This is a genomic window from Pseudomonas sp. SWRI154, from assembly GCF_014268645.1.
GTDB lineage: Bacteria > Pseudomonadota > Gammaproteobacteria > Pseudomonadales > Pseudomonadaceae > Aquipseudomonas > Aquipseudomonas marvdashtae.
The window spans coordinates 1-57,671 of sequence record NZ_JABWQW010000023.1 but is presented as its reverse complement, the minus strand read 5'-3'; the positions used below and the strand labels follow the sequence as shown (position 1 = coordinate 57,671).

Annotated in this window: 44 protein-coding genes and 1 pseudogene (1 of these 45 running past the window's edge); 20 read left to right on the top strand and 25 right to left on the bottom strand. The window is 59.4% G+C overall.

Annotated features, from left to right (window positions below; all coding sequences use genetic code 11):
- The 6 genes from HU806_RS19365 to mreB all read right to left on the bottom strand — a co-directional run.
- Positions 1 to 1,620 carry the 5' portion of a YhdP family protein gene (locus HU806_RS19365; protein ID WP_186613394.1) on the bottom strand. The gene continues 2,184 nt to the left of window position 1, outside the view, so 1,620 of the gene's 3,804 nt are visible here — the first part of the coding sequence; it begins with the start codon at positions 1,618 to 1,620; its stop codon lies off the left edge, out of view.
- Between the two features lie 58 nt (positions 1,621 to 1,678).
- The gene (rng, locus tag HU806_RS19360) at positions 1,679 to 3,136 is read right to left on the bottom strand and encodes a ribonuclease G (RefSeq protein ID WP_186613392.1); all 1,458 of its coding nucleotides are present in this window, start codon (positions 3,134 to 3,136) and stop codon (positions 1,679 to 1,681) included.
- A 55-nt stretch (positions 3,137 to 3,191) separates the two neighbouring features.
- Complete coding sequence (locus HU806_RS19355; RefSeq protein ID WP_186613391.1) at positions 3,192 to 3,788, bottom strand: Maf family protein; 597 nt, start codon at positions 3,786 to 3,788, stop codon at positions 3,192 to 3,194.
- Positions 3,789 to 3,831: 43 nt separating this feature from the next.
- On the bottom strand, positions 3,832 to 4,320 hold the full coding sequence (mreD, locus tag HU806_RS19350) for a rod shape-determining protein MreD (RefSeq protein WP_186613389.1): 489 nt from the start codon (positions 4,318 to 4,320) through the stop codon (positions 3,832 to 3,834).
- Positions 4,317 to 5,426: a rod shape-determining protein MreC gene (gene mreC, locus HU806_RS19345; protein WP_186613468.1), complete on the bottom strand. Its 1,110-nt coding sequence runs from the start codon at positions 5,424 to 5,426 to the stop codon at positions 4,317 to 4,319. Before mreC ends, mreD begins: the two co-directional genes overlap by 4 nt.
- Positions 5,427 to 5,567: 141 nt before the next feature.
- Positions 5,568 to 6,605 (bottom strand): rod shape-determining protein MreB, encoded by a 1,038-nt coding sequence (gene mreB / locus HU806_RS19340; protein WP_002555108.1) that lies wholly within the window; start codon positions 6,603 to 6,605, stop codon positions 5,568 to 5,570.
- 214 nt (positions 6,606 to 6,819) lie between these two features.
- Between mreB and gatC the strand changes: the two genes are divergently transcribed.
- From gatC to HU806_RS19310, 6 genes are all read left to right on the top strand, one after another.
- Positions 6,820 to 7,107, top strand: a complete 288-nt coding sequence (gene gatC, locus HU806_RS19335; RefSeq protein ID WP_186613387.1) for an Asp-tRNA(Asn)/Glu-tRNA(Gln) amidotransferase subunit GatC — start codon at positions 6,820 to 6,822, stop codon at positions 7,105 to 7,107.
- Between the two features lie 16 nt (positions 7,108 to 7,123).
- A complete protein-coding gene (gene gatA, locus HU806_RS19330; RefSeq protein ID WP_186613385.1) occupies positions 7,124 to 8,575 on the top strand; it encodes an Asp-tRNA(Asn)/Glu-tRNA(Gln) amidotransferase subunit GatA in 1,452 nt (483 codons plus the stop codon).
- Positions 8,576 to 8,585: 10 nt separating this feature from the next.
- Positions 8,586 to 10,031, top strand: a complete 1,446-nt coding sequence (gene gatB, locus HU806_RS19325; RefSeq protein ID WP_186613383.1) for an Asp-tRNA(Asn)/Glu-tRNA(Gln) amidotransferase subunit GatB — start codon at positions 8,586 to 8,588, stop codon at positions 10,029 to 10,031.
- A gap of 184 nt (positions 10,032 to 10,215) precedes the next feature.
- Positions 10,216 to 10,593, top strand: a complete 378-nt coding sequence (locus HU806_RS19320; RefSeq protein WP_186613381.1) for a septal ring lytic transglycosylase RlpA family protein — start codon at positions 10,216 to 10,218, stop codon at positions 10,591 to 10,593.
- Between the two features lie 49 nt (positions 10,594 to 10,642).
- The gene (locus HU806_RS19315; RefSeq protein WP_186613466.1) at positions 10,643 to 11,704 is read left to right on the top strand and encodes a calcium/sodium antiporter; all 1,062 of its coding nucleotides are present in this window, start codon (positions 10,643 to 10,645) and stop codon (positions 11,702 to 11,704) included.
- A complete protein-coding gene (locus HU806_RS19310; RefSeq protein ID WP_003177973.1) occupies positions 11,701 to 12,081 on the top strand; it encodes a carboxymuconolactone decarboxylase family protein in 381 nt (126 codons plus the stop codon). The genes HU806_RS19315 and HU806_RS19310 overlap by 4 nt, the downstream gene beginning before the upstream one ends.
- A gap of 15 nt (positions 12,082 to 12,096) precedes the next feature.
- Here HU806_RS19310 and HU806_RS19305 read toward each other — a convergent pair whose 3' ends face one another.
- From HU806_RS19305 to kdgD, 5 genes are all read right to left on the bottom strand, one after another.
- Positions 12,097 to 13,038 (bottom strand): AEC family transporter, encoded by a 942-nt coding sequence (locus tag HU806_RS19305; protein ID WP_186613379.1) that lies wholly within the window; start codon positions 13,036 to 13,038, stop codon positions 12,097 to 12,099.
- 103 nt (positions 13,039 to 13,141) lie between these two features.
- Positions 13,142 to 14,695, bottom strand: coding sequence for a galactarate dehydratase (gene garD / locus HU806_RS19300; RefSeq protein ID WP_186613377.1), 1,554 nt, complete (start codon positions 14,693 to 14,695; stop codon positions 13,142 to 13,144).
- Between the two features lie 12 nt (positions 14,696 to 14,707).
- Complete coding sequence (locus HU806_RS19295; RefSeq protein ID WP_186613375.1) at positions 14,708 to 16,072, bottom strand: MFS transporter; 1,365 nt, start codon at positions 16,070 to 16,072, stop codon at positions 14,708 to 14,710.
- 84 nt (positions 16,073 to 16,156) lie between these two features.
- Complete coding sequence (locus HU806_RS19290; RefSeq protein ID WP_186613373.1) at positions 16,157 to 17,602, bottom strand: aldehyde dehydrogenase family protein; 1,446 nt, start codon at positions 17,600 to 17,602, stop codon at positions 16,157 to 16,159.
- 91 nt (positions 17,603 to 17,693) lie between these two features.
- Positions 17,694 to 18,605, bottom strand: coding sequence for a 5-dehydro-4-deoxyglucarate dehydratase (kdgD, locus tag HU806_RS19285; RefSeq protein ID WP_186613371.1), 912 nt, complete (start codon positions 18,603 to 18,605; stop codon positions 17,694 to 17,696).
- A 372-nt stretch (positions 18,606 to 18,977) separates the two neighbouring features.
- On the opposite strand from kdgD, the gene HU806_RS19280 reads away from it, so the two are divergent.
- Entirely contained in the window at positions 18,978 to 19,361 is a 384-nt protein-coding gene (locus HU806_RS19280; protein ID WP_186613369.1) for a hypothetical protein, read from the top strand.
- Positions 19,362 to 19,551: 190 nt separating this feature from the next.
- Here the strand turns inward: HU806_RS19280 and HU806_RS19275 are convergent, their stop codons facing one another.
- The 4 genes from HU806_RS19275 to HU806_RS19260 all read right to left on the bottom strand — a co-directional run bounded on the left by HU806_RS19275 (position 19,552) and on the right by HU806_RS19260 (position 24,053).
- A complete protein-coding gene (locus HU806_RS19275) occupies positions 19,552 to 20,298 on the bottom strand; it encodes a FadR/GntR family transcriptional regulator (RefSeq protein WP_186613367.1) in 747 nt (248 codons plus the stop codon).
- 119 nt (positions 20,299 to 20,417) lie between these two features.
- Positions 20,418 to 22,145 carry an ABC transporter ATP-binding protein/permease gene (locus tag HU806_RS19270; protein ID WP_186613366.1) on the bottom strand — a complete coding sequence of 576 codons (1,728 nt, stop codon included), beginning with the start codon at positions 22,143 to 22,145 and terminating at the stop codon, positions 20,418 to 20,420.
- 92 nt (positions 22,146 to 22,237) lie between these two features.
- Entirely contained in the window at positions 22,238 to 22,798 is a 561-nt protein-coding gene (locus tag HU806_RS19265; RefSeq protein WP_003177957.1) for a response regulator transcription factor, read from the bottom strand.
- Complete coding sequence (locus tag HU806_RS19260; protein ID WP_186613364.1) at positions 22,791 to 24,053, bottom strand: ATP-binding protein; 1,263 nt, start codon at positions 24,051 to 24,053, stop codon at positions 22,791 to 22,793. The genes HU806_RS19265 and HU806_RS19260 overlap by 8 nt, the downstream gene beginning before the upstream one ends.
- A gap of 224 nt (positions 24,054 to 24,277) precedes the next feature.
- Between HU806_RS19260 and HU806_RS19255 the strand changes: the two genes are divergently transcribed.
- Positions 24,278 to 24,994 (top strand): SIMPL domain-containing protein, encoded by a 717-nt coding sequence (locus HU806_RS19255; protein ID WP_186613362.1) that lies wholly within the window; start codon positions 24,278 to 24,280, stop codon positions 24,992 to 24,994.
- 131 nt (positions 24,995 to 25,125) lie between these two features.
- Here the strand turns inward: HU806_RS19255 and HU806_RS19250 are convergent, their stop codons facing one another.
- Complete coding sequence (locus tag HU806_RS19250) at positions 25,126 to 25,509, bottom strand: DUF6124 family protein (RefSeq protein ID WP_186613360.1); 384 nt, start codon at positions 25,507 to 25,509, stop codon at positions 25,126 to 25,128.
- A gap of 1,215 nt (positions 25,510 to 26,724) precedes the next feature.
- Between HU806_RS19250 and HU806_RS19245 the strand changes: the two genes are divergently transcribed.
- The 9 genes from HU806_RS19245 (at position 26,725) to HU806_RS19205 (ending at position 38,173) form a co-directional block, all read left to right on the top strand.
- Positions 26,725 to 28,350 (top strand): ABC transporter substrate-binding protein, encoded by a 1,626-nt coding sequence (locus tag HU806_RS19245; RefSeq protein ID WP_186613358.1) that lies wholly within the window; start codon positions 26,725 to 26,727, stop codon positions 28,348 to 28,350.
- A gap of 309 nt (positions 28,351 to 28,659) precedes the next feature.
- The gene (locus HU806_RS19240; protein WP_186613356.1) at positions 28,660 to 30,261 is read left to right on the top strand and encodes an ABC transporter substrate-binding protein; all 1,602 of its coding nucleotides are present in this window, start codon (positions 28,660 to 28,662) and stop codon (positions 30,259 to 30,261) included.
- 172 nt (positions 30,262 to 30,433) lie between these two features.
- Positions 30,434 to 31,849 (top strand): OprD family porin, encoded by a 1,416-nt coding sequence (locus HU806_RS19235; protein WP_186613354.1) that lies wholly within the window; start codon positions 30,434 to 30,436, stop codon positions 31,847 to 31,849.
- Positions 31,850 to 31,924: 75 nt separating this feature from the next.
- Positions 31,925 to 33,520: an ABC transporter substrate-binding protein gene (locus HU806_RS19230; RefSeq protein ID WP_186613352.1), complete on the top strand. Its 1,596-nt coding sequence runs from the start codon at positions 31,925 to 31,927 to the stop codon at positions 33,518 to 33,520.
- Positions 33,521 to 33,594: 74 nt separating this feature from the next.
- Positions 33,595 to 34,605: an ABC transporter permease subunit gene (locus HU806_RS19225; protein WP_186613350.1), complete on the top strand. Its 1,011-nt coding sequence runs from the start codon at positions 33,595 to 33,597 to the stop codon at positions 34,603 to 34,605.
- Positions 34,606 to 34,615: 10 nt separating this feature from the next.
- A complete protein-coding gene (locus HU806_RS19220; RefSeq protein ID WP_186613348.1) occupies positions 34,616 to 35,527 on the top strand; it encodes an ABC transporter permease subunit in 912 nt (303 codons plus the stop codon).
- Positions 35,528 to 35,537: 10 nt separating this feature from the next.
- Complete coding sequence (locus HU806_RS19215; RefSeq protein ID WP_186613346.1) at positions 35,538 to 36,506, top strand: ABC transporter ATP-binding protein; 969 nt, start codon at positions 35,538 to 35,540, stop codon at positions 36,504 to 36,506.
- Entirely contained in the window at positions 36,506 to 37,486 is a 981-nt protein-coding gene (locus HU806_RS19210) for a peptide ABC transporter ATP-binding protein (protein ID WP_186613345.1), read from the top strand. The genes HU806_RS19215 and HU806_RS19210 overlap by 1 nt, the downstream gene beginning before the upstream one ends.
- 246 nt (positions 37,487 to 37,732) lie before the next feature.
- Positions 37,733 to 38,173, top strand: coding sequence for a DUF2087 domain-containing protein (locus HU806_RS19205; protein WP_186613343.1), 441 nt, complete (start codon positions 37,733 to 37,735; stop codon positions 38,171 to 38,173).
- Positions 38,174 to 38,227: 54 nt separating this feature from the next.
- Here HU806_RS19205 and HU806_RS19200 read toward each other — a convergent pair whose 3' ends face one another.
- Genes HU806_RS19200 through HU806_RS19165 form a run of 8 tightly spaced genes read right to left on the bottom strand, consistent with a single transcriptional unit; the run spans position 38,228 to position 54,346 of the window.
- Positions 38,228 to 40,468, bottom strand: a complete 2,241-nt coding sequence (locus HU806_RS19200; RefSeq protein ID WP_186613341.1) for a PhpK family radical SAM P-methyltransferase — start codon at positions 40,466 to 40,468, stop codon at positions 38,228 to 38,230.
- Positions 40,469 to 40,528: 60 nt separating this feature from the next.
- On the bottom strand, positions 40,529 to 41,578 hold the full coding sequence (gene sbnB, locus HU806_RS19195; protein ID WP_186613339.1) for a 2,3-diaminopropionate biosynthesis protein SbnB: 1,050 nt from the start codon (positions 41,576 to 41,578) through the stop codon (positions 40,529 to 40,531).
- 8 nt (positions 41,579 to 41,586) lie between these two features.
- On the bottom strand, positions 41,587 to 42,873 hold the full coding sequence (locus HU806_RS19190; protein WP_186613337.1) for a condensation domain-containing protein: 1,287 nt from the start codon (positions 42,871 to 42,873) through the stop codon (positions 41,587 to 41,589).
- A 3-nt stretch (positions 42,874 to 42,876) separates the two neighbouring features.
- The gene (gene sbnA / locus HU806_RS19185) at positions 42,877 to 45,642 is read right to left on the bottom strand and encodes a 2,3-diaminopropionate biosynthesis protein SbnA (RefSeq protein WP_238350203.1); all 2,766 of its coding nucleotides are present in this window, start codon (positions 45,640 to 45,642) and stop codon (positions 42,877 to 42,879) included.
- Positions 45,599 to 51,709, bottom strand: coding sequence for a non-ribosomal peptide synthetase (locus HU806_RS19180; RefSeq protein ID WP_186613333.1), 6,111 nt, complete (start codon positions 51,707 to 51,709; stop codon positions 45,599 to 45,601). The genes sbnA and HU806_RS19180 overlap by 44 nt, the downstream gene beginning before the upstream one ends.
- Before the next feature lie 41 nt (positions 51,710 to 51,750).
- The gene (locus tag HU806_RS19175) at positions 51,751 to 52,533 is read right to left on the bottom strand and encodes an ABC-2 family transporter protein (RefSeq protein ID WP_186613331.1); all 783 of its coding nucleotides are present in this window, start codon (positions 52,531 to 52,533) and stop codon (positions 51,751 to 51,753) included.
- A complete protein-coding gene (locus HU806_RS19170) occupies positions 52,533 to 53,324 on the bottom strand; it encodes an ABC transporter permease (RefSeq protein WP_186613329.1) in 792 nt (263 codons plus the stop codon). Before HU806_RS19170 ends, HU806_RS19175 begins: the two co-directional genes overlap by 1 nt.
- Positions 53,321 to 54,346, bottom strand: coding sequence for an ABC transporter ATP-binding protein (locus tag HU806_RS19165; RefSeq protein WP_186613327.1), 1,026 nt, complete (start codon positions 54,344 to 54,346; stop codon positions 53,321 to 53,323). Before HU806_RS19165 ends, HU806_RS19170 begins: the two co-directional genes overlap by 4 nt.
- 471 nt (positions 54,347 to 54,817) lie before the next feature.
- On the opposite strand from HU806_RS19165, the gene HU806_RS19160 reads away from it, so the two are divergent.
- Positions 54,818 to 55,798, top strand: a complete 981-nt coding sequence (locus HU806_RS19160) for a peptide ABC transporter ATP-binding protein (RefSeq protein ID WP_186613325.1) — start codon at positions 54,818 to 54,820, stop codon at positions 55,796 to 55,798.
- Between the two features lie 230 nt (positions 55,799 to 56,028).
- Here the strand turns inward: HU806_RS19160 and HU806_RS19155 are convergent, their stop codons facing one another.
- Positions 56,029 to 56,304 carry a hypothetical protein gene (locus HU806_RS19155; RefSeq protein ID WP_186613323.1) on the bottom strand — a complete coding sequence of 92 codons (276 nt, stop codon included), beginning with the start codon at positions 56,302 to 56,304 and terminating at the stop codon, positions 56,029 to 56,031.
- A 263-nt stretch (positions 56,305 to 56,567) separates the two neighbouring features.
- Here HU806_RS19155 and HU806_RS19150 point away from each other — a divergent pair, with 263 nt between their 5' ends.
- A complete protein-coding gene (locus HU806_RS19150) occupies positions 56,568 to 56,990 on the top strand; it encodes a hypothetical protein (protein ID WP_186613321.1) in 423 nt (140 codons plus the stop codon).
- 544 nt (positions 56,991 to 57,534) lie between these two features.
- Positions 57,535 to 57,671: pseudogene (locus HU806_RS26900) on the top strand (DUF6124 family protein); the annotation flags it as partial.

The window sequence follows — 57,671 nt, the reverse complement described above, 5'->3', positions numbered from 1 at the left end:
GACGATGGCCGTGCGCAACCATTCGTCCAGCGCCGGGCTGAGGACGGCCGGCAGGTACTTGGCGGTGTAGCGCCCGTCACCGTCCACCAGGCCGACCCGCAGGTCCATGTAGTCTTCCTGGCTGTGGTCCAGATGCAGGCGGATCAGGAAATCGCCAGCAATTCGGCCTTCCTCGCCCAGCACCTTCAGATACGGCGCGATCAGGGTGAACGTCTGCTTGTCGAGCTTCCAGGTCAGCCGGGCGTTGGCCTGCTGATATTGCCAAGGCTTGGCAAAGATCGGGTCCAGGTGCAGGGAGAAATCCTTGCTGTCCATGCGCAGCTCGCCACCGCCGAGGTCGCCGCTGAGGCTGCCCGACACGTTGCGCGCCGCTGGGGCACCGCGATAGGCATCAAAGCCCACGGTGTCCAGGTTGGTCGCAAAGCTGATTTTCTGGTCACCGGTGTTTTGTGGTCGAAAGTCCACCAGGACGTTGCGCAGGCCACCGGTTACCTTGAGCCGGTCGATTGTCGTGGCAAGGCCTTCGGGCAACGGCGCCAGGGCATTGAGCAGCGGCGTGAGCGGTGTCAGGTCGAGGCGATCGGCCTGCAAATGCCAGCGTTCCTGTGCCTTGTCGGTGACGTCACTCTGCTGCAAATGGAGACGCGATTCCCAACGGGTCTCGCCCAGGTTCATTGCCAGCGTGTCGAAGGTCGCGGTGAGTCCCTGGCTGCTGCGCTGGAAATATGCGTTGAGCGCCAGGTTGTGGATCCGCACCGGTTTGCGGTCGGCATAGGCGCCCTGCAGCTGCGGCGCATTCAAGCGCATGGCCGCGCTTTGCACCGTGCCCTGGCCCCAACTGAGCCAGAACTCGCCACCGGCCTTGATCTCGGAAAAATTCCATTGCCGGGTCAGGCGCTTCGGCAGCCATTTGGACCAGTCGCTTTGCGGCAGGCTCAAGTAGGCATCCGCCTCGCCATTCTTCCAGTCGCTGGCGCGAATGCGGGTACGCAGATTGATCGCCACGGGCTGGCCGTCCGGCAACGTCAGGCGCGCGTCCAGGCGCTGGCGGGCGCTGCCGGTGCGCAAGCTCAGGCCGACGTAGGTCAGGCTCAACGGAGGATGATCCACCGGCTGCAAAGTGACCTGGCTGTCGAGCACCGACAGCTTCGAAACCATCTGCATCCGATCCAGCAATTGCTGTGGATCGAATGGCTGGTCGTCCCGCACCGGCAGGCCTTCCAGCGCCCATTTGCCGTCGGCGCCTTCCTTGAGGCTGATCTTCAGGCCACTGATTTCCAGATGAGCGATGCGCACCTGGCGCGTCAGCAGGCTGTCCCAGAGGTTTGGCACGGCCCTGACCTGATCGAGGTGCAAGGCATTCGGCCCCTCCCCAACCACCACGTCGCGCGCGGCCAGTATCGGCGCCAGGGCACTCCAAGTGCCTTCAAGGCTACCGACATGCACGGGTATGCCCAACGCTTCGCTGGCCCGAGTCTCGACTTCGCTGCGGTATTCGGCCACCAGCGGGACCAGCTCCCGGCCGAGGCTGACGTATAACGCGAGCACCACCAGCAGCAGCGCGCACAGGCCCAGCCCCCAGCGTGTCAGCGTCGCCAAAAGGCGTGTCAGACGCTCCATGTCAGCAGTCCCCCCTGGCAAAGGCATTCAATTGCGCGGCCTTGCCATCCATGCGACTTCAGAGCAACACCACGTCGTATTGTTCCTGGGAATACATGGTTTCCACCTGGAAGCGAATCGTGCGGCCGATAAAGGCTTCCAATTCCGCGACGTTGCCGGACTCTTCATCGAGCAGGCGGTCCACCACTTTCTGGTTAGCCAACACTCTATAGCCCGTCGCCTGGTAGGCGCGTGCCTCGCGGAGAATTTCCCGGAAGATTTCGTAACACACCGTTTCCGGAGTCTTCAGCTTGCCTCGCCCCTGGCAACTGCTGCAGGGTTCGCAAAGCACCTGTTCAAGGCTTTCGCGGGTGCGCTTGCGAGTCATCTGCACCAGGCCCAGCTCAGTGATGCCGATGATGTTGGTCTTGGCGTGATCGCGCTCGAGTTGTTTTTCCAGGGTACGCAGCACTTGGCGCTGATGCTCTTCATCTTCCATGTCGATGAAATCAATGATGATGATTCCGCCCAGGTTGCGCAGGCGCAGTTGCCGGGCGATGGCCGTGGCCGCCTCTAGATTGGTCTTGAAGATAGTTTCTTCGAGGTTGCGATGGCCGACAAACGCCCCGGTATTGACGTCAATGGTGCTCATCGCCTCGGCCGGGTCGACCACCAGGTAACCGCCAGACTTGAGCGGCACCTTGCGTTCAAGGGCGCGCTGGATTTCGTCTTCTACGCCGTACAGGTCGAAAATCGGCCGTTCGCCAGGGTAATGCTCGAGGCGGTCGGCGATTTCGGGCATCAGCTCGGCGACGAACTGGGTGGTCTTCTGGAACGTTTCCCGGGAATCGATGCGGATTTTCTCGATCTTGGGGCTGACCAGGTCCCGCAGGGTCCGTAGCGCCAGGCCAAGGTCTTCGTAGATCACGCTGGGCGTGGCGATGGTCTTGATCTGCACGGCGATCTGGTCCCACAGCCTTCGCAAGTAGCGGATATCCATCAGGATCTCGTCGGCGCCGGCGCCCTCGGCGGCGGTGCGCAGGATGAAACCACCGGCCTCCTTGATCCCTTCTTTTTCCACGCAGTCGCTGACGACCTTCTTCAGACGCTCGCGCTCGCCTTCGTCTTCGATCTTCAGGGAAATGCCGACGTGGGCAGTGCGTGGCATGTACACCAGGTAACGCGACGGAATGGACAACTGCGTGGTCAGCCGCGCGCCCTTGGAGCCAATAGGATCCTTGGTGACCTGCACCACCAGGCTCTGGCCTTCATGCACCAGCGCGCTGATGCTTTCCACCGCCGGCCCTTCGCGCATGGAGATTTCCGATGCATGGATGAACGCTGCGCGGTCCAGGCCGATGTCGACGAACGCCGCCTGCATGCCCGGCAACACCCGTACCACCTTGCCCTTGTAGATGTTGCCGACAATGCCACGCTTTTGCGTGCGCTCGACATGGACTTCTTGCAGGACGCCGTTTTCAACCACCGCCACGCGCGATTCCATCGGCGTGATGTTGATCAGGATCTCTTCACTCATGGCAGGGTCTCGTTCAGGCGTATTCACGATTATGGCCGCATCAGTCAGACGGCGCTCAGCGCGCGCTCAAGGTTTGCCAACAGGGTATGCCGAAATGGCCGAGCAGCTCGAAGGTTTCGCACAGTGGCAGGCCGACCACGGCTGAATAACTACCTTCCAGCCCGGCGACGAACACCGCGCCCAGGCCCTGGATACCATAGCCGCCCGCCTTGTCCCGGGGTTCGCCGCTGGCCCAATAGGCGAGCGCTTCCTGTTCGGTGATGGGGCGAAAGCGCACCCGGCTGCGAACCACCCGGGTTTCGCAGTGCTGGCCGTCCACAACGGCAATGGCGGTCAGCACTTCATGGTCGCGACCGGACAGGCTCAGGAGCATCGACAGGGCGTCAGCCTGATCCACTGGCTTACCGAGAATCCGTCCCTGCAGCACCACTGCGGTGTCGGCCCCGAGCACGCAGCCCTCGACGCCAGACGCCAAGGCGTGTCGCCCGGCCTCGGCCTTGCCACGCGCCAGGCGTTCGACATAGGCCGATGGGGTTTCCTGATCGAGGGGAGTTTCGTCGATGTCCGCGCTGATGGCGGTGAAAGGCACGCCGATCTGCGTAAGCAGCTCACGCCGACGCGGCGAACCTGAGGCGAGGTAAAGCGGTTTCATCAAGACATCTCCCTTCCAAGGTGCGGGCCAATGCCTGACCGAATCAGTTGATTTTGAAACGCAGGCGCAAGCCACGCAAACCGAAGCTTATCCACGGCCAGAGCAAGGCACTGACCAAGGCCGGCAGCACCAGCGCCAGGGTCGGCTGACGATTGCCGGTCAACGCGCTGAGCCATAGCTGTACCAGCTGCGCCAGGCCAAAGATCACCAGGATCACCAGGCACTGTTGCCACATCGGGAACATCCGCAGGCGTTGTTGCAGCGACAGCACCAGGAAAGTGATCAGCGTCAGGATCAATGCGTTCTGCCCCAGCAACGTGCCGTAAAGCACGTCTTCGGCCAAGCCAAGGCACCAGGCGGTGACCATGCCGACCTTGTGCGGCAAGGCCAACGCCCAGAAGGCCAGCAACAGGGCCAGCCACAGTGGCCGGAGGATCTCCATGAACTGCGGCAGCGGCGAAATGCTGAGCAGCAGGCCGATGGCGAAAGTCAGCCAGACTATCCAGCCGTTACCGGATCGAGTACTGCTCATTCTTCTCGTGCTCCCCTAGTGGCGGGCGTCGAGGCCGGCGGTTTGGCTGCAGGTCTTGCAGGCTGGGTCGCCGGCTGATGGGCGGCTGGACGGGCGGGGGTCGCGGCGGGCGCGGCCGAGGGCGTCGTGGCCGGGGGCGTGGCAGCGGGCGTCGCCGCTTGAGGCTTGGACACCGTGGCCGGAACAGGAACAGGTGCTGGCGCGGCCGGAGCGGTCGACTCGCCACCCTGCCGGTCTTGGACTTCCTGGGCCACCGCCGCATCGTTGGCGCGCTCTTCAGGCGTGCGATTGTCGCTGAAAACCAGCAGCAGATAGCGACTGCGGTTCAACGCGGCCGTCGGCACTGCCCGCACGATCGCGAACGGCTGGCCGGAGTCATGGATGACTTCCTTGACCGTCGCCACCGGATAACCGGCCGGGAACCGCTGGCCGAGGCCGGAACTGACCAGCAAGTCGCCTTCCTTGATGTCGGCGGTGTCCGCCACGTGGCGCAGCTCCAGGCGTTCCGGGTTGCCGGTACCGCTGGCAATCGCCCGCAAGCCGTTGCGATTGACCTGCACGGGAATACTGTGGGTGGTATCGGTCAGCAGCAGGACACGGGACGTATAGGGCATCAACTCCACCACCTGGCCCATCAGGCCACGGGCGTCGAGCACCGGCTGGCCGAGGACCACGCCGTCGCGCTCACCCTTGTTGATGATGATGCGATGGGTGAAGGGGTTGGGATCCATGCCGATCAACTCGGCCACTTCGACCTTCTCGTTGACCAGCGCCGAAGAATTGAGCAACTCACGCAGCCGCACGTTCTGCTCGGTGAGGGCCGCCAGCTTCTGCATGCGTCCCTGCAACAGCAGGTTTTCGGTCTTGAGTTTTTCGTTTTCGGCGACCAGTTCGGTCCGGCTGCCAAACTGGCTGGCGACACCTTGCCACAAGCGCTGCGGCAGGTCGGTGATCCAATAGGATTCCATCAACACCAGCGACATCTGGCTGCGTACAGGCTTGAGCAGCGTGAAGCGGGCATCGACCACCATCAACGCGACCGACAGCACGGTCAGCACCAGCAGGCGCACGCCCAATGAGGGGCCTTTGGCGAAAAGCGGTTTAATAGGCCGCTCCTCCCAGGCAAATGTTTTCTTTATTCATACGGTATCAAACCGGCCTGGATACGAATGACAGAAGATAAACGCCAACGGGCAGCACTGCAAAGTGCTACCCGGGCGCAAACAACATAGACCACTCAGCCAGACTTATTCGCTGGAGAGCAGGTCCATGGTGTGCTTGTCCATCATTTCCAGCGCACGGCCACCGCCGCGGGCAACGCAGGTCAACGGGTCTTCGGCAACGATCACCGGCAGGCCGGTTTCCTGGGCCAGCAGCTTGTCGAGGTCACGCAACAGCGCGCCACCACCGGTCAGCACCAGGCCGCGCTCGGCGATGTCCGAGGCCAACTCCGGCGGCGACTGCTCCAGGGCGCTCTTGACGGCCTGGACGATGGTCGCCAGCGACTCTTGCAGCGCTTCGAGGACTTCGTTGGAGTTGAGCGTGAACGCCCGTGGAACGCCTTCGGCCAGGTTGCGACCGCGTACGTCGACTTCACGCACTTCACCGCCCGGGTAGGCCGTGCCGATTTCCTGCTTGATGCGCTCGGCGGTGGATTCGCCGATCAGGCTGCCGTAGTTGCGGCGCACGTAGGTGATGATCGCTTCGTCGAAACGGTCGCCGCCCACACGCACGGACTCGGCGTAGACCACACCGTTGAGGGAGATCAAGGCGATTTCAGTGGTACCGCCACCGATGTCGACAACCATCGAACCGCGCGCCTCTTCCACCGGCAGGCCGGCACCGATGGCAGCGGCCATTGGCTCTTCGATCAGGAACACTTCGCGGGCACCGGCACCGAGGGCCGATTCACGGATGGCGCGACGCTCCACCTGGGTGGATTTGCACGGCACGCAGATCAGCACACGAGGGCTGGGCTGCAGGAAACTGTTTTCGTGAACCTTGTTGATGAAGTACTGCAGCATCTTTTCGCAGACGCTGAAGTCGGCGATCACGCCGTCTTTCATAGGGCGAATGGCTGCAATGTTGCCCGGCGTACGGCCCAGCATGCGCTTGGCTTCCGTACCGACAGCCACGACACTCTTCTGGTTACCGTGGGTGCGGATGGCCACGACCGAGGGTTCATTCAGGACGATACCGCGCTCGCGCACGTAAATAAGGGTGTTGGCAGTGCCCAGGTCGATGGAAAGATCGCTGGAAAACATGCCACGCAGTTTCTTGAACATGGGAAAGGGACCCTAGGCAACGCGTGGGTAAAAAAGTGCGGCAAACTCTAACAACGACAGGGATTTTGGGCAAGGCGCCAATATGTTAAATTGGCCGCTTTTCTGTGCACCAAACCCCACAATCGCGGGTATGGACCCGTAGAAATGCGGTAGTGTTCCGACAATCTAACACACGGACAGACTGCGTCCGTTTTGTTTTCCACTGGAGAATCCCATGGCGCTTGAACGCTCCGACGTGGAAAAAATCGCTCATCTGGCCTGCTTGGGCCTCAATGAAGCCGATCTTCCACACATTACTGCTGCCCTGAACAGCATTCTAGGGCTGGTCGACGAGATGCAAGCGGTCGATACCGACGGTATCGAGCCGCTGGCCCACCCACTGGAAGCCAGCCAGCGCCTGCGCGCCGACGTCGTCACCGAGTCGAATAATCGCGAGGCCTACCAGTCCATCGCACCTGCGGTCGAAAACGGCCTGTACTTGGTTCCGAAAGTCATCGACTAAAGGGAAAGAGCCTCTCATGCATCACATGACCCTGGCCGAGATCGCCCGCGGACTCGCCGATAAAAAGTTTTCTTCCGAAGAGCTGACCAAGACCCTGCTGGCGCGCATCGCCCAGCTCGACCCGCAGCTCAACAGCTTCATCAGCCTCACCGAAGAACTGGCCCTGAGCCAGGCCAAGGCCGCCGACGCCCGCCGCGCCAACGGCGAGAGCGGCGCCCTGCTCGGTGCGCCGATTGCCCACAAAGACCTGTTCTGCACCCAGGGCATCCGCACCAGTTGCGGTTCGAAGATGCTCGACAACTTCAAGGCACCGTACGACGCCACCGTCGTCGCCAAGTTGGCCGCCGCCGGCACCGTGACCCTGGGCAAGACCAACATGGACGAATTCGCCATGGGTTCTGCCAACGAGTCGAGCTACTACGGCGCGGTGAAAAACCCGTGGAACCTGGAACATGTCCCAGGCGGTTCGTCCGGCGGTTCCGCCGCCGCCGTGGCCGCGCGCCTGTTGCCCGCTGCCACCGCCACCGACACCGGCGGCTCGATCCGCCAGCCGGCGGCGTTCACCAACCTCACCGGCCTCAAGCCGACCTACGGTCGCGTCTCGCGCTGGGGCATGATCGCCTACGCCTCCAGCCTCGACCAGGGCGGCCCGCTGGCGCGCACCGCGCAAGACTGCGCGATCCTGCTGCAAGGCATGGCCGGCTTCGACCCGAACGACTCCACCAGCATCGATGAGCCGGTGCCGGACTACAGCGCCAGCCTCAATGGTTCGCTGCAAGGCCTGCGCATCGGCGTGCCGAAGGAATACTTCGGCGCCGGCCTCGACCCACGCATCGCCGAGCTGGTTCATAACAGTGTCAAAGACCTGGAGAAGCTCGGCGCGGTCATCAAGGAAATCAGCCTGCCGAACATGCAGCACGCGATTCCCGCGTACTACGTGATCGCCCCGGCGGAAGCGTCCTCGAACCTGTCACGCTTCGACGGCGTACGCTTCGGCCATCGCTGCGAGAACCCGGAAAACCTGATTGACCTGTACAAACGGTCCCGTGGCGAAGGCTTCGGCGCCGAAGTGCAGCGCCGGATCATGGTCGGCGCCTATGCGCTGTCCGCCGGCTACTACGATGCCTACTACCTCAAGGCGCAGAAAATCCGTCGCCTGGTGAAGAACGACTTCATGGCCGCCTTCAACGAGGTCGACATCATCCTCGGCCCGACCACCCCGAACCCGGCCTGGAAGCTCGGTGCCAAGAACAGCGATCCGATAGCCGAGTACCTGGAAGACGTCTACACCATCACCGCCAACCTCGCCGGCTTGCCGGGCCTGTCCATGCCGGCCGGCTTCGTCGACGGCCTGCCGGTGGGCGTGCAGTTGCTCGCGCCGTATTTCCAGGAAGGCCGCCTGCTCAATGTCGCTCATCAGTACCAGCTGAACACTGATTGGCACACCCGCACCCCCACCGGCTTCTGAGGAGAAACACATGCAATGGGAAGTCGTGATCGGGCTGGAGATTCATACCCAGCTCACCACCCGATCGAAAATCTTTTCCGGTAGCTCGACCACATTCGGTTCCGAGCCCAACACCCAGGCCAGCCTCGTCGACCTGGGCATGCCCGGCGTACTGCCGGTGCTCAACGCCGAAGCGGTGCGCATGGCGGTGATGTTCGGCCTGGCGATTGATGCCGAGATCGGCCAGCACAACGTGTTCGCCCGCAAGAACTACTTCTACCCGGACCTGCCCAAGGGCTACCAGATCAGCCAGATGGAACTGCCGATCGTCGGCAAGGGCCACCTGGACATCGCCCTGGAAGACGGCACGGTCAAGCGCGTCGGCATCACCCGGGCGCACCTGGAAGAAGACGCCGGCAAGAGCCTGCACGAAGAATTCAACGGCGCCACCGGCATCGACCTGAACCGTGCCGGCACGCCGTTGCTGGAAATCGTCTCCGAGCCGGACATGCGCAGCGCCAAGGAAGCCGTGGCCTACGTCAAGGCGATCCATGCACTGGTGCGCTACTTGGGCATCTGCGACGGCAACATGGCCGAAGGCTCGCTGCGCTGCGACTGCAACGTGTCGATCCGGCCCAAGGGCCAGGTCGAGTTCGGCACCCGCTGCGAGATCAAGAACGTCAACTCGTTCCGTTTCATCGAGAAAGCGATCAACACCGAGATCCAGCGCCAGATCGAACTGATCGAGGACGGTGGCAAGGTCATCCAGCAGACCCGCCTGTACGACCCGAACAAGGACGAGACCCGTCCGATGCGCAGCAAGGAGGAAGCCAACGACTACCGTTACTTCCCCGACCCGGACCTGCTGCCGGTGGTCATCGAGGACTCGTTCCTCAATGACGTACGCGCCACCCTGCCGGAACTGCCGCCGCAGAAACGCGAGCGTTTCCAGGCACAGTTCGGGCTGTCGAGCTATGACGCCAACGTCCTGGCCACCAGCCGCGAACAGGCCGATTACTTCGAGAAAGTCGTGAGCATCGGCGGCGACGCCAAGCTGGCGGCCAACTGGGTGATGGTCGAGTTGGGCAGCCTGTTGAACAAGCAGGGCCTGGAAATCGACGAGTCGCCGGTCTCCGCCGAGCAATTGGGCGGCATGCTGCTGCGGATCAAGGACAACACCATCTCCGGCAAGATCGCCAAGATGGTGTTCGAAGCCATGGCCAATGGTGAAGGCAGCGCCGACGAGATCATCGAGAAGCGCGGCTTGAAGCAGGTCACCGACACCGGCGCGATTTCCGCCGTGCTCGATGAAATGCTCGCGGCCAACGCCGAGCAAGTCGAACAGTACCGCGCGGCAGACGAAGCCAAGCGCGGCAAGATGTTCGGCTTCTTCGTCGGCCAGGCCATGAAAGCCTCCAAGGGCAAGGCCAACCCGCAACAAGTCAACGAACTGCTCAAAAGCAAGCTCGAAGGCTGATGGCCATGGAGCCAGTCTTGCGGTCTGGCTCATACCCCTGTGGCGAGGGAGCTTGCTCCCGCTGGGTCGCGAAGCGGGCCCCAACAATCTGCTGCCAGATTCAGGGGGCTGCTGCGCAGCCCAGCGGGAGCAAGCTCCCTCGCCACGATTATTCTCACCACCACACTGATGTGGAATCCCTTACATGAAGCGTCTCTTTGGCGCCTGCGCCCTGCTGTCCCTGCTGGCCGGTTGCGCCAGCCAGAGCGGGACGGTTGATCCACACGGCTACGACCAGACCGGCGTCGCCTCTTATTACGGTGCCAGGCACCATGGCAAGCGCACCGCCAGCGGCGAGCGTTTCGACCAGCACGGCCTGACCGCCGCCCATCGCCAGTTGCCGTTCGGCACGCGGGTGAAAGTCACCAACCTGAAAAACAACGACAGCGTCGTGGTGCGCATCAACGATCGCGGGCCGTATACCCGCGGTCGCTTGATCGACGTTTCACGCGCCGCCGCCGAACAATTGGGCATGCTGCGCAGCGGCACCGCGCGGGTGCGCGTGCAAGCCCTCGACGATTGACAGACGGAGCCCGGCCATTTCCCTGATCACTGCTTTACCGCTGCTCAGCCTGATCGAATTGTTTGGCGCACTGCTGTTGCTGATCGCCGGCGCCGAGCTGCTCGTACGCGCCGCCGTCGGCCTGGCGGCCCGCTTGCAGGTGCGGCCGCTGATCATCGGCCTGACCGTCGTCGCCTTCGGCAGCAGCGCGCCGCAGATGGCTGTCAGCCTGCAGGCAACCCTCGCCCAGAACGCCGACATCGCCGTGGGCAGCGTGATCGGCAGCGGTATCTTCAACATCCTGGTAACTCTCGGCCTGTCGGCATTGATCATCCCGCTGCGCGTCTCGCGTCAGTTGGTGCGGCTGGATATTCCACTGATGATCGGCGCCAGCCTGCTGGTGTACGTGCTGGCCTGGAACGAAGAGCTGAACCGCTTGGACGGCGCACTGCTGCTGATGGCCCTGGCGGTGTACCTGGGCCTGCTGCTGCGCCAGTCCCGGCATTCGGGGCGACCGCATCCGGTGGGCGTGGACGTGGCCCGCATGTCATGGCTCAAGAGTTTGATGATGATCGTGTCGGGTCTGACGATGCTGGTTTTCGCCGGGAACCTGCTATTGGGCGCCGCGGTGGAAATGGCGAGCGACCTGGGACTGTCGGAGCGCATCATCGGCCTGACCATTGTCGCCGTCAGCACTTCGCTGCCGGAACTCGCCACCTCGCTGATCGCCGCCCTGCGCGGCCAGCGGGACATCGCGGTAGGCAACGTGATCGGCAGCAACCTGTTCAACCTGCTCGGCGTGCTGGGCGTGACCGCCCTCGCCGCCCCGTCGCCGCTCTCGGTCTCGCCCAATGCCCTGGACTTCGACTTGCCGGTGATGCTCGGCGTGGCGGTGTTGTGCCTGCCGGTGTTCTATTCCGGCTATCGCGTCACCCGCGCCGAGGGCCTGCTGTTCCTGGGGCTGTACCTCGCCTACGGACTGCACGTGGTGTCGTTCACCACCGGCATGCCATTGGCCGGCCAACTGGAACGGCTGATGCTGTTCTACGTACTGCCCGCCCTGTTCGCGTTCCTGCTGTTCACGTCCTCGCGCGCCTGGCGCCGCCAACATCACAAGAGGGATTTACCATGACCGACACGCCAAAGACCGGCCTCGACATGCGTCGCCAAGTCATGGGCGACGCCTTCGTCGACCGTGCCCTGGGCAACGCCACCGAATTCACCCAGCCGCTGCAGGACTTCGTCAACGAGCATGCCTGGGGCAGCGTCTGGAGCCGCGAAGGCCTGCCGCTGAAAACCCGCAGCCTGATTACCCTCGCCGCCCTCACCGCGCTCAAATGCCCGCAGGAACTCAAAGGCCACGTGCGTGGCGCGCTGAACAATGGCTGCACGGTGGAGGAGATTCGCGAAGCGCTGCTGCACTGCGCGGTGTACGCGGGCGTGCCGGCGGCGATCGATGCGTTCCGGGCGGCGCAGGAAGTGATCGATAGTTATCAGAAGCCTGAGTGACCGGGCGATTGAAGGCTAGATCCACCCACCCCACTGCAACACAAAAATCCCCAGGTTGGTGGTAATCGCCGCCATCAGCGTGGTGATGACAATGATCGCGGCCGCCAGTTCATGGTTGCCATTCGCCGCCCGGGCCATGACGAAGCTGGCGGCGGCGGTGGGGCTGCCGAAGTAGAGGAACAGAATTCCCAGTTCCGCCCCACGAAAGCCCCAGAGCCAGGCGCCCAAGGTCGTCACCAGCGGCAGGCCGACCATTTTCACCAGGCTCGAACTCAGGGCCATCTTGCCGCTCTTGCGCAAGGCCGCCAGCGACAACGTGCCACCGATGCAGATCAGCGCCAGCGGCAAGGTCATTTGCGCCAGGTACTTGGTCGACGTCTCGAACCAGTTTGGCAGACCGATCTGCCAATAGGCGAAAGGCGCGGCGACGATCACGCTGATGATCAACGGGTTGCTGATCACACTTTTGCAGATGCTCCACGGGTCGGACTTGATCACCGGGCTGTAGACCGCCAGCACAATGGTCGACAGCGTGTTGTAGAACAGGATCACCAACGCTGCGAGGATCGCGCCCAGGGAAATTCCGTAGTCACCGTACATGCTCGCCGCCAGCGCCAGGCCGATGACCCCGTTGTTGCCGCGAAACGCACCTTGGGTGTAGATGCCGCGATCTTCCCTCGGGCAACGCCAGATCGCCCAGCCCCACGCCATGGCGAAACTCACCAGGGTAGCAATCGAGAAATAGATCAGCAGGTCGGGTTGCAGCGCTGCGTGCAGGTCGGCGTGCAAGATGCCGAGGAACAACAACGCCGGCATGGTGACGTTGAACACCAGGGACGAGGCGATGTGGATGAAGTTGTCGTTGATCCAGTAGATGCGCTTGAGCAACGTCCCCAGGAACAGCATGGCAAACACCGGCGCGGTGATGTTCAGGGTTTCGAGGAAAATTGCCAGCATGCCGGGGACCTTGAAAGGGTGTCGTTAGGTGGCTAATGATAAGCCACTTTCCCACTGATCGTTCCCACGCTTTTGCGTGAGAACGATCCACGACAACGCTATATCAAGTAATCGGCGCTGGGTTGAACAACGTGATGTCGTTGTACAGCTTGTGCCGCTCGGCCCAGGTTTGCTTCTTGCCGCTGGCCACGTCCAGGTAGTAGTGGAACAGCTCCCAGCCCAACTCTTCGATGGTCGCCCGTCCAGTGGCGATCCGGCCGGCATCGATGTCGATCAAGTCCGGCCAGCGCTGGGCCAGTTCGGTGCGGGTCGAGACCTTCACCACCGGCGCCATCGCCAGGCCATACGGCGTTCCGCGACCGGTGGTGAACACATGCAGGTTCATCCCCGCCGCCAGTTGCAGCGTGCCGCAGACGAAATCGCTGGCCGGCGTGGCACAGAAGATCAGGCCCTTTTGCTTGAACCGCTCGCCCGGGCCGAGCACGCCGTTGATCGCGCTGCTGCCAGACTTGACGATCGAGCCCAGGGACTTCTCGACGATGTTCGACAACCCGCCCTTCTTGTTGCCCGGCGTGGTGTTGGCACTGCGATCGGCTTCGCCTTTGGCCAGGTAACGGTCGTACCAGTCCATTTCGCGCACTAGCTCCTCGGCGACTTCGCGGGTTTGCGCCCGGGAGGTCAGCAGGTAGATCGCATCACGTACTTCGGTGACTTCGGAAAACATCACCGTCGCACCGGCCCGCAACAACAGGTCCGAGGCATAGCCCAGGGCCGGGTTAGCGGTGATGCCGGAAAACGCATCGCTGCCGCCGCACTGCATGCCCAGGATCAGCTCCGAAGCGGGCACGGTTTCGCGACGACGTTGGTCGAGCTTCTTCAGGCGCGTCTCGGCCAGTTCCATGATCTGCTCAATCATTTCAGTGAAACCGTGACTGGAATCCTGCAAGCGATACAGCCAGGGCTCGCTGAGGTCCACCGAGCTGTCGCCCTCATGCATCACCTGGCCGGCCTGCAATTTCTCGCAGCCCAGGCTGATCACCAGCGCTTCGCCACCCAGGTTCGGGTTGCGCGCCAGGTTACGCACCGTGCGGATCGGGATGTACGCGTCGGTGGCGGTAATCGCCACGCCGCAGCCATAGCTGTGGGTCAGTGCCACCACGTCATCGACGTTCGGGTACTTGGGCAGCAACTCGTCCTTGATGCGCTTGACCGCATGGTCCAGCACCCCGGTCACGCACTGCACCGTGGTGGTGATACCGAGGATGTTGCGCGTGCCGACGGTGCCATCGGCGTTGCGATAACCCTCGAAGGTGTAGCCCTCCAGCGGCGCATCGGCCGCCGGCACATCGGTGGACAGCGGCAAGCTGTCCAACGGCGGCGCGGTGGGCATGCGCAGCTGGTCTTCCTTGACCCAGCTGCCACGGGGGATCGGTTGCAGCGCATAGCCAATGACCTGGCCGTAGCGAATCACCTCGCCGCCCTCGGGAATGTCCTCCAGGGTGACTTTGTGGCTTTGTGGCACGAAGTCCACGGTGACCAGGCCGTCCGGGAATTCAGTCCCGGCCGGTACGCCTTGGTCGTTGACGACGATCACCACATTGTCCCGCTCGTGCAGGCGGATGTAACGGGGCGAATCGGCATGTTCAATCAGATTCATCGACACCGCTCCTCAGGGTTTGGCTTCAGACAGGCTGGAGAGACCGGCATCCTTGGCCGCAGGTTCCTTGAGCACCACACGCTTGATCGGGCCCACGATAACCAGATAACTGAACACCGCCATCAGCGCGTTGCAGCCGACAAACACCAACGCCCATTTGAACGAGCCAGTGGAACTGATGATGTAGCCGATAACGATTGGCGTGGTAATCGACGCCAGGTTGCCAAAGGTGTTGAACAGGCCACCGCTCAAGCCGGCGATCTGTTTTGGCGACGTATCGGAGACCACGGCCCAGCCGAGTGCGCCGACACCTTTACCGAAGAACGCCAGGGCCATGAAGCCCACCACCATCCATTCGATGTCGACGTAGTTGCACGCCACGATGCTGCTGGATACCAGCAAGCCGGCGATGATCGGCGCCTTGCGGGCGAAGGTCAGCGAGTGGCCCTTGCGCAGCAGGTAGTCGGAAATCACCCCGCCCAGCACGCCGCCGATGAAGCCGCAGATCGCCGGCAAGGACGCGATGAAACCGGCCTTGAGGATGGTCATGCCACGTTCCTGCACCAGATACACCGGGAACCAGGTCAGGAAGAAGTAGGTGATGCCGTTGATGCAATATTGGCCCAAGTAAACGCCGAGCATCATGCGATTGGTCAGCAATTGGCGGATGTAATCCCACTTCGGACCGTCGGTTTTCTTATCCTTGCCCTTGTCCTGGTCCATATCGACCATCGCGCCGTTGGCGGCGATGTGATTGAACTCGGCTTCGTTGATCATTGGGTGCTGACGCGGACTGTAGATCACTTTCAACCAGATCAGCGAGAACACGATGCCGATCACGCCCATCACGATGAACACGTGCTGCCAGCCGAAGCGATAAACGATCCAGCCCATCAGCGGTGCGAACAACACGGTGGCGAAATACTGCGCCGAGTTGAAGATCGCCGAGGCGGTGCCGCGTTCCGCGGTAGGAAACCACGCGGCGACGATCCGTGCGTTGCCCGGGAAGGACGGCGCTTCGGCCAGCCCGACCAGAAAGCGCAGCATGAACAGCGCAACCACGGCCGTGGACATGCCGAATTCACCGACATAGCCTTGCAGCACGGTGAACAGCGACCAGGTGAAAATGCTCAAGGCATAGATTTTTTTCGAGCCGAAACGGTCGAGCAGCCAGCCGCCGGGAATCTGCCCGGCCACGTAGGCCCAGCCGAAAGCGGAGAAGATATAACCGAGGGTGACGGCATCGATGCCGAGGTCTTTTTGCAGGCTGGAGCCCGCAATTGCGATGGTGGCGCGGTCGGCATAGTTGATCGTCGTCACCAAAAAAAGCATGAGCAGGATCAAATAGCGGACGCGGGTCGGCTTGGTCTCTTGCATGTAATTACTTCCACTATTTATTTTTATACGGGAATCAATTTATGCGTTCGACGCCGGTGTCCGGCGCCGAACGGTGTTGCGTTTTTACGAACCGATGTAAGAGGTCTTCACCACGGTGTAGAACTCTTGCGCGTAGCGACCTTGCTCACGCGAACCGTAAGACGAACCTTTGCGCCCGCCGAACGGCACGTGGTAATCCACGCCAGCGGTCGGCAGGTTGACCATCACCATGCCTGCCTGGGAATGGCGCTTGAAGTGGTTGGCGTATTTCAACGAGGTGGTGGCGATACCGGCCGACAAACCGAACTCGGTGTCGTTGGCCATCGCCAGCGCCGCCTCGTAGTCAGCCACGCGCACAACGTTGGCCACCGGGCCGAAGATCTCTTCACGGCTGATGCGCATCGAGGCTTCGCTGTCGGCGAACAGGGTCGGCGCCAGGAAGTAACCTTCGGTATCGCAGGTCACCACGCCGCCACCACTCACCAGCCGCGCACCTTCGCTCTGGCCGATGTCGATGTACTTCAAGTCCTGGTTCAGCTGGGCTTCGGAAACCACCGGGCCGATATCGGTGCCGGCTTTCAACGCATGACCGACCTTGATCGACTGCATGCGCTCGGCCATGGCCGCGACGAACTTGTCGTGGATGCCAGCGGTGACGATCAGGCGGCTCGACGCCGTGCAACGCTGGCCGGTGGAGTAGAACGCGCTCTGCACCGCCAACTCGACGGCCTGCTTGAGGTCGGCGTCGTCGAGGATGATCTGCGGGTTCTTGCCGCCCATCTCCAACTGGACCTTGGCCTGGCGCGACACGCAATTGACCGCGATCTGCCGACCTACGCCCACGGAACCGGTGAAGCTGATGCCGTCGACTTTCGGGCTGTTGACCAGCACGTCGCCGACCACACGGCCGCTGCCCATCACCAGGTTGAACACACCGGCCGGGAAACCGGCACGGGAGATGATTTCGGCCAACGCCCAGGCGCAACCGGGCACCAGCTCGGCGGGCTTGATCACCACGCAGTTGCCGTAGGCCAGGGCCGGGGCGATTTTCCACGCGGGAATGGCAATCGGGAAGTTCCACGGGGTGATCAGGCCGATCACACCCAGGGCCTCGCGAGTGACCTCGACGTTGACGCCCGGACGCACCGACGGCACGTAATCGCCCGACAGGCGCAGGCATTCACCGGCGAAGAATTTGAAGATGTTGCCGGCGCGGGTCACTTCGCCGATGGCTTCAGGCAGGGTCTTGCCCTCTTCCCGGGCCAGCAGTTGGCCGAGTTCTTCACGGCGAGCGAGGATTTCGCTGCCGACTTTGTCCAGCGCATCGTGACGGGCCTGGATGCCCGAAGTCGACCAGGCCGGGAACGCGGCGCGGGCGGCGTCGATGGCGGCGTTGACTTGGGCTGCGTCAGCCTTGGCGTATTCACCGATGACATCGGACAAATCAGATGGGTTGATGTTGGCGCAATAGTCAGCACCGGCCACCCATTGACCGTTGATGTAGTGATCGAAACGCTTTGAATCTGCCACGGAGCTACTCCTATTACAAAACCTGTCTAGGAACGCTGGGCGTCCCTGTACGCAAAAAGCCGCTGATTGCTCAGCGGCTTTGTCGGGTCTGTTACTGCTTGCCTTGCTTGTCGATCAGCGCGGCCAGGGCTTCGTATTCTTCTGGCAGCAGGTCGGTCAGCGGCGTGCGCACAGGACCGGCGTCGTAGCCAACGATTTTCGCACCGGCCTTGACGATGCTCACCGCGTAACCGGCCTTGCGGTTGCGGATGTCCAGGTATGGCAGGAAGAAATCATCGATGATCTTGCCAACGGTTTCGTGATCTTCGCGGGCAATGGCGTGGTAGAAATCCATCGCGGTTTTCGGGATGAAGTTGAACACCGCCGAGGAGTAGACCGGAACGCCCAGGGCCTTGTAGGCCGCGGCGTAGACTTCGGCGGTCGGCAGGCCGCCCAGGTAGCTGAAACGGTCGCCGAGACGACGACGGATCGACACCATCAATTCGATATCGCCCAGGCCGTCCTTGTAGCCGATCAGGTTCGGGCAACGCTCGGCCAGTTGTTCCAACTGAGTGGCGTTCAGGCGGCAGACGTTGCGGTTGTATACCACGACGCCGATTTTCACCGATTTGCACACGGCTTCAACGTGGGCGGCTACGCCGTCCTGGCTGGCTTCGGTCAGGTAGTGCGGCAGCAGCAACAGGCCCTTGGCGCCCAGGCGCTCGGCCTCCTGAGCGTATTCGATGGCCTGGCGGGTCGCACCGCCAACACCGGCAAGGATCGGCACGCTGGTGGCGCAGGTATCGACGGCGGTCTTGATGACTTGCGAATACTCACTGGCGGCCAGGGAGAAGAATTCACCGGTGCCGCCCGCTGCGAACAATGCAGAGGCGCCATACGGGGCCAGCCACTCGAGGCGCTTGATGTAGCTGTCGCGATTGAAATCGCCATTGGCAGTGAAATCGGTGACCGGGAACGACAGCAGGCCAGACGAGAGGATGGACTTCAGTTCTTGTGGATTCATTATTCGAACACCCTGGACGCAAATGTTGTGTTGTAGGAAACGGTTCAGCTTCGTTGAGAAGTTGTAAGTCATCGTACAACCTAAAACAGGAACGTCAACTGCATTTCGTCTTTTGTCGGGTCCTGGCCCAGGGGAAATCGCCTTGCAGCCTTGCGTACTGGGGCTTTGAAGGAAATTGAAAGACGGATGAAACTTGCCGGACAAGCATCAGGACCGCTCGTCGTCACTGTCAACTCTGCCAGTAGGCGCCGTTGCGGCATGGGGGCATAACTCGCGTACGGCCGCGCCATGCCTGGCCGAAGTTCGTTTCTCAATTTTTTTTGTGAGCCGCCCGTACGCGACGATCAGGGCCGCCTCACAGGGAGTGACATCATGGAAACATATGTGGAGCCAACCGTTCAGAACCACCCAAAAGACACATCCACAGGGACAGTCAAAATCAGCCTGTCAGCGCTGCAAGAAAGTGGACTCACCGTTGTGATTGCGGGAAAGCAAACAGTACCTCTATACGACGATGCCTTTTTGATACTGGGTCCCAACGGGGAAAAACCTGAGTGGACGGGGGTACGTGGATCATTGGTAGACATGAAGGACCCTGAAAATCCCCAGCAAAAAACCGAGAACACTTTGATGACTTTGCCCAAGGAGGCCTTGAAAAAGTACGTAGGCAAAGAGGTCCAACTACGCTATCAGACATATGGTGAGTCAGAGGAATACAGGTACTCCAAGCCGCTAACGCTGAAGATCCAGCCGTAAGCTCTTGTCTGCATATCTGCACGTCAGATCGGTACAAGGATCCGAAGTCAAACAAAGCGCCTTTGTGGCGAGGGAGCTTGCTCCCGCTCGGTTGCGCAGCAACCGCCATCAATCTGGGGCCGCTTCGCAGCCCAGCGGGAGCAAGCTCCCTCGCCACAACAGCATTCTCGCTACCCCGGCAGTGAGCGATTCAGCCCTGCGCCTGAGCCTCTTCATGAGCCTGGCGCAACCGTTCGCGGCTGTTGGTCAAATGCAAACGCATGGCCGCTCGGGCCGCGTCGGAGTCCTGGCGGGCGATGGCTTCGTAGATTTCCTCGTGCTCGCGGCTCAGGCGATCCATGTAGTGCTGGTGGTCGTCGTGGGCCAGGCGCGCCGAGTTCAGCCGGGTGCGCGGGATAATGCTGGTGCCCAGGTGGGTCATGATGTCGGTGAAGTAGCGGTTGCCGGTCGACAGCGCAATTTCCAAATGGAAGGCAAAGTCCGAAGCCACGGCATCACTGGCGTGGGCCGCGCTTTCGTTCAAGGCGTCGAGTGCCGCGCGCATCGCGGCAAGTTGCTCGTCGCTGCGGCGTTGTGCTGCCAGGCCAGCCGACTCCACTTCCAGGCTGATACGCAATTCCAGGATCGCCAGCACATCGCGCAACGTGACCACCGTCGCCGGGTCGATGCGAAAGCCACTCGGGCTGGGCGTGTCCAGCACGAAGGTGCCAATGCCATGGCGGGTTTCCACCTGGCCGGCCGCCTGCAAGCGCGAAATCGCCTCACGCACCACCGTGCGGCTGACGCCATGGGCTTCCATGATCGCCGACTCGGTGGGCAGTTTATCGCCGCGCTTGAGCAGGCCGTCACGAATCTGCTCGGACAGCACCGTCACCAGCTCCTGCGCCAGGCTGCGGCGCTTACGAGGAAGACGTGGGACGTCGATCGGGTTTTCCATGGTTTATGTGTCTCGGCAAGCGGCTGAATGGCACCATCATAGCGCAACGTGGTTGTACGATCACCGTACGTGGCGGCCTTATGGAACATTGCCGCCACAACAGTGTTCGTTAATGGCAGTCAGGCAACAACGGCCTGCTCCACCAGTTGGCCATTTTCAATACGTACATGTCGTGCATGGAAACGTTTCAGACTGCTTCGGTGGCCGACGCTGATGATGCTCAAGCCCGGCAACTGGTCGATCAACGCCTGGTACAGCGTCGCCTCGTCCTCCTCATCCATCGCCGATGTCGCTTCGTCCATGTACAACCAGAGCGGTGCATAAAGCAATGCGCGGGCGAAAGCCAGGCGTTGTTGCTCGCCGGGCGAGAGCATGCGCTGCCAGTGGTTGCTTTCGTCCAACCGCGAAACCAGGTGCGGCAGGCGGCAGGTTTCGAGCACCTGTGCATAACGTTCGTTGGGGTAGATATCACCGGCCTGTGGATAACTCAACACTTCGCGCAAGCTGCCAATCGGCAGGTAAGGCTTTTGTGGCAAGAACAGGTAACGCGCCGAAGGCAACAGAATGCTGCCATGCCCGGCAGGCCACAGATGCCCCATCGCCCGCAGCAAGGTGGACTTGCCGCTGCCGGAACGACCGCTGAGCATCACTCGCTCGCCCGGCTCTACATTCAGTTCGGCGTGGGTCAGCAGATGGCGACCGTCGGCCAGGTCCAGCCCAAGGTCGCGTACCTTCAATTCGTTGCCCTGGTTCTGCACATCGATCGCCGGTACGCGGTCTTCGTTGTCGCTCATTGCCTGGCGGAAGCTCAGCAAGCGGTCGCAAGTGGCGCGCCACGCGGCTAGGTCAGAGTAAGCGCTGATGAACCAGCTGAAATTCTCCTGCACGTTGCCGAACGCCGAGTTGATCTGCATGAGCTCGCCCAGCTGGATCTTGCCGGCGAAGTAGCGTGGCGCAGCAACGATGAACGGGAAGATGATTGCGATCTGGCCATAGCCGGAGGTGAAGAACGTCAGGCGCTTGGAGACGCGCATGATGTCCCAGAAGTTATGCCAGACCAGGCCAAAACGCCCGCTCAGGCGACGGTTCTCGTTCGGTTCGCCGTTGTACAGCGCAATGCTCTCGGCGTTTTCACGCACCCGCACCATGGAGAAACGCAGGTCGGCTTCGAAGCGTTGCTGGTTGTTGTTCAGGCCGATCAGACGACGACCAATCAAGTGCGTCAGCCAACTGCCCACCGCCGCATACACCAGCGCAGCCCAGAACATATAGCCGGGGATGGTGTAGCCGAACACTTCGATGCTGCCGGACACGCCCCACAGGATGATAGAGAACGACACCAGGCTGACCACCGTGCGCAGCAGCCCAAGTCCCAGGCCAAGGGTATTGGTAGTGAAACTGTTGAGGTCTTCGGAAATCCGCTGGTCGGGGTTATCGGTATAGCCGCCCTGCTCCAGCCGGTAATAATTCTTGTCGTTGAGCCAGCGAGCGAAGTGCTGCTCGGTGAGCCAGGCCCGCCAGCGGATCGTGAGCATCTGCGTGAGGTACAAGCGGTACACCGCACCGAGGATCGCCACCGCCGCGATGCCGCAGAAATACAGGATCAACCGCCAGAACGCCACGCTGTCCTTCTCTTGCAGGGCGTTGTAGAAATCCTTGTACCAACTGTTGATCCACACCGAGATCGCCACGCTGAACAACGACAGCGCGATGACAGCGATCAACAGCGTCCAGGCCTTGCCCTTCTCCTCACTGCGCCAGTACGGCGTGGTCATTTGCCAGACACGACGGAAAAACTGGCCGCGCACCGCGTCGTTGACCGCGGAATATTCAGCGTTCTGATTCATGGTTCAAGGCTCGATAAAGGGAAAACTCGGGCCGATCATAAAGCAACGGCCCGAAGTGTCGCGAGGGTGGACAGCATTCGTTCAGCGCAGGTTCAGCGACGTACCGGACGCTTCTGCAATTTGCGCTGCAGGGTGCGCCGGTGCATGCCCAAGGCGCGAGCGGTGGCGGAGATGTTGCCTTCGTGCTCGGTCAGCACGCGCTGGATGTGTTCCCACTGCAGGCGGTCCACCGACATGGGGTTTTCCGGCACCAGGGTGTCGAGGTCGGCGTGCTCGGACAGCAACGCGGCCAGCACGTCGTCGGCATCCGCCGGTTTGCACAGGTAATTGCAGGCACCGCGCTTGATGGCCTCGACCGCCGTGGCGATGCTCGAATAACCGGTGAGGATCACCACGCGCATTTCCGGGTCCAGCTCCAGTAGCTTGGGCAGCAGCACCAGGCCCGAATCGCCGTCCATCTTCAGGTCGAGGGCAGCGTAATCGGGCAAGTCAGCCTGGGCGATGGTCAGGCCTTCTTCGGCGGAACCGGCGGTGCTGACGCGAAAACCACGCCGGGACATGGCGCGGGCCATGACGCGGGTGAAGGTGGCATCGTCATCTACCAGCAGCAGGTGCGGCAGTTCTTCGCCGTCGACTTGGATCTCGTCACTCATATTCGTCTCCTCGGTCGGCATGGGGCAGGCGCAGCTCGGTGAGCGTGCCGCCTTCCTCATGGGGGTAGAGTTTCACCGAGCCGCCGGCGCGTGTCACGCTGGCCTTGCTCAAAAACAGGCCCAGGCCGAAACCTTTGCCCTTGGTGGTGAAAAATGGTTTGCCGATCTGCTCGGCAATCGCCAGCGGCACACCGGCGCCATGGTCGCGGATGCAAATCGTCAGCTCATAGGCGTCCCAGTCCAGTACCACTTCCAGGCCCTCGGGGCAGGCATCGGCGGCATTGTTCAGCAGGTTCAGCAACGCCTGAGTCAGGTCCGGTGGCGGCGCCATGCGCGGCACCGTGCCCTTGCCCAGGCACTGGAAGCGATAACTGGCCTCCGGACGCATCAGGTGCCAGCGATTCAGGGCATCGTCGAGCCAGAAAGTGACCGCCTGCATGTCGATGTCCAGCCGGCGATTGGCCTCGGCCGCGCGCACCAGGTATTGCAGGGTCTCCTTGCAGAGCTTGACCTGGTCCTGCAGCACGCTGAGGTCTTCCTGCAACGCAGGGTCTTTATGGTCCTGGCGCATTTCCTTGAGCAGCACGCTCATGGTCGCCAGCGGCGTGCCCAACTCATGGGCCGCGCCGGCGGCCTGGGTCGCCACGGCCAGCAATTGCTCGTCGCGCAGGCCTTCTTCGCGGCGGATCGCCCGCAACTCTTCCTGACGGCGTAGCTCCTCGGCCATGCGCGCGGCAAAAAACGTGATGACCGCCGCGGCCAAGGCGAAACTCAGCCACATGCCGTAGATCTGCAGGTTTTCCCGAGCGATGGGGAAGGTTTCCAGCGGATAGAACCGCGCCAGCAGCAGCGTGTACAGCGCCAGGGCGATACCGGACAGGATCAGCGAAAAGCGCCACGGCAACGTCACGGCGGCGATGGTCAGCGGCACCAGGTAATAGGAAACGAAGGGGTTGGTGGAGCCGCCGGAAAAATACAGCAGCGCGCTGTGGATAAACAGGTCGCAGGCCAGTTGCACGGCATACTCAAGCTCGGTCACGGGCCAGGACGTGCGCAGGCGAATCGCCGTCAAGGCGCACAGCACGCTGGAGCACGCCAGGGTGATCGCCAGTTGCAGCCACGGCAGCGGCAGCAGGTCGAACCAATAGGCGAGCCCCACAGAACCAGCCTGCGCCGCGAGGACCAGGATGCGGATGAATGTCAGGCGCCAAAGGTTCTGGCGAGAGGCGGAAGTCATTTGCAAAGGGGCGAGCATGAGCTCTCCTGATGAGCGCTCCAGGCGGATCGCACGGAGTATAACCAAGGCGCGGCGGGCAGAGGCAGATATGCGGCAAAGCGACACAGGGAGCAGCTGCAAGCTGCAAGCTGCAAGCTGCAAGCTGCAAGCTGCAAGCTGCAAGCTAGAGGCTACAGTTACAAGCTTTTACTTGCAGCTTGAAGCTAGTAGCTTGAAGCTGCATTTTTTCCCAAGGAGCTTTCATGCACACGTTCAGTCGCCCCGCCGCCCTGCTCGCCCTCAGCCTCGGCGCCGTCGCCAGCCTGCCGGCCCTGGCCGCCGATGAGCTTCACTACAACCAGATCTCCCTGCGCGCCGAAGCCAGCCAGGAAGTGGCCCGCGACCTGATGATCGTTACCCTCTACACCGAGGAACAGAACACCGACCCGGCCAAACTCGCCGCCGCCGTCAGCACCACGCTGAACAAAGCCATCGGCCAGGCCAAGCAAGTCAAGGACATCAACCTGCGCCAGGGCAGCCGCAACAGCTACCCGGTCTACGACAACAAGGGTGGGAAAATCACCGGCTGGCGCGAACGCGCCGAGCTGCGCCTGGAAAGCGCCGACTTCGCCGCCCTGTCCAAACTCACCGGCGAACTGCTCACCGACATGAAAATGGCCGGCATGGACTTCGCCATCGCCACCGCCACCCGCCAGACCAGCGAAGACGCCCTGCTCAAGGACGCCGTCAACGCCTTCAAGGCCCGCGCCCAACTGGCCACCGAAGCCTTGGGTGGCAAGGGTTATAAAATCGTCAACCTGAACTTCAACACCAACGGCTACCCACAACCGTACATGCGCCCGCAAATGATGATGAAAGCGGCGTCCATGGATGCGGAGTCGGTCACGCCGGAAGTGGAAGCGGGCACCAGCAAAGTGACGATGACCGCGGATGGGGTGGTTGAGGTGTTGATGCAGTAAAGTTGGCGGTGGTCCTGATCGTTCCCACGCTCCGCGTGGGTATGCAGCCCGGGACGCTCTGCGTCCCTTCCAAAGCCGAACGCAGAGCGTCCGTAGAGGCATTCCCACGCGGAGCGTGGGAACGATCATAACTAAGGTGCCGGGGTGGCTGGTGCTTCAAGCTGATCCAACGCCTTGTCCACCAACAGCTGGCACAACTCAACCAACTGATGAATCCCCAACGCCACGCTGCGCCGCGTGCCCTCCACTTCGAAGGCCAGGTCTTCGGCCATGGCTTTTATCGAGGCCAGGGTTTCGGAGGTGCTGGTCAGTAAGGTGTCGGCGTCGGCTTTGGCCGTGACGGAAAACAGGCTGTCGATGCGCGGATCGGTGCTGGGCTCTGGAGGCTTTGGGTTGAGGTAATGATTGAGGGCCCGATCGGCGGCGGCTCGGTCTTTTAGCAGATCTTCGATGGCGTCGAATTCGGCTAGAGGGTTTGTTCTGTTGAAGGGTGGGTCCGGGACTGACTTATCCATTTATTTGTACCTATTTAGTGATGAGGACCATCACTTGCCGTTTCTCACTCGGCAAAGTGGTGGCAGCTATGTGCAGGGGTGAGAAATCCGAGAATAGGTACTCGGCCAGACCGAAGCCTGCCCGCACACAGCCGCCATAACGCATTTACAGGCAGCGGATAAGCTGACGGCAATTATGCAGGTACAGAGGCTGGATGCCTATTATTCGGGTTTCTCACGCCCGGCCGCTGAATTGGCAGCGACATTCAAAGGTTAGAGAGCCAACTTCCGAGGGACAACCCTAAAAACATGTCGGATATTTCGTTATCCAAGCCCGAACGTTCCTACCCTTTCGAAGGACGCAGCCGCCTGACGGCTCGATACAAAACCCGTGGCGAGGGAGCTTGCTCCCGCTGGGCTGACGGGTGTACGAGCGGGAGAGCCAGGTCGGCTATTAGGCCGCCTCGGCCCGGCTTTTGATCTGGGGGCCCCGTTAACCACGATGGCTGAACGCAGGTATTGCGCAGTGGGCAATCCGGCATGGATGCCGGGTTAGCCGCGCTGGGCCATGGATGGCCCTTCGCGGCGGCCCACGGAGCAATGCCTGCGTTCAGGCACACCGAGCCTAGGCGAGGTGCCGAGTGGTGGGGCAAGCCTTTTTTGCTTACTTTTTTTGGCGCTTGAAAAAAAGTGAGTCGCCGTCAGGGCGGAACCCTAAGTAGCCGTTACCGCAGCAACGGATATGTACCCCGTCAATAGCTAAAAGGCCGCCTCACCCCGAAGCACGCCCCCCAGGCGCCAATCACGAAAGCCAAAGGTTGCGCCAGGCGCCACCCTCGACTCATGGGCAATGCCGGTGCATCGATCGAACCCTGGACCGAAGATAACGGCGACCCCAACAGCGATAAACAAAAAGGGCCGGATCTCAAACTCAGCCCATTCGGCCTTACACCCTTCTACGGCGTGGGTTTGAACAAGTAAAACCCGCCCCAGGCAGGTGCACCGCGCGCTCGCGACGCACCGGCACGGAGCGCCTTTTGCCCCAAAAAAGCCGGCGCAAACGGTCAAATGCGTCAAAAGTTATAAAAATGCGACATTAAGGTACGTTCGTGCCACTGTTTCAGGCTTGAAACCGCTCTGGATCTTGCATTGGGTATGGGGCCTGCATAAGTATCCGCAGGACGACTCACGAGGTCGCCCTCAAATCCAAAAATGACAACAAATCATGAGGCCAACATGCTTAAACAAGCGGTCATTCCGTTTTTAGTCGGCGCAAGCTTACTAGCCAGCGCTCCTTTCGCTTCCGCCGCGACTAACCTGGTGTTCTGCTCCGAAGGCAGCCCGGCCGGTTTTGACCCTGGTCAGTACACCACCGGAACCGACTTCGACGCCTCTGCAGAAACCATGTTCAACCGCCTGACTCAGTTCGAACGCGGCGGCACCGCCGTAATTCCTGGCCTGGCCACCAAGTGGGACATTTCCGAAGACGGCCTCTCCTATACCTTCCATCTGCGTGAAGGCGTCAAGTTCCACACTACCCCGTACTTCAAGCCGACCCGCGAATTCAACGCCGACGACGTGCTGTTCACCTTCAACCGCATGATCAACAAGGACGACCCTTTCCGTAAGGCGTACCCGACCGAATTCCCGTACTTCACCGACATGGGGATGGACACCAACATCACCAAGATCGATAAAGTCGACGACCACACCGTCAAGTTCACCCTGAAAGATGTAGACGCCGCGTTCATCCAGAACCTGGCCATGAGCTTCGCTTCGATCCAGTCCGCCGAATACGCCGCCCAGCTGCTCAAGGATGGCAAGGCCCCTGACATCAACCAGAAGCCTGTCGGCACCGGCCCATTCGTCTTCAAGAGCTACCAGAAAGACTCCAACATCCGCTACACCGGGAACAAGGACTACTGGAAGCCTGACGACGTTAAGATCGACAACCTGATCTTCGCCATCACCACCGATCCGTCGGTGCGTATCCAGAAGCTGAAGAAGAACGAGTGCCAGATCACCCTTTTCCCACGCCCGGCCGACCTCAAGGCCCTCAAGGACGACAAAGCACTGAAGATGCCTGACCAGGCGGGTTTCAACCTGGGTTATGTGGCTTACAACGTGATGGACAAAGTCAAAGGCGACGACAAGCCCAACCCACTGGCTGACCTGCGCGTTCGTCAAGCCTTGGACATGGCCGTGAACAAGCAACAGATCATCGACTCTGTGTACCAAGGTGCGGGCCAGCTGGCGGTCAACGCCATGCCACCGACCCAGTGGTCCTACGACACCATCATCAAAGATGCCAAATACGACCCTGAAAAAGCCAAGGCGCTGCTCAAGGAAGCCGGCGTCAAGGAAGGCACAGAGATCGTTCTGTGGGCCATGCCGGTCCAGCGTCCGTACAACCCGAACGCCAAACTGATGGCCGAAATGCTGCAGAACGACTGGTCCAAGATCGGCCTGAAGGTCAAGATCACCAGCTACGAATGGGGCGAGTACATCAAGCGCTCCAAGGGCGGCGAGAACCAGGCCATGATCATTGGCTGGAGCGGTGACAACGGTGACCCGGACAACTGGCTCAACGTGCTGTTCGGCTGCGACTCGCTGGCAGGCAACAACTTCTCCAAATGGTGCGACAAGAAATTCGACGGCCTCGTCAAGGAAGCCAAGCGCACCACCGACCAGGCCAAGCGCACCGAACTCTACAAACAGGCGCAACACGTCCTCAAGGATGCTGTGCCAATGACACCTATCGCTCACTCGACGGTGTACCAACCCATGCGCGCCAACGTGCAGGACTTCAAGATCAGCCCCTTTGGCTTGAACTCCTTCTACGGCGTCAGCGTCAGCAAGTAACGATGGGCAACGGCGACGTTTTCAACGTCGCCGTTGCTTTATCTGCCGAGACCAAGACCCAGGAAATTGCCTACATCCAAAAGCACTGCGTACCACAGCAGCTGGTTTAGGACGTGTCGCCTTTTCCCACAAGTCTTTCAGGCATTACGCATATACCGCCTGGTCCACGACTCTTACCGTCGGGGCTGGACGGTTTGCCAATCCTGCGGCAACGCTGTTTACGCAATGGAATGAGCCCCAGTGCCCCGGACCTGTCCCCGGAAGGACGCCGGTTCACTGCCAAACACCCCGAACGAGAGAGGGAGCGTCATGCGCCATACCTTGGTTTTATCCGCATTGCTGGGCACCGGCCTGCTGGCCGCGACATCCGCCACCCAAGCCGCCGGTGGCAGCCTGGTGTTCTGTTCCGAAGGCAGCCCCGCCGGTTTTGACACCGCGCAATACACCACGGCAACCGATAACGATGCCGCCGAACCGCTGTACAACCGCCTGGCCGAGTTTGAAAAAGGCGCGACCAATGTCGTTCCGGGCCTGGCGACAAGCTGGGACATTTCCGAAGACGGCTTGAAGTACACCTTCCACCTGCGCGAAGGGGTGAAATTTCATACCACCGATTACTTCACGCCGACTCGGGATTTCAACTCGGACGACGTGCTGTTCACCTTCAACCGCATGCTTGATCCGCAACATCCGTTCCGCAAGGCCTACCCCACCGAGTTCCCATACTTCAACGGCATGAGCCTGAACAAGAATATCGCCAAGGTGGAAGCGACCGGGCCGTTGACCGTGGTTATGACACTCAACAGCGTGGACGCTGCGTTCATCCAGAACATCGCCATGAGCTTCGCCTCGATCCTCTCGGCCGAATACGCGGATCAGTTGCTCAAGGTCGGCAAGCCGAGCGACATCAATCAGAAGCCGATCGGCACCGGGCCGTTCGAATTCAAGAGCTATCAGAAAGACTCCAACATCCGCTATGTCGCCAACGAGAAATACTGGGCACCGGAGCGGGTGAAGCTGAAAAACCTGATTTTCTCCATCAACACCGATGCGTCGGTACGGGTGCAGAAACTCAAGGCCAACGAATGCCAGGTCACCCTGCATCCGCGCCCGGCCGACGTGCCGGCCTTGAAGAATGACCCCAAGCTGCAATTGATCGAGAAGCCGGGCTTCAACCTCGGCTACATCGCCTATAACACCCGCCACAAGCCGTTCGACCAGGTCGAAGTGCGCCGGGCGCTGGACATGGCGGTGAACAAGCAAGGCATTCTCAACGCCGTGTATCAGGGCGCGGGGCAACTGGCACAGAACGCCATGCCACCGACCCAATGGTCCTACGATGAGACCATCAAGGACACGCCCTACAACCCGGAAAAGGCCAAGGAGCTACTCAAGGCCGCCGGCGTCAAGGAAGGCACCGAGATCACCCTCTGGGCCATGCCGGTACAGCGCCCGTACAACCCCAACGCCAAGCTGATGGCCGAGATGCTCCAGGCCGACTGGGCGAAGATCGGCTTGAAGGTGAAGATCGTCAGCTACGAATGGGGCGAGTACATCAAGCGCACCAAGAACGGCGAGCACGACATCAGCCTGATCGGCTGGACCGGCGACAATGGCGACCCGGACAACTGGCTGGGCACGCTGTACAGCTGTGACGCCATTGGCGGCAACAACTACTCCATGTGGTGCGATCAGGATTACGACAAGCTGATCAAGCAGGCCAAGGTCGTCACCGACCGCGACCAGCGCACCGTGCTCTACAAACAGGCCCAGCAATTGCTCAAGCAGCAAGTGCCGATCACCCCTGTTGCCCACTCGACGGTCAACCAGCCGCTGAGTGTCAAAGTCGAAGGATTCAAGGTCAGCCCCTTCGGTCGCAACGTCTTCTCGGGCGTCAGCCTGAACCCATAACCGTCTAGCCACACAGCGCGGGCTTCCCTTTGGAAGCCCCACGCCGACGTCTTGCCGTAATTCGCCAATCAGGCGCCAAGCAAACGTTTGCAAGCTGTGAATGAGTTGTAAACCGATAGCCGTATCACCAAAAAAGAACGGCATAAAAAAGAAAGAAAAAGGAGCGTTACCGATGAAACTGAGCAGCACCGCGATACTGGCCTTGGCCATCAGCAGCATTAGCGCGACGGCATACGCAGAGTCGCAAAGCCAGGCGGTCACCCCGGTGACCCTCAAGACCACCAGTGAGCAAAGCGAAGCCAAGGGCTTCATCGATGGCCAGTCCATCACTGGCAGCACGCGCAACTGGTACGCCAACGAGCAATTCAAGCGCGGCGCGAAACTCACCTATCGCAAGAACGGTGAAGCACGCGAGACCGACCGCCGGATCAACTGGGTGCAAGGCACCATCGTCAAGTACAACTCGGGCTTCACCGAAGGCACCGTGGGCTTCAGCACCGAAGTGGCGGCTTACAATGCCATCGCCCTGGACCAGGATCGCAAGGACCTGGCGTCCAACAACGGCGGTGCACCGACCACCCGTCCAGGCGCCGGCAACAACCGTACCCTGACCCGCGAAGGCGGCGACGCCGTGGGCCAGTGGAGCAAACTGGGCCTGGCCAACCTCAAGGCCCGGGTTTCCAACACCACCCTGACCGCTGGTCGCCAGAACTTCAGCAGCCCGATGGTCGACGTGATCGGCAACCGTGCCCTGCCTTCCAGCTTCCAGGGCGTGAGCCTGCACAGTGTAGAGTTCGAAAACCTGGGCTTGGACATCGCCACCTTCGACCGTAACTCGCCGCGTACCGAAGAGAGCCAGCGCAAGTTCCGCTCCGAATACGGTGACAGCAGCGTCGAGACCGATCACGTCAACACCGCCGGTATCACTTACCAGCCACTGGCCAGCCTGAAGACCAGCCTCTGGGCAACCCAGGCCGAGGACATGTGGAACCAGTACTACTTCGGTGCCACCCATGAACTGGGCGACAGCTCGGTGCTGAGCCTGACCACCGGCCTGAACTACTACAAGACCGTGGACTCGGGCAAAAGCAAGCTGGGCGAGATCGACAACGACACCTACTCCCTGTCGTTCGGCCTGACGCACCAGGCCCATAGCCTGACGTTCTCGTACCAGGAAGTGAACGGTAACGAGTACTTCGACTACCTGCACGAAACCAACGGCATCTACCTGGCCAACTCCCTGCTGTCGGACTTCAACGGCCCGAACGAGAAGTCCTTCCAGATCGCCTATGGCCTGAACATGGCTGAATACGGCGTGCCAGGCCTGAAGTTCAACATCTACCAGGCACGCGGCTGGGGCATCGACGGTACGCACTACAACAGCACCGGTTATAGCGACGTGCGGGCCATGGACGGTGAGCACCACTACGAATACGGCGTCGGCGCGTCCTATGCCGTACAGAGCGGCCCCCTGAAAGCCACCGCGATCCGTGCGACCTACACCGCACACCGCGCCAGCGAAAACCAGGCCGACGGTAGCCTCAACGAATTCCGCCTGGTCACCACCATTCCGTTCAACATTCTCTAAACTGCCACCGACGGTCGACCCATAAGGTCGACCGCTCGGTTTTTTTGCCGTTCAACCGATTGCAGAGGATTGACGATGAACATGATTCCCCTACGCGCCGCCATCGCCGCCGCGCTGCTGAGTGTCGCCGTTGGCGCCACGGCCAAACCCTTGGTGGTTTGTACAGAAGCCAGCCCGGAAGGCTTCGACATTGTCCAGTACACGACTGCAGTCACCGCCGACGCCGCGGCAGAAACCGTTTTCAATCGCCTGGCCGACTTCAAGCCCGGCACCACCGAAGTGATTCCGGCCCTGGCCGAATCCTGGGACATCAGCGACGACGGCCTGACGTACACCTTTCATCTGCGCAAAGGCGTCAAGTTCCACACCACCGAATACTTCAAGCCGACCCGCGACATGAACGCCGACGATGTGGTCTGGAGCTTCCAGCGCCAGCTGGACCCGAATCACCCGTGGCACAAACTGTCGAGCGTGGGTTTTCCGTACTTTGAAAGCATGGGCTTCAAGGAACTGCTGAAAAACGTCGAGAAAGTCGACGAGCACACGGTCAAATTCACCCTGACCCGCCGCGAAGCGCCATTCCTGGCCGACATCGCCATGGCCTTCTCTTCGATCTACCCGGCCGAATACGCCGACCAGTTGCTCAAGGCCAACAAAACCGGTGACCTCAACAGCAAGCCGATCGGCACCGGCCCGTTCGTCTTCCAGCGCTACAACAAGGACGCCCAGGTTCGCTTCAAGGCCAACCCGGACTACTTCCGTGGCAAGCCACCGGCCGATGCGCTGGTCTTGGCCATCGCCACCGACAACAACGTGCGCATGCAAAAGCTCAAGACCAACGAGTGCCAGATCGCGCTGTACCCCAAACCCGATGACATCCCCAGCATCAACAAGGACCCGAACCTGAAGGTCACCGAGCTGGATGCGATGACCGTCTCCTACACCGCCATGAACACCAGCCACAAATACATGAGCGACGTGCGGGTGCGCAAAGCCATCGACCTGGCCTTCGACAAGGAAGCCTACGTCAACGCGCTGTTCGGCAAAGGCAACGCCACCGTGGCGGTCAACCCCTACCCGCCAACCCTGCTGGGCTACAACCACGAGCTGAAGAACCCGGCCCGCGACCTCGACAAGGCGCGCCAGTTGCTCAAGGAAGCCGGCGTGCCGGAAGGCACCGTGTTCACCCTGTTCACCCGCAACGGCGGCGGTCCGACCAACCCCAACCCGATGCTCGGCGCACAGATGATGCAGGCCGACCTGGCGAAAGTCGGGATCAAGGTCGATATCCGCGTGATGGAATGGGGCGAAATGCTCAAGCGCGCGAAAAACGGCGAGCACGACATGGTCTCCGCCGGATGGGCGGGCGACAACGGCGATCCGGATAATTTCCTGACGCCTATGCTCAGTTGCGAAGCCGCCAAGAACGGCGAAAACTATGCGCGCTGGTGCAATGAGAAATTCCAGGCGCTGCTCGACCAGGCACGCGCCACAGTGAACCCCGAGGAGCGCGCCAAGCTCTATGAACAGGCCCAGGTGATTTTCAACCAGGACCAGCCATGGATCAGCATGGCGCACACCCGGATGTTCACGGCAATGCGCAAGAACGTAGAGGGCTACGTGATTAGCCCGCTCACCACCAATAACTTCGCCACCACCCAGGTGAAGTAGATAAGAAAACGCCCGGCAACCCTGAGCCAGGGATTGCCGGGCACGCCTAACCGGCTGATGAGGTACACCTGAAGATGTTTAGTTTTATTGCCCGCCGACTGGGGTTATTGATCCCCACGTTCTTCGGCATCACCTTGCTGACCTTCGCGTTGATTCGCATGATCCCCGGCGACCCCGTGGAAGTGATGATGGGCGAACGTCGGGTCGATCCCGAAATGCACGCACAGGCAATGGAACGCCTTGGCCTCAACAAACCGCTGTATGCCCAATACCTGGACTACATCGGCAAACTGGCCCACGGCGATCTCGGCGAATCGCTGCGCACCCGTGAAAGCGTATGGACCGAGTTCAGCTCCCTGTTTCCCGCGACCTTGGAGTTGTCCTTGGCCGCGCTGTTGTTCGCCGGCATCCTGGGCCTGCTGGCCGGGGTGATCGCGGCACTCAAGCGAGGATCCCTGTTCGACCATGGAGTGATGGGCATCTCCCTGGCGGGGTATTCGATGCCGATCTTCTGGTGGGGCCTGATCCTGATCATGTTCTTCTCGGTGTCCCTGGGCTGGACACCGGTGTCGGGGCGGATCGACCTGCTCTACGACATCGAGCCGAAAACCGGCTTCATGCTGATCGACACGCTGCTCGCCGATGAACCGGGCGCGTTCCTCGATGCCCTGCATCACCTGATCCTGCCGGCCATCGTGCTGGGGACCATTCCGCTGGCGGTGATCGCCCGCATGACTCGTTCCTCGATGCTCGAAGTGCTGCGCGAAGACTACATCCGCACCGCCAAGGCCAAGGGCCTGTCGCCGTCGCGCGTGGTGTTCGTGCATGGCCTGCGCAACGCGCTGATCCCGGTGCTGACGGTGGTCGGCCTGCAAGTCGGCACGCTGCTGGCCGGTGCGGTCCTGACCGAAACGATCTTCTCCTGGCCGGGCATCGGCAAGTGGCTGATCGAAGCCATCGGCGCCCGGGACTATCCCGTGGTGCAGAACGGCATCCTGTTAATCGCCTGCCTGGTGATTCTGGTCAACTTCGTCGTGGACATCCTCTACGGCTTTGCCAACCCACGCATCCGTCACCAGCGCTGAGATCAAGACCATGAGTACTCCAACTACCGCGGTAGCAGTCGATCAAAGCCTGCTGTACCCATCCCCGTACAAAGAATTCTGGCAGGCGTTTTCCCGCAACAAGGGCGCCGTGGCCGGGCTGCTGTTCATGATCCTGATCGTGTTCTGCGCACTCTTCGCGCCGTGGGTCGCGCCTCACGATCCGAGCGAGCAATACCGTGACTTCCTGCTGACGCCGCCGGCGTGGCTCGAAGGCGGGCAAATGCAATTCCTGCTGGGCACCGACGAACTGGGCCGGGACCTGCTGTCGCGCCTGATCCAGGGTTCGCGGCTGTCGCTGCTGATCGGCTTGTCGTCGGTGGTGATGTCGCTGATCCCGGGCATCCTGCTGGGGCTGTTCGCCGGGTTCTTCCCGCGCATCCTCGGCCCGACCATCATGCGCCTGATGGACATCATGCTCGCCCTGCCCTCGCTGCTGCTGGCCGTGGCGATCGTCGCCATCCTCGGCCCAGGCCTGATCAACACCGTGATCGCCATCGCCATCGTCTCGCTGCCGTCCTATGTGCGCCTGACCCGCGCCGCCGTGATGGGCGAGCTGAACCGCGACTACGTGACCGCTGCCCGCCTGGCCGGTGCCGGCCTGCCGCGCCTGATGTTCATCACCGTGCTGCCCAACTGCATGGCACCGTTGATCGTCCAGGCGACGCTGAGCTTTTCCTCGGCGATCCTCGACGCCGCCGCCCTGGGTTTCCTCGGCCTCGGCGTGCAACCGCCAACCCCCGAGTGGGGCACCATGCTGGCCTCGGCCCGCGACTACATCGAACGCGCCTGGTGGGTCGTGAGCCTGCCTGGCTTGACCATTTTGCTCAGCGTGCTGGCAATCAACCTGATGGGCGACGGGCTGCGCGATGCGCTGGACCCGAAACTCAAGAATGCCGCCTGAGGAGATTCCCATGTCACTGCTAGAAATCAAGAATCTCAACGTCCGCTTCGGCGACGCCACCGCCGTGCCGGTGGTCGACGGCCTCGACTTGAGCGTGGAAAAGGGCGAAGTTTTGGCCATCGTCGGCGAATCGGGCTCGGGTAAATCCGTGACCATGATGGCGCTGATGGGCCTGATCGAGCACCCCGGCATCGTCACCGCCGATGCGCTGAACTTCGACGGCAAGAACATGCTCAAGCTGAGCAACCGCCAGCGCCGGCAGATCGTCGGCAAAGACCTGGCGATGGTCTTCCAGGACCCGATGACCGCCCTCAACCCCAGCTACACCGTGGGTTTCCAGATCGAAGAAGTGTTGCGCCTGCACCTGAAGATGTCCGGCAAGACCGCCCGCAAGCGCGCCATCGAGCTGCTGGAAAAAGTCGAGATCCCCGGCGCCTCCAGCCGCATGGACGCCTACCCGCATCAACTGTCTGGCGGCATGAGCCAGCGCGTGGCGATAGCCATGGCGATTGCCGGCGAGCCAAAACTGCTGATCGCCGACGAGCCGACCACCGCTTTGGACGTAACCATCCAGGCGCAGATCATGGACCTGCTGCTTGCCCTGCAAAAAGAGCAGGACATGGGTTTGGTGCTGATCACCCACGACCTCGCCGTCGTGGCCGAAACCGCCCAGCGCGTGTGCGTGATGTATGCCGGCCAAGCCGTGGAAGTGGGCCAGGTGCCGGAGCTGTTCGACATTCCGGCTCACCCGTACAGCGAAGCGCTGCTGGCGGCGATTCCGGAGCACAGCATGGGCGCCGAGCGCCTGGCGACGTTGCCGGGCATCGTGCCCGGTCGCTACGACCGTCCGCAGGGCTGCCTGCTGTCGCCGCGCTGCCCGTACGTGCGCGATAACTGCCGCCAGGAGCGCCCAGCCCTCGACCCGAAATCCAACAGCCTCGCCCGCTGCTTCTACCCGTTGAACCAGGAGGTGGCGTGATGGCCGTCGTACTTACCGCCCGTGACCTGACCCGTCATTACGAAGTGTCCCGTGGCATGTTCAAGGGCCATGCGACCGTGCGCGCCCTCAACGGTGTGTCGTTCGAACTCGAAGCCGGCAAGACCCTGGCCGTGGTCGGTGAATCCGGTTGCGGCAAATCCACCCTTGCCCGCGCCCTGACGCTGATCGAAGAGCCGTCTTCCGGCTCCTTGAAAATCGCCGGCCAGGAAGTGGCCGGCGCCAACAAGGCCGAACGCAAGCAACTGCGCAAAGACGTGCAGATGGTGTTCCAAAGCCCGTACGCGTCCCTTAACCCGCGGCAGAAAATCGGTGATCAACTGGCCGAGCCGCTGCTCATCAACACCAACCTGTCGGCCACCGAACGGCGCGATAAAGTCCAGGCGATGATGAAGCAGGTGGGCTTGCGCCCCGAGCATTACCAGCGCTACCCGCACATGTTCTCCGGCGGCCAGCGCCAGCGCATCGCCCTGGCCCGCGCCATGATGCTGCAACCCAAGGTGCTGGTGGCGGACGAACCGACCTCGGCGCTGGACGTGTCGATCCAGGCCCAGGTGCTGAACCTGTTCATGGACCTGCAGCAGGAATTCAACACCGCCTACGTGTTCATTTCCCACAACCTGGCGGTGGTGCAGCATGTCGCCGATGACGTGATGGTGATGTACCTCGGCCGCCCGGTGGAAATGGGCCCCAACGAAAACATCTACAGCCGCCCATTGCACCCGTACACCCAGGCGCTGCTGTCGGCCACCCCAACCATCCACCCGGACCCGAACAAGCCGAAGATCAAGATCGTCGGCGAACTGCCCAACCCGCTCAACCCGCCGTCCGGCTGCGCCTTCCACAAGCGCTGCCCGTACGCGACCGAGCGTTGCAAGACTGAGGAACCGGCCTTGCGCCCGCTTGATAACCGGTTGGTGGCGTGTCACTACGCCGAGCGGTTCCTCGACGGCGCGGCGTAAGGCTAAAAGGCAGCAAAGCACTTAAGGCAGAAAAGCCCTTGTGGCGAGGGGTGAATCTTCGTCTTGGGTAACGCACCCTGCATAAAAAACCCCGCCAGCCCCGACTGAGTATCAGTTTGGGCTGGAGGGGTTTTCTTTTTTCGGGAACGCCCATACAACATTGCATGACAACCGCCATACCGGCTCACTCGTGCCGTGCTTCACCGCTAAACTGCGCGAACCATGAATATCCAAAGGAGCAGGACATTGAACAAGGAACTTCCAACAGACTTTGAGCACTTCGTCGAGACACTGACGCGCTTGAGCAAGAAGAACGGCTTGACCCTGGGCCGGCTGAATCGCCAGGAGCTGGCGGTAATACTTTTGTACATCAGCTGCGCGCTCAAGCCCGGCGAACGCTATAGCGAACGTGAAGCCACCGCGCGGCTCGATCAATGGAAAACCCAATACGCCCCCATGCTGCGAAGCGATGTGGTGGAGCTGCGGCGTACGCTGATTGATGGCAACTACTGGATGCGAGAACCCGAAGGACGCGGTTATGAACTCGACGCGACCATTGCCGGCCATCCATTGTTCATCCGGCTCGGTGAGGAGCGTCTGGAAATGCGCATAGCCGAACAGCTGCTAGCGGCTGCCCACGCCCGCGAAGAACGCAAGAGAGCTGCGTTGCAAGGCTCCCCCCGCTAAGTGTGTCAAGGATCAGTGAGGGGAACTCCTGGCGTTCTCCTCCCCGGATCGCACCTATTGCACTCTGACAAACACGGCCTGCTCGGCAAGCGAACTCTGCGCATCCGCTGTGTGAAGCTCGGGAGCCCATCGGACAAAATTGCTCAGCACCCGTCCCTGCCCGCTACCGGGCAGCAGCAGGTGCATGTAAAGCCCGCTGTCAGACGAAGGAGCGACAACATCATTGGCGAACACGCGAAGGACCGGCTGACATAAAACGATGCCGCAAGCCCCCAACCGTGAATTGCGCGACAGCAGATAGTTGTCGTGACTGCCGAGTAGCGGGGTCTGGGCAAGTAACGTCGCGACGCGGTCATACAGCGCAGCCTCGCTGCAACGGTCGACATCATCGATCGCAATCAGTCGGGAGCCGTCCTTGACGACGTGTTGCCAAACAAATCGACTGCTCTGAAGAATGCTCGAAGCGTACTTCAAAAAGACCACGATCCAGCCGACTTCCGGATCGCTGCCATTGACGATACCCTCGGGCCAGCTCAGCGCTGTTTGCGTCTGCTCTCCCGTGTGCACCGGCGTTGCCCCGATATTCTTCGGATCCAGCCACGCGGCCGCGGCCCACAGGCGTGCTTCGGCTGCCTTGAAGTGCGTCGCCGATTCCATTGATAACCTGGACTGCGGCACGGCAGGAATTTGCGCCGGCAAATGGGCACTGAACCTGAAGCGGTCGACGATTGAGGCAGGCAACTCAACCTCATCGCCATGCAACAGCTGATGCTTGACTGCCGCATTGAAGCCGTCCAGATACCCGAGGATATTACTCTGCTCCATTCCCTGGCGATGCAGATAAAACAGACTCCATTGCTCAAAGCCGAACTGTGGCAACCACATGGAGTTTTGAGCGGTAAGAAAAAACCGCTCGGTAATGGATGCAGCCAGTTCGCTGTCCATCGTGTCGTGCGCCCAGTCGAAGCCCGACCCGGTGATGCCGTACTTCTCCCGATCATTCCAGATGGGTGTCAGCGGGTCGCAGTACCACACCTGCGCACGGAAGGTGTCCGGCCGAAAGGTTTCGATGAAGTCCAGGCTCTCTTGCACCGTGTCGATGGTTTCCCCTGGAAAGCCAATGATGAACGAGGCGTGTGTCGCAATGCCCACCGAGCGGAATGCACTGATGGCCTGTTCATAGTTCTTGCGTCGTGACGTCTTGCGCATCAATGCAAGCATCTTGTCGGAGGCAGACTCGATCCCCAGAAAAACGCCTTCGCACCCTGCGCGCGCCATCAGCTCGATGGTTTCCGGGTCGCCCTGGTCAGAGCGATAGAAGGAGTTCCACTTAAAGTTGTACTGGTTGTCGATCATCATCTGCATGATTTCTCGGAAGCGCTGCTTGGGCACATTGAATGTGTCATCCAGGAACGTCAGCGTATCCACAGTGCCGATTGCCTTCACCGCGTCCAGTTCGCGTTCTACATCGCTGGTGGACAAGTAGCGGTACTTACCGGCCCGTTGGGGAAAACCGCAGAATGCACAGGAGTAAGGGCACGACTTGGCTGTACGCGTGGACAAAAAACGTCCGATGCCGCGCGGTTCGAACAACTTGTAATTGACGAAATTTTCCTTCAGCTCGTTATATTCCGGCTCATCCGCACCGAACACCCACGTATCACCGTCCCATACCGCCGTGCGGCTCAAGCCGATGACTGAACGGTTCTGATTGAGCGCCTCCAGTACCTGGCGAAGTGTGTCCTCACCTTCATTGCTGTTGATATAGATATCACCGCCAAGAACACTCAAGTAGTCACCGAGCAGCTCGCGATCGTGGGCCTTGAACAGACCACCGATATAGGGCCCGCCGATGATGATCTGCACCTCAGGGGCAAAGGAACGCACGAAGTCCACAATCTCCTGCACCGGATGGGGCATCACATAGAGGGTCGTGGTGATGACCACCGCGTTGATTGTCCCGGATGCCAGTTTTTGCGCCAGAACGTCCTTCTCTTTCTGAAAAAGGTTGACGTAGTCAAAGGCAATGCCGTGCTTTTCGAGATAGGTACCCAACACCATCATAACCGGCCATAGAAAGTCGGCATTGTTCAGGTCCAGGTCGGCTAGCCCCTGCAATTCACGCGTCCTGTTCAGCACGCCCAATGCATGAAACCTCGAGCCCTCATAATTGACAAACGCCAAGCGCAGATCCCGTTTCGCTGCCGCTTCAGGTGCAAGTTGATCGAGCATCTGACAGTAGTCGTCAAACGAGAAATCATTGAAGCCGATAATCATGCATTTTTTAATGGGCATCGGGTCATTCCTCCCTGGAATGGAACGAGCAAATACTCGCGTTTCTACTACTTGGTGGGTTCAGCCGTGGGACGTGGCCCAACGTCGCGTGTCGGGAATGAAGTCCGCGATGTGGGTATAGGCCCCAGCCTCCATACATTTGTCGACGAACAGTTGGCCCACCACAAGATCCAGGACACCCAACCCAAATGGCGAGAAAATCAGCGGACGCGAACGGTTGATCAAGCTCGGGTTCTTCAGGACTTGCGCGAGCGTGCCGTGCACAAATGAGCGATCGCCGTACTTCTGTTCCGCCAGATGGGGGGAAGTATTGGCTTTCATGCAATGTTCCACGTCGTCAAATACGTTGAACGCATGCCAGATGATGTCCGGGCTGATATCGCGCAGCGAGACATTCAGAATGATCTGTCCGGGCGCAAAGACATCGTCTCCCGATACATAAGGCGTGCCTGCGCTGGTGGCAAAAACAACGATATCGGCAGCGCTGATAGCAGACTTCCAGTTCTCGACGAAACGCGCTTCCTGGCCTGTCCCGGCCTCTATGTGATGACGAAGCTCAGCGGCTGACCCCGCGTCCAAATCACAGACATTTACCTGACCGAACCTCCAGCCATCGGCCATGAAAAAATCAAAGATTGCGCGGGAAATCACCCCGGCGCCGACAAATGTAATTTTCACCGCCTCCTTCGGATCCGCCACCAGTGCCCTTGCAGCAAGTACTGCAGACGCCGCGGTTCTGGCCGCACTGATTTGCGAGGCTTCAAGGCATGCGACCGGGTAACCCGTTTCATAATCGTTGAGCAACAGGACGGCCGAGGCACGCTGTAGATTTTGCTCAATGTTCTTCGGATAACTGGCAATCCACTTGATGCCAGAAATGGGCGTGTCGTTGGCAATGGCAGCCGGCAAAGCAATGATCCGATCCGATTGACGCTCTTCGAACCTCAGGAAATAACTGTCGGGGTTATTGGTCAGGCCGGCATCGTGCTGCAAGTAGGTTTCTTCGACCAGACGCAGAATGTCCTCGCGCAACGAAGGCATCAGATTGGCGATCTGCGCGCCGGAAACGACGGTCAATGCATGGGACGACAGGTGTTGGGAGTCTTTCATGGAAGGTCTCATTGAATGGCATCGTGTTGTAAAACCGCTGTGTCACGAGCGCTTCCTTCGGCCTCCAGGAGACTGAATTGATCTAACGTTTCGTTCAGCAGATGTTTTAGTTTCAGCATGTTTCCAGGCGAGATTCTGTCGGCCTGGTACTGCAGCTTGATAAAGCAATGATCAGTCGTGACAGGTACCCACAAAAATAGCGGCCACGGTTGATAGTCGGGTAGCTGGACCTGGGAGACAGCGACACCGTCAAGATCCCAGCTTTCGAACGGGCTTTCGGCACCGATATGAATAGGCAGGCTTTGTCTGATTTCGGATTCGGCCATGATTTCACCGATAGAAAGACCGACGCTGTCGAAGGTTTCGTAGAGTGAGTCGGCGACATTGAGAATGTGAGCCTGCAACGACAATTTCGAGTCAACGCGTATTCGCAATGGAATGCGCGCCGACAAGTAGGCGACGACAGTCTGCGTGCCTTCCGTCCATCGCGGCGTCACATTGGTCTGGATCAAAAAATCGTCCGTCGCGCAAAAATGTGCGAGAGCGATAGACGCCGCCGCGGTGTAAACCACAAAAGGCGTTACATCCAACGTATTACAAAGTCGGTTGATGGCCCCATGAATCTCTACACCGGGGGTCATTACATCGAAGGTCGACTTGGCTTGCGCGCTCTCGCCGATGAGCAAACCCGGAATCAGCGGGATCTTCGCGTCCTTGAGATATTGTCGCCAGAACAGCGCCTGACGCTGATACTCATCCTTCTCCAACGGCGTTGCCAGCGTTTCATGATCGAAAGTGAGCGGCTCCAGCAACGGTTCCGGCGCGGCGGATATCAAACCGTTGTAGGCGGTCGCCAGATCGTCGAGGATGACCTCCAGCGACCAAGAGTCGACAACGATGTGGTGAATGATCAGTGCAAACAGACAACGATCATGCCCGAGTTTTTTCAGATAGGCCCTGAAGGGTATATCCACCTTCAGATCGAGCGGCCGTCGGCACAAGTGCTCGATACAGTCTTCCAGCCTGGACAACTCGAACGGTTCGCCATCGACGCTCAGTACGTCAGTTACCTCGGTTGCGGGAAAACGTCGAGGGCCTTCTTCCGTTTCATAGAAGTGGGACCGCAGTTGTTCGTGACGATTGACCACCGCGTCCACCGCTCGGCTGAACTGCGCAATGTTCAATGGCCCGTCCAGTACAAAACCAATGCTCACGCAGGCCGTTTCTGCGAGGTCGTAGGCGCTGGACGCGCTCCAATAATAGCGTTGATATGGGTTCAGTCCTTTGCCCGCCATTACCTACCCCTCCATCAAACAGGCCATTTTTGCCAGTGTCGGAGCGCCAAACACGCGCTTGAGATTGATTTGAATACCACTGCGTTTCATCAGCGCGACGAGACGCATCGCCAAGAGAGAGTTCCCCCCCAACGCAAAGAAATTCGCCTCACGGTCTTCAATCGGACGCCCGAGAATCTGTGCCCAGATCAGCGCCAGGGTTTCTTCCTGAGGGGTCATTGCCTCCGGGGTCCCGCCCTCCTCCACCAGGTCGCCCAACTGCGCGATCAACGCTGCCCGATCGACTTTACCCGCCGGATTGCGCGGCAGTTCATCCAGAACGACGATCCGCGCTGGCATGAAATAAGCGGGCAACTCGGCGCTGATGCGGGCCCTCAGCTCAGGCTCAAGCCGCCCACCGTCAGCCTTGTCAGACGGCGTCACAAAAAGCGAGATCCTCACGCCTAAAGTGCCGGCATCGACGCAACAAGCGTGGCAGCTTCTAATTAGCCGCGAAGCCATGGCACAGGCCTCGACCTCTGCCAGCTCGACACGGTTTCCGTTGATTTTGACCAGATCGTCCTTGCGTCCCTCGAACAGGATGTCTGCGTTTACATCGCGTCTGGCGAAATCCCCGGTTCGAAAGCTCAGGCTGTCGTCGCCGGCCAAGCCACGGATAAACCGTGCATCGCTCAGGTCCGGATTGCCCAGATAGCCCAAGGCAACACTCACTCCGCTGATGTAGATCTCACCGAGTTCGCCATCCGGAACGTCCTCCAGCGCTTCGTCGAGGATGCGCACCGTGACGTTGGAGATCGCTTGGCCAATATCCGCTGGAGAGGTATCGGGAGTGCACAACTTCACCGTTGTGGCGACTGTCGCCTCAGAAGGCCCATAGGCATTGATCAAACGGGTCTTACTCGCCCAGTTGACGATGACCTCCTTGTTACACCTCTCGCCGGCCACGATCAATGTACTCAGGCTGATCGGTAACTCGGACGGCAGCAACGACACCAGTGACGGTGGTAACGTGGCGACATCGATCCGACGATTGCACAGCAGGTTTTGCAGATTGTCGAAATCTCGCAGCTCGTGGTCAGCCACCGCAACCAGACAGCCGCCAGCAAATAAGGTCATGGTGATTTCGGCAATGATCGCGTCGAAACAGACCGGGGAAAACATCAGCACCCGACTGCCCTGCGTAATGCCATACGTCAGCGCATGATGCGCAAGGTTAGGGATGCCCCGGTGTGAAACCATCACCCCTTTCGGTTGCCCAGTAGAGCCCGAAGTGAAAATGATGTACGCCAGGTCTTGTGGTGCTATCCGCGGTTGTTCGAAGTGCAGAGACTGCGCCGTATCCCGGACCTGACCGAGGGTCACGACCTTCTCAGCGACCAGGGCAGGATTGTTACCAACGATGAACCCATCGGGGACCAAAACCAGCTTCGCATTGGCAGCGTCCAATTGTATGGACAAGCGGGCTGGGGCAGCGTCCAGATCCATGAGGACAAAGGCTGCGCCACTCTTCATGACACCCAGCAAGGCTACCAGCAGATCCTTGCCGCGCGGACAACCAATGGCAACTATAGCGCCTGAGCCAATCGAGCTGTGGGTCAGATAGGCAGCGATCCGCTGACTGTCTGCGTCCACTTCGGCATAGGTATATAAAACACCGGCATCTTCTATCGCAGGTGCATCCTTTGAATCTTGACTGACGCGATCCCACTGATCGAGAAATGTCGGTGTTTGCTTAATGGCGTCCGGGGGAAACTGAAGCGACAAGCCGGGTTCCTTCCGCTCCGGGAAACCATCAGCCAATGCACCGCCAAGACTTAATTCGCCTTCACGCGCGGCTACATCCGGGTGCCCAAAATTGGCGTCACACCACTTATCCGAGTAGATCGTTTCCAGGTACCGCTCACCCATATCGGGACTTATTACGACAACTTCGTCGCCCGCCGGAATCTGTTTCCTAAGACGTTTGACCGCAACCAGTACGGTCCCCGTGGACCCCCCGAGCAGCAGGCCGTAGTCCAGCGCAACACTGCGACACATGCGGATCGTCTCGACCTCATCAACGAACTCGATATGCTCGACTAGATCCCGTTCGAGAATTTCCGGGCGCCGACTCGTTCCCAAACCGGGAATAAGCCTCTTCTTGGGCACCTCCTGAAAGTTGATCGAACCCACGGTATCGACGGCAATCAGTTTTACCTCTGGCGCTTTTTCGCGCAGATATCGCGCGCAGCCGATAAGCGTCCCAGTGGTACCGGCACCGACAAACAACCATTTGCAGTTGGGGTGTTGCTGCAAAATCTCCGGCGCGGTCCTGTTGTAGTGCGCCAGTGGGTTAGCCGGGTTGGCGTACTGGTTGGTCCAGAAATACCTCGGGTCCTGGCGGATCATTTCCTGAATCAGCGCAATGCGCGCCCCGAGAAAACCGCCATTTCGGTCGCGGGTGTCACAGACAATGACTTCGGCGCCGTAAGCCTTCATCAGGTTGACACTGACCTGATTGACGTTGGGATCGGTTATGCAGGTAAACGGATAACCGCGCTGCGCACAAATCATCGATAACGCAACACCGAGGTTCCCCGAGCTGGACTCGATTACTTTTCGTCCGGGCGAAAGTAAGCCCAGACGCTCACTTTCTTCGATCAGCGATATTGCAGTCTTGAGCTTTATCGACCCGGCCGGATTCAACCCTTCTATCTTCAGGTAGACCGGCACATTGCCAATAAAGTTATCCAGTTTGTGGTACAGATTCGCATTGTAAATTTGCATCATGCTCAAGGTATCCATTTCCAAGAGAAGATAATCGACGCGAATAAAAAACAATCCTTTGTTTAAGATCGGCCATTTGTGCAACGCAGAACTTTTCAGAGTTGAAATTGAGTTCGATCAGAAAATCATCTATCGGAACCAGACCGAGAACCAAAGGAAACCCCGACTTCTCGATCCATCGCAGATTACTGAGCCGGTAGTGATCACCAACCGGCAAGTTGTCCTGAAGCTCGAAGTTCTCGACCACCAGAACAGTATTGAATAATTCCTCCATGCCAAGACCGGCGGCATCCCGGAAATGACTCATCGAGACATGCCCTTCGTCCTGCAGGACTGCACTGCTGCGCTGCAACTGCCGAAGGACCTCGGCAGACAACGGCGCCTGTATATCAACTTTGCAAGGGACGATTGAACTGATCAGCCCGATGATGTCTTGCGAACCCTCAAGATCTACAGGCCGTCCCGAAATAGCCCAGCCGAATATGGGGGTGAGACTCTGGGTGTTCTCTGCCAGGATCTGTGCCCAGATACGCTGGAAGAGAACCGCAACGGTCACACCCAGCCCGGCGCAGAATCGCTCGATGCAACCCGAAAGGTCACGTCCGAGGGTAAACCGGTAGACGTTGTGATCTGCACGCGAGGACGGCTGATAGGCAACCGGACTGGTAAACAGACTGGGCCTGGCGTCCGCTAGATAATGTCGCCAGAACGGACGATTTTCCCGCGCCTGTTGGCTGGCCAGCCACTCGATGTAATCACGATAGACGGGACCGAAAACCGCATCGGGTTGCACACCGTGGATCATCTGGTCGTAGATGGCAAACAGCTCTTTGATGACCTTGGCCACACACCAGCCATCCAGAAGGATGTGATGGTAGGTCCAAATCAATTTGTGCGCCTGCAAACCATCGGACAGCAACGTGAAGCGAGTCAAAGCAGGTGTCGCAAGATCAAAGATCCATGAACGATCATCATGCATCAGGCGTTCATATTGCGCCGGATCACCGTTACCCGCGATGATCTGCCAACTGCAAGTTGCCTTCTGCAGCACATATTGCACCGGTCCCGCCACCGCATCCCAGAAAAAACCCGTGCGCAGGATCGGATGACGCTCGGCCAGCACCTGCCACGCCGCATCCAGCACATTGATGTCGACGTCACCATTAATGTCCATGACGTACTGCAGGGTATAGGTGTCGTCATCGCTCATCAGGTGCTGGAACAGGATTCCCTCCTGTGTCGGTGACAACTGATAGATATCCGCCGGTATGGCACCAGCGCCTGCAATCAGCGACTGTAACTCATCGTCAGTCAGATCGACATCCGGATAGTCGCCGGGCACACGCACCACGGCGCCCGACGTGCAATGCTCGATGATTTGCGCCAATGCATCGACGTAGCGCGTTGCAAGATCCTCGGCCTCCTGCGGGGACAGGATCCCGTCATCGTAATACCAGTCGATTTCAAATCGACCCTGGGAAATCCTTGCCTCGATCTCCAGTGCATGTTGGCGCCCGTTACGCGGGTCCACCGACACCTGATCGAGGAGACTCAGTACCTGGGCGGACGGCATCGACACATCCGGGTCATCAAATGACACGTTGTCCCACTGCCCGAGATAGTTGAACTGCACCATGGGCTCGGCAGCAGGAATTACCCGAGATTCATTGAACAGGTAACGCAGCAGACCATACCCTACACCTCGTTGCGGGATATCGGCGAGCGTACGTTTGGTCGCCTGAATCAAACTTCCAAGCCCCTCTTGGGGATCATTCAGGCATACCGGGAACACAGAGGTGAACCAGCCTACCGTGCGGGATACGTCGACATCTTCCAGGACGCTTTCGCGGCCATGTCCTTCAAGGTTGATAGCAATGTCCGGTCTCGCTCGCCAACCGGAAAATGCCCGGACCAGCGCGGAGATCAGAATGTCATTGATATGGGTGTTGTAAGCCGCAGGTACCTCCCGGATCAAAGCGCTGGTCGCCGCGTAGCTCAACCCCCGAGACAACATTGCGGTGCGACCCGATGGCCGCCGGTTCAGGTCAAAAGGTATCGCAGCGGGAATTGTTTCGATGACCCGTGACCAGTATGCGGTCTGCGACAGGACATCATTTTTGAATACCTGTCCGTGACTCGCAAGCTGCTGCGCCCAAGCGCGAAACGGGGTGACATGCGCAGGAACCGTGCTACCTGCACAGAGGCGCAGATAATCCTCGACGAGGATTCGCAGAGACACCGCATCGATCACGAGATGATGCGCCACCAGCACCAGTAGATTGGTGTCGGGATCCGGGGTGCGAAACAGCACCGCGCGAAACAGATCGCCCTGCTCGAGGTCGAGACCGGACAGAGACTCGTCCAGCACCGCCCGGATATGCTCCAGCGATTGATCGATCGACGCAGCCAGTTGCGCTGTCCTGCAACTCGACCGCGCATCGACGGGATTGGCCGGAACAGTCTGGTCGTATCCATCGCCGATCTTGAACTGCGCACTCAATATCGGATAGCGCTCCAGTATCTTGTGAGTGATCTCGACAAGGGTATCGGCCGCGACGGGACGGTGAATCTCGACCGCCGTGCCGAGACACCAATGGTCAGGATTGACTAGCTGCTGTTCGGCGAACCAGCGCTGTACAGGCACCAGTGCGGTTGCACCGGTCGGCGGATGGATTTCTCCACGGACGGTACCGTGCAGCGGCCGCACTGCCTGGGCGATTTCGACCAGTGATCGACTGGCAAAGATGCTATCGAGATCAACTGTCATCCCATCGCTTCTTAAACGAGCGATGAGTTGCAACGCACCGATCGAGTCTCCGCCCGAAGAGAAGAAATTCTGCTGCAGGGCAATCGTGTCATTGCCGATGATCGCACGCGCCGCAGCCAGCACCATCGTGTCGAAGGACGTGTGCTGCGAAGAAGTCGGGGGTTGATCTTTCGGAACCGAAGTTTCGTCACCGATCATGAGCACACCTTGCCAGCCCTGCCACTCTTGCAGAGGGCGATGTGCTTCACAGATATAGGTCAGCGCACTCAGGAAATGCTCGCACAGTGCCTCTGCTCGCTCCTCGGAGACATATTCAGGATCGCGGATGAAATCCACAGTGATGGCATCTGCGCCGCTAAGGACTTCAACGGCAAAGGCAAACTCGGTGAGGTCAGTCACCTGTGTGAGCTCGACCGTGACGCCGGAGGCCTCAAGCACAGCCCAGTCCGCCAACGTCTCGACGTTCAGCACCGTATCAAAAGCGCCGTTGGCAAAACGCGAACGCGTGCTGGCCAACGCCTCGTTCATCGATATCGATTCGAAGCGAAGCAGCTCGGCGATGCGCCTACTGACCGCCTGCAGGCTGACCTCGGGACTCTGCGTCGCCGCCAATGCCAGGGGAACCGGCAAGGTATTGGCGTACATCCCGATATCATCCAACCCAACCCCGGTGTCGGCACGCCCCGAGACAATCATTCCGAATAATTGGTGCTGCCCGCCGTTTATTGCATTGAGTGCCATTCCCCAGGCCGTTGCCGCAACAGAGGCAATCGTGACCCCGGAACGACCACACAGCCCCGCGATGCCCTGCTCAAGCGTCGCGGGCAGTCGTTTTTTGAAGATTCGATGTTCTACCGGTTTCAAGGACGGCTCAGCAAGCTTGTCAGCCACGCAGACCGGCACATGGAAGGGCTCCAGGAGATCCGACCAGAGTTGCTGATCCTCCGGTTGCAAGTGGAATTTTTCCTGGCCGGCGATATAGGTTGAAAATGCATCCTGCGCCACCGGCGCTCCCGAGAACACTTCGCTCATCAGCGCAAAGATCGATGCACCATCGAGCACGAGATGGTGAGCGCTGAGGATAAATTGATAATCGTGGCCCCCCAAATGGAACAGATGCACCCGATAGAGCGCTGGCTGATCCAGCTCGAAACCGGTCTGTTTGTCCTGAACGAGGAAGTCTTCCAGATGCTTGCGCTGGTGCTCGTCGTCAAGGTGCAGAAGACTGGTCCGAGACCATCGTAGTGGAGCGTCTTCGACAACGACACGCACCGGTTGGCCCGTCGGCGCGAGAACGAACGCGCTGCGCAGCAATTCATGGTGTTGATGTGCCTTGCGCCATCCGTCTTCCAGCACGGCACCGCCATCAGGCAGCAGCATGCGGAACGAATACTGCAGCACGTAAGTCGTGCGATGACGGGTTCGCAGCGACTGAACGTAAATGCCCTTCTGCGCCGGCGAAATCTGCTTGAAGGATGACGAATCGCCCTTCGCTTGTTGCGGATCCAACTGTGTAACGCCCACCCTCGCTGCGGTGCCGGCCACCGCGTTTTGGGTTCTGGCTATCTTGAGCAGCCCGAGCGTGGTTGGATGCCGGAAGATGTCCCCGAGTGTGAAGGCATATCCGTGGGCCTTCGCCCGTGCAATGAACTGCAAGGCGAGAATCGAATCAGCCCCCTGCTTGAAAAAATCGTCGGCGGGTCGCAACGCCGGGTTACGCAGCAATTCACGCCAGGTCTCAAGCAGCGCCTCCGCGCCGACAGTTGCAGTGGTCGCAACGCTCTGTACGGTGTCAGGCGCCGTTGTTTCATTAGCGATGGCCGTGAGCTTTTTCTTCTCGATCTTGCCATTGGACGTTTGGGGAAGAGACGACTGAACCCGAAACTCGGATGGAATCATGTGTTCCGGCAAGACGTCGTGCAGGTCGAGACGCAGCCTATCAAGATCGGTTGCTGTGCCCTCCTGCTCGACGATGAAAGCCGTCAGGAAGGCACGAGTGCGCGAAGTGTTGAGTACCACTGCTGCCTGTTTGATGTAAGCCAGTCGCAGGATGCCGAATTCGACTTCACTCAGCTCGATCCGGTGACCTCGCACCTTGACCTGATCATCGGCCCGACCGTGATAGTGAAAGACACCCTCGCCATCACAACTGACGAGGTCGCCGGTCTTGTAGGCTCGGTGACCATCGACAATGACAAACGCCTTGGCAGTCAGGTCGGGGCGACCGATATAGCCGAGCCCCACCGCAACCCCTTCGACATAGAGTTCGCCGACTTCACCTACGGGCAAAGCTACCAGGTCAGCATCGCGTACGACCAGCCGAACACCGCGTACCGCCCGCCCGATCGGGATCGCCTGGTCAGCCGCAGGCATCCGGGCAATAACCTGGTGAGTGATGTCGTCACTGCATTCAGTCGGCCCGTAGGCATTGACCAAAGGGACGTGAGGCTTAGTCGCCAACCAACGTCGAGCAAGTGAAACGGGCAGCACCTCGCCGGTGGCGACGAGGCAGCTCAAACGGTCGAAGCGTGCGTTTTGGGCATCCACGCAAATCGCATCCAGAATGGCAAACAGATGACTCGGCACCACTTGCAGGATATCGACTTCGTCGAGCTCGATCCGTGCCCCCAGACGATTCAGGTCAAGAAACTCCGAACGGGTGAGGATTGCCGTACGCCCGCCGCAGATGAGCGGTGCCAGGAATTGCCAGACCGAAATGTCGAAACTCTGTGGCGCTGTTTGCGCCACGTTGGGCGCCTTGTGCATGCCCAGATCTTCGACTTTGGCCAGCAGATGATTGAGCATTCCACCGTGATGGACCATCGCCCCCTTGGGCATCCCTGTCGAGCCAGAGGTGAAAATCACATAAGCGAGACTGTCGTTCGCCAGTATGCAGCGTTCGAACGGCGCCCCGTCCTTAAGGCCTTCGAGCCGGACCGGCATTGTCAGAAGGCCAATACCGTCGATCAGTAACTGGGCGTCGTCTTCCGCTATCAGCCATCGGCAACTGCATTGCTCCAGCATGTAGGCCCGCCGTTCCAGCGGCAGAGTACGATCCAGAGGCAGATAAGCGGCCCCTACCTTGAACAGGCCAATCATCGAAATCAGAAATCCGAGTCCCCTTTCCAGACCGATAGCGACAATATCGCCCGGCCTGACGGATGCGGCGCTCAGCATACGGGCGAAGCCGTCGGATATTTCGTCAAGATCGCGATAGCTCAGACTGTTGCAGCCATCCGAAGCTGCAATGGCGCCAGGCGCCCGCCGAACCTGATCGGCGAATACATCCAGAAAATTGTCCATATCATTCCATGTTTATGGTCTAAATTTCGATGCTTCTTGTGTCAGGCACCTTCTCGAAGGTATTTCTTGCCCCCCCAATGCCAAAGCAATCTCGACAACAACAAGAAGGCTAGGGTGGCCAGAACAGCGCCCGCCAATGACCGCCCCGTCGTCAACCCCATCGCTGATTGTGCGGGCACTTCCATGATGAAAAAGACAGGTACTACGGTCATGATCACGACCTGGATCCACTCCGGGTACGCGCCGGACGGAAACCGACCGGTAGTCAAAAACATGAATAGCAGGTGGGAAATGTTGCCGGTCTTCTTGGTCCAAAACGCCAGGCTCGCGATACTGAACCAGACCGAATAAACCAGCGCACATGCCAGTACCAAGAACACGAAGAAAGCGCCGAGCGTCTGCAACGTCAATTGCCCCTGCGCATGACTACCGCCCAGCATCAATCCCAGCCCCAGCAAGGCGCCGAAGATGTGCCACAGGCGTAGCTGCCCAAAAGCCAGAATAGTTTGAAGATCCACCGGCTTGGACAAGTAAGTATCAATGGACTTGTTGATAATCAACTTTGAGGCAGCCTCGCAGTTAGGCAACACCACCATTTGTACAAAGGAGCGAATAAAAATGAATGCCCCATACAGCACAATCGACTGCTGCTTGTTCCAGCCACCAATTGTCTCGACATTTCCAAAGAAAATCTCGATCACGACATAAACGGACAATCCCAGCAAAGCAGTGTTCAGCAGGCTGACAAAGACCGGAACACGATCCTTCATATTCGCCTGCAACCTTGCAGTTACAAGCGCCTTGACCGCACCTAATGTCTTCATTACCCAAACACCGAATAACGCTTAACACCTTTGGCCCAGACAAAATGAGCCAACAACGAGAGCGCAACGACCAGCACTATCTGAAACAGCAATCCGTTGATCAGTTGCTCGACGGTCAGCTCCCCCATAATGATTCGTATTGGAAAACTAATAATATAAGGGAATGGTGACCACTCAAGTATCGACTGCATCCATGCGGGATAAAGTGTCAAGGGCGCGAGAACACCACCAAACAGAGTAAGCATGTAAGTCAAGACCAGATCAAAGGTACTTGCCTGATCGGACCAGAAAGCCGCAAGCCCGCCAATGAAGTACAGCAAGTAATTTATGGCAAACCCAAGCATTACCCCGAGCAGTGCGGGGAGTAGATAGCTCAGATGTAAATATTGACCCGCCTCAGTAAACAGGAATACTCCGAGCACCAGAAAAAAAACTGGAATAACTCTGATCATTGCCGAAGCCAGCTCGCTCAAAAAATAATACACGGCAATGTTGAATGGCCTTAACAGGAGATTGCCGATATCGCCCGAATGGATGTCGTTCTCCACTTCCTCAGCAGCCGTACTAGAGACAATTTCGCCAACTAGAAACACTAGCGCGAAGTAAGCCGCAAACCTTACGGGTGTAAAGCCTTCCAGTGCGGCATCTTTTGCAATACCCATCCAGATGACCATCATGAACAACGGCACCAAAGACGCGAGCACCAATACGAACAACTCTGCGCGATGTGCGATTTTGCGACGAATGGCCGTGCGCGCCACCCCTGCGACTTTCACTGCAAACCGGCTCATGCGACACGCTCCCCGGAAGCACCCGGGACCTTTTTCCGGGTATCGGACTGGGAGGTCACGAATAGCTTCAACAGCGCCTCTTCGATCGGCGGATCACCAATGGAAATGTCGATGACCGGCTGCTCGGCGAGAACCCGCGAACAAACGGCCACGACCTCGGCAGCCGGGACCAGCATTTCATGCACAAAGCCGTCCGTGGAACGCACCAGACCATACCTGCCCAGCGCCGAAGCCACGATATTTTCGGATAACTCCACAGTGATGATGCGGTGATCCGACATGCGTTTACGCAATGACTCCAGGGTGTCATCGAAGGATATCTTGCCATCGGAAACCACAACGACTCGCTCACATAGGGCCTCAATATCCTGCATGTAATGCGACGTTAGCAGTACGCTTACATTGCGCTCGCGACTATAGTCCCGAATAAACGAACGAACTATCTTCTGCACGCCGACATCAAGCCCGATGGTAGGCTCATCGAGAAAAAGAACCTTGGGATCATGAAGTAATGAGGCAACCAGCTCACACTTCATTTTCTCGCCAAGCGATAAGGTACGCACTGGCGCCTTGGCCAACTTCGACACCTGAAGCAACTCATCCAAATAACCATAAGTCTTTTTGAACTGTGCATCAGGAATTTCAAATATCTTCTGATTCAGCCGAAAGGTTTCCATGGCCGGCAAGTCCCAGATCAACTGTTGACGCTGCCCCATGATCAGCGAGATGGACTTGAGAAATTCCTTACTGCGCAGTTGAGGTTTATGACCCAGAACCGATATTTGTCCGGCAGTCGGGTAGAGCAACCCCGACAGCATTTTCAATGTAGTGGTTTTACCTGCGCCATTCGGGCCGAGAAAGCCCACGACCTCACCCTGCTTGACGGTGAAGGAAATATCGTCAACTGCTGTTTTTTCAGACGTTTTGGGAGATACAAGGTCTTTCAGCCAACCGTACGCCCTTTCCGAGCGCTCTTTTATTCGATACGTCTTGGACAAGTTTCTTACAGTGATGCTATCCATCGTGACTGAGACCTTGAAAAAATGAGCTATCCATTGCGCTTATCGTTTCGACGCCGAGAAACATTACGCAACAATTCATACCGTCAAGAAACATAATTACAAAATATCAACCATTTAATTAATCGTCGCGCTTACCGACGCGAAATTAAAGTTCTACACGATAATGGCTTAATCAATCAGACCCGACAGAAATAACCCCCCCCTAACTCGCGCCTTTTCCTTTTGTCGATGTTTGCCGACGGCTTAAAACTAATCGCTTGTGGCTTCAACGTCGAGAGCAAAACGTCTGCTCATTCGAAAAAAGAATGGAGCTACGAGTGACGGAGAAATGCGTTACAGAAAAAACCTACAAATGTCTTCGGCCCGTTGCTAAATCCTCGCAGCTTCGGTTGCAATCCGTCGAGATTGAAGGGAGTTCTTTTGCCGGTGACTCACCCGCTGCTTCTACCCGTTGAACCAGGAGGTGGCGTGATGGCCGTCGTACTTACCGCCCGTGACCTGACCCGTCATTACGAAGTGTCCCGTGGCATGTTCAAGGGCCATGCGACCGTGCGCGCCCTCAACGGCGTGTCGTTCGAACTGGAGGCCGGCAAGACCCTGGCCGTGGTCGGTGAATCCGGTTGCGGCAAATCCACCCTCGCCCGGGCCTTGACGCTGATCGAAGAGCCGTCCTCCGGCTCCTTGAAAATCGCCGGCCAGGAAGTGGCCGGGGCCAACAAGGCCGAGCGCAAGCAACTGCGCAAAGACGTGCAGATGGTCTTCCAAAGCCCTTATGCGTCCCTCAACCCACGGCAGAAAATCGGTGATCAACTGGCCGAGCCATTGCTGATCAACACCAACCTGTCGGCCACCGAGCGGCGGGAGAAAGTCCAGGCGATGATGAAGCAGGTGGGCTTGCGCCCCGAGCATTACCAGCGCTACCCGCACATGTTCTCCGGCGGCCAGCGCCAGCGCATCGCCTTGGCCCGCGCCATGATGCTGCAACCCAAGGTGCTGGTGGCGGACGAACCGACCTCGGCGCTGGACGTGTCGATCCAGGCCCAGGTGCTGAACCTGTTCATGGACCTGCAGCAGGAATTCAACACCGCCTACGTGTTCATTTCCCACAACCTGGCGGTGGTGCAGCATGTCGCCGATGACGTGATGGTGATGTACCTCGGCCGCCCGGTGGAAATGGGCCCCAACGAAAACATCTACAGCCGCCCATTGCACCCGTACACCCAGGCGCTGCTGTCGGCCACCCCAACCATCCACCCGGACCCGAACAAGCCGAAGATCAAGATCGTCGGCGAACTGCCCAACCCGCTCAACCCGCCGTCCGGCTGCGCCTTCCACAAGCGCTGCCCGTACGCGACCGAGCGTTGCAAAACTGAAGAACCGGCGCTTCGCCCGCTCGATAACCGGTTGGTGGCGTGTCACTACGCCGAGCGGTTCCTCGACGGTGCGGCGTAAAGCTAAAAGGCAGCAAAGCACTTAAGGCAGAAAAGCCCTTGTGGCGAGGGAGCTTGCTCCCGCTGGGCCGCGAAGCGGATCCTCTTTTTGGGCCTGCTGCGCAGGCCAGCGGGAGCAAGCTCCCTCGCCACGGGCAACGCTGACTTTGGCTCACGCCTCCCCATGAAAAACCCCTCCAGCCCCGACTAAGTCTCAGTTAGGCCTGGAGGGGTTTTCTTCAGGTCAGGAATCTACGTCTGGCTATCGCCTTCGTCGGCATCGCCCTCACCACCATCACCGCTATCGCCACCGTCGTCGGTGTCCGGATCGTCTATGGTCGAGTCATCATTATCCTGATCGCCTGGCTCCTCTGTGGTGGTCGCGGCAAGCATCAACTCGCCCTGAACCACCGAGCCACTCGACGCGTGTTTTTCATGCTCGTCGCACTCAGCCCACGCAGCGGTGGAACCGAGGGACAACATCACCAACACCTTCAGCAAAAACAACATGCGTAGCAGCTTATTCATAGCCATTTCCTTCTGCTCCGGATAAAGCCGGGGTCCGACGGCGCTCGAGAAAATCTAGTTCTGAACAGGCCGGTTCACCAGATTGGACTTAAGTGCATTGGCAGAATCACCCGTGAAAGAAAGATTGATATCGAATAAGCATTATCTCGATCGGTTATTTCGCAAATTCGCCAAAGTGGCGAATGTGATCGATAGTACAAGCGAGAGCTTCCGGGCACCGACTCACAGCGGTATCCGCCCTTTCGGAAAAGGAGAGTTAACAAATGGATGTATATGCAGATAAAGATTGGCAGCATCTTGGGACAGTCAAGGAGGACGGGGCCCTGTATGCAGAGGGCACCTGGTGCTTCAACAACAATGATCGTGGACGAGTGTGCCAAGCAACTGGAACCAACAGTAATGCGGGTAATTACAACCCCATCGGGGCGGATCCAACCTGTCCTTTTCCTTCAGGGATCCTGGGACAGCTCGTCAGACAATCGGGTAGCACAATTGAAGGGTACGGAGTCTGCTTTCACTTGAAGGCGGGAGAGCCTTTGATTCTGCGTATCAACGACGGCGATCTCACAGACAACGTAGGCTACCTGACGCTTAGATTCGTACCCAGTTCGGTGAGCGCCGCGAACAACGAGCGGTTGAACTACGACAGTGCGGGTGCCTCTGGCGAATACTGGATTCAAGGATAACCGACACGTCGTTTGCTCTCGAACGTCCTTGGTCCGCCACAATCGTGGCGGACTTTTGTATCGAGTCATTCTTTAGAAATCGACAGAGTTGCTGGATGCGTCCAGGCCTGCTCGACTGGCCCCTCTGCTATCACGAGCAGGCGCGATTCCCACAGGTTTGGTTCGCATAACACTGGCGCCCCCGTGCCCCTGAGTCTTACAGACAAATACCCAGTAACACCGAGCGTTAGTCCCAGGGCTACATCGCCTTGCGCCTTTGCCTACAACTAAGCCAGAATCCGCCCGCTTGTGCGCTTTGGGGCGGGACTTTATGGTTACCGGGTCGCTGAAAATCAGCGGTCGGGTTTAGCAGCCTGAATCCCTAGACGCACAGTGCTCCACATTATTGAGCAGGCCTTGATGCCTGCCATGTAATGGCGGTTGTGCGTGGGAGACCTTCGGGTCTGCCGGCTCTAGGGGTCCGGTCTGCTAACCCGCGTACAGTCGCCACCCTCTTCGTTTAGCAGCGACGTCTGGCGGCTCCATTACCCCTAGGAGCGTCATCATGTTCAAAGCCACACCCAACCCACCAGAATCAGATCCCACCGCTGCCTACTCAAGCCTCGACCCGGAAAAATTCCACGAAGCCACTGAGCGGGCGCTCGATTATTATTTGAAGCCGGAACAGGCCAAGCCCAAGAA

What these genes read in the sequence shown, in the direction of transcription:
- HU806_RS19230 (WP_186613352.1), top strand. Translation starts at nt 31,925, where the DNA reads ATGAACATGATTCCCCTACGCGCCGCCATCGCCGCCGCGCTGCTGAGT.
- HU806_RS19170 (WP_186613329.1), bottom strand. Translation starts at nt 53,324, where the DNA reads ATGAGCCGGTTTGCAGTGAAAGTCGCAGGGGTGGCGCGCACGGCCATT.
- gatC (WP_186613387.1), top strand. Translation starts at nt 6,820, where the DNA reads ATGGCGCTTGAACGCTCCGACGTGGAAAAAATCGCTCATCTGGCCTGC.
- HU806_RS19175 (WP_186613331.1), bottom strand. Translation starts at nt 52,533, where the DNA reads ATGAAGACATTAGGTGCGGTCAAGGCGCTTGTAACTGCAAGGTTGCAG.
- HU806_RS19150 (WP_186613321.1), top strand. Translation starts at nt 56,568, where the DNA reads ATGGATGTATATGCAGATAAAGATTGGCAGCATCTTGGGACAGTCAAG.
- HU806_RS19310 (WP_003177973.1), top strand. Translation starts at nt 11,701, where the DNA reads ATGACCGACACGCCAAAGACCGGCCTCGACATGCGTCGCCAAGTCATG.
- sbnA (WP_238350203.1), bottom strand. Translation starts at nt 45,642, where the DNA reads ATGATGCAAATTTACAATGCGAATCTGTACCACAAACTGGATAACTTT.
- HU806_RS19160 (WP_186613325.1), top strand. Translation starts at nt 54,818, where the DNA reads ATGGCCGTCGTACTTACCGCCCGTGACCTGACCCGTCATTACGAAGTG.
- sbnB (WP_186613339.1), bottom strand. Translation starts at nt 41,578, where the DNA reads ATGAAAGACTCCCAACACCTGTCGTCCCATGCATTGACCGTCGTTTCC.
- HU806_RS19235 (WP_186613354.1), top strand. Translation starts at nt 30,434, where the DNA reads ATGAAACTGAGCAGCACCGCGATACTGGCCTTGGCCATCAGCAGCATT.
- HU806_RS19210 (WP_186613345.1), top strand. Translation starts at nt 36,506, where the DNA reads ATGGCCGTCGTACTTACCGCCCGTGACCTGACCCGTCATTACGAAGTG.
- HU806_RS19250 (WP_186613360.1), bottom strand. Translation starts at nt 25,509, where the DNA reads ATGGATAAGTCAGTCCCGGACCCACCCTTCAACAGAACAAACCCTCTA.
- HU806_RS19200 (WP_186613341.1), bottom strand. Translation starts at nt 40,468, where the DNA reads ATGCCCATTAAAAAATGCATGATTATCGGCTTCAATGATTTCTCGTTT.
- HU806_RS19155 (WP_186613323.1), bottom strand. Translation starts at nt 56,304, where the DNA reads ATGAATAAGCTGCTACGCATGTTGTTTTTGCTGAAGGTGTTGGTGATG.
- HU806_RS19305 (WP_186613379.1), bottom strand. Translation starts at nt 13,038, where the DNA reads ATGCTGGCAATTTTCCTCGAAACCCTGAACATCACCGCGCCGGTGTTT.
- HU806_RS19280 (WP_186613369.1), top strand. Translation starts at nt 18,978, where the DNA reads ATGGAAACATATGTGGAGCCAACCGTTCAGAACCACCCAAAAGACACA.
- HU806_RS19260 (WP_186613364.1), bottom strand. Translation starts at nt 24,053, where the DNA reads ATGCTCGCCCCTTTGCAAATGACTTCCGCCTCTCGCCAGAACCTTTGG.
- HU806_RS19220 (WP_186613348.1), top strand. Translation starts at nt 34,616, where the DNA reads ATGAGTACTCCAACTACCGCGGTAGCAGTCGATCAAAGCCTGCTGTAC.
- HU806_RS19180 (WP_186613333.1), bottom strand. Translation starts at nt 51,709, where the DNA reads ATGGACAATTTTCTGGATGTATTCGCCGATCAGGTTCGGCGGGCGCCT.
- gatB (WP_186613383.1), top strand. Translation starts at nt 8,586, where the DNA reads ATGCAATGGGAAGTCGTGATCGGGCTGGAGATTCATACCCAGCTCACC.
- gatA (WP_186613385.1), top strand. Translation starts at nt 7,124, where the DNA reads ATGCATCACATGACCCTGGCCGAGATCGCCCGCGGACTCGCCGATAAA.
- kdgD (WP_186613371.1), bottom strand. Translation starts at nt 18,605, where the DNA reads ATGAATCCACAAGAACTGAAGTCCATCCTCTCGTCTGGCCTGCTGTCG.
- HU806_RS19275 (WP_186613367.1), bottom strand. Translation starts at nt 20,298, where the DNA reads ATGGAAAACCCGATCGACGTCCCACGTCTTCCTCGTAAGCGCCGCAGC.
- mreB (WP_002555108.1), bottom strand. Translation starts at nt 6,605, where the DNA reads ATGTTCAAGAAACTGCGTGGCATGTTTTCCAGCGATCTTTCCATCGAC.
- HU806_RS19245 (WP_186613358.1), top strand. Translation starts at nt 26,725, where the DNA reads ATGCTTAAACAAGCGGTCATTCCGTTTTTAGTCGGCGCAAGCTTACTA.
- HU806_RS19225 (WP_186613350.1), top strand. Translation starts at nt 33,595, where the DNA reads ATGTTTAGTTTTATTGCCCGCCGACTGGGGTTATTGATCCCCACGTTC.
- HU806_RS19255 (WP_186613362.1), top strand. Translation starts at nt 24,278, where the DNA reads ATGCACACGTTCAGTCGCCCCGCCGCCCTGCTCGCCCTCAGCCTCGGC.
- HU806_RS19320 (WP_186613381.1), top strand. Translation starts at nt 10,216, where the DNA reads ATGAAGCGTCTCTTTGGCGCCTGCGCCCTGCTGTCCCTGCTGGCCGGT.
- rng (WP_186613392.1), bottom strand. Translation starts at nt 3,136, where the DNA reads ATGAGTGAAGAGATCCTGATCAACATCACGCCGATGGAATCGCGCGTG.
- HU806_RS19190 (WP_186613337.1), bottom strand. Translation starts at nt 42,873, where the DNA reads ATGGCGGGCAAAGGACTGAACCCATATCAACGCTATTATTGGAGCGCG.
- HU806_RS19165 (WP_186613327.1), bottom strand. Translation starts at nt 54,346, where the DNA reads ATGGATAGCATCACTGTAAGAAACTTGTCCAAGACGTATCGAATAAAA.
- HU806_RS19295 (WP_186613375.1), bottom strand. Translation starts at nt 16,072, where the DNA reads ATGCAAGAGACCAAGCCGACCCGCGTCCGCTATTTGATCCTGCTCATG.
- HU806_RS19240 (WP_186613356.1), top strand. Translation starts at nt 28,660, where the DNA reads ATGCGCCATACCTTGGTTTTATCCGCATTGCTGGGCACCGGCCTGCTG.
- HU806_RS19270 (WP_186613366.1), bottom strand. Translation starts at nt 22,145, where the DNA reads ATGAATCAGAACGCTGAATATTCCGCGGTCAACGACGCGGTGCGCGGC.
- HU806_RS19355 (WP_186613391.1), bottom strand. Translation starts at nt 3,788, where the DNA reads ATGAAACCGCTTTACCTCGCCTCAGGTTCGCCGCGTCGGCGTGAGCTG.
- mreD (WP_186613389.1), bottom strand. Translation starts at nt 4,320, where the DNA reads ATGAGCAGTACTCGATCCGGTAACGGCTGGATAGTCTGGCTGACTTTC.
- garD (WP_186613377.1), bottom strand. Translation starts at nt 14,695, where the DNA reads ATGAATCTGATTGAACATGCCGATTCGCCCCGTTACATCCGCCTGCAC.
- HU806_RS19215 (WP_186613346.1), top strand. Translation starts at nt 35,538, where the DNA reads ATGTCACTGCTAGAAATCAAGAATCTCAACGTCCGCTTCGGCGACGCC.
- HU806_RS19265 (WP_003177957.1), bottom strand. Translation starts at nt 22,798, where the DNA reads ATGAGTGACGAGATCCAAGTCGACGGCGAAGAACTGCCGCACCTGCTG.